Genomic DNA, 57,671 nt, shown 5'->3' with positions numbered 1-57,671 from the left:
ACGAATTGATCTAATTCACCGATCATTTTCTCAAAATCATATTCATTCATTTCGTAAATATTGGCAAATTTCTGAATGATATGTTGGCGTATCTCTTTCGCTTCAACAGGATTGAAGTGTTGATCTAAAAATCGCAAATTACCAACTAGAACGATAAATAAAAACTGATCATTTGACCCTGGTTTAATTGTCGGTTCGGTTATAAAAGCTGCATCTGTTAAAATGAGTTGCGTAACTTCTTCGTAGCCTTGATCCGTAGCCTCTATAATTGCATTGACAAAGACATTGGCTAATGTATTTGAATTGAGTTTTCTTTTTATAAGTCGTCCAAGCATAAGAGGGTGTCTTTTCTGACTACGAAAGTAGCCGATAAATTGGCTTGGATAACCCCGTGTTCATTTTAGTTTTCCACAAATGAAAGTTGAGACTACCGCTTATTCTATGCCTAGAATCTTAGCTTGTTCGAACATATACGTATAGGCCTCATCATAATTATTTCGAATTTTACCATCAAGAATGGCTTCTTTTATTTCGTTTTTTATGATACCCACAGTTTTACAAGGCTCAAGTTTAAAAGTCGACATAATTTCTTCACCTGAAATAGGAGGTTGAAAATTACGAATATTGTCTTTCTCTTCAACTTCTTTAAGTTTAGTTCTGACCTTTTGGAAATTTTTTCTAAACTTTTGTACTTTAAATTCATTCTTTGAAGTGATGTCAGCGTTGCAAAGCGTCATTAAGTCGTCCACATCATCACCGGCCTCAAAAAGCAATCTACGGATAGCGGTATCTGTTACATTACCGTTGACAAGTGCAATTGGCCTTAGGTGCAAGCGAACGAGTTTTTGAACATATTTCATTTTATGATCAAGTGGCAATTTCATTCGTTTGAAAATACCGGCCGTCATTCTAGCACCAACATCTTCATGCCCATGAAAACTCCATCCAATTTTTGGCGTAAACCTTTTTGTTCGAGGTTTGGCAATATCATGCATAATTGCGGCCCATCTCAGCCATAAATCATCTGTATTTTCAGAGATATTGTCAAGCACTTCAAGGGTATGATAAAAATTATCTTTATGTCCCATATTATTGATGATTTCTACTCCATGCAAATCAACCATTTCCGGGAAAAATTCATGTAAAAGTTTAGAATCAAACAGTAATTTAAATCCTTTAGAAGGGACTTTGGAAGCGATAATTTTATTGAGTTCAGTAGTGATACGTTCTTGAGAAATAATTCTTAAGCGCTTTACATTATTTGTTATCGATTCAAATGAATTTTTTTCTATTCTGAAATTCAGTTGACTTGCAAATCTAATTGCTCTCAACATTCTAAGTGGATCATCAGAATAAGTTTGATCAGGATCGAGAGGTGTTCGAATAATTTTATTCTTCAAATCATCTATTCCGTTAAACGGATCAAGTAATTCTCCAAAGCTACTTGTATTTAGGCTAATTGCAAGTGCATTAATTGTGAAATCTCTTCTGTTTTGATCATCTTGTAAACGACCATTTTCAACAATAGGCTTACGCGATTCGGTCTGATAAGATTCTTTACGAGCCCCAACAAATTCGATTTCTAAATCGTTATAAGTGAAAGCAGCGGTTCCGTAATTTTTATAATACGCAACATTTCTTACTCCTAATTTTTTTGCAACTAATTCAGCCATTTCCAAACCATCTCCTAAAACAACAATATCAATATCATTTGAAGGCCGTTTAAGAATTAGATCACGTACGAAGCCACCAATAACAAAAGACGATATACCTTTTGATTTCGATACTTCAGAAACTGTCGAAAAAATAGTGTGGGAAAGATGCGTTTTTAAATTCAATTTATTTTCGGATTATGGCAACTTCACCGTTGCTGCCAATTTTAATAATTTGCGATGGTTTAAAATTTTTGTTTTCGAGAGGTAAATTTACTATATAATCAACATTATTTTTAATATCATCGCTTAAATTTTCAAAATCACCTGGGTATCTTACATTAGAAATATTAGCTGAAGTGGAGATTAAACCGGACTTAGTTTTAAACATAAGCTTTTTGCAAAAGTCATTTTTGGTTAATCGAATAGCAATACTACCATCCGGACCCAATACTTGTGGGGCTACAAATTGACCTTTAGGGTATACAATTGTTAGCGGCTCAGTTGCAAAATCAATCAAGTCATAACAAACTTCAGGAATTTCTTTTACGTATCGCTGCAAGAGTGCTTCGTTTGGAACGAGTACAATAAGGCTTTTATCAGCCGTTCTCTTTTTAATCTCACAAATTTTTTGAACGGCTTTTTCATTTCTAGGGTCGCAACCCAATCCCCAAATTGTATCTGTTGGATATAGGATAACACCTCCTGATTGAATGATCTCTGCGGCTTTTTCAATGACTTCTTTCACTCAGCAAAAATAGCTATTCGTCATTAATTTAAGGATAGAAAATTAAAATTTATAGCAATAACCTGTATTGAATTAGATCAAATGCTTACAGCTGCTTCTAATTTTCTTTGATAAGGTAAAGATTTTGAGGTGTAGTTACCGAATTTTAATAAAAAAAAGACCACTCTAAATTTAATTAGAATGGTCTTTATGAATCAATATTAAAACTATTTAGTTCTTTACAAACTTCATTGTTGAAGTCTTTCCTTCTTTTATTGCTTCGATAAAATAAATTCCATTTTCATAAGAATTCAAATTTAGTTTAACAATTTCTGTAGGGTTATTTAATGTATTAACGATTTGACCAACACTGTTGCGAACGATTAATTGCTCAGTACCAAATTCAGTATTTACAGTTAAGTTACCTGTGTTAGAAGGGTTAGGATAGATAGAAAGCGCAACACCTTGTTCAGCATATTCAGCTATTCCAGCACCTTCAGTAATTTCATTATTACTATAAACGGCAGTAAATCCAAAGTCTCCAGCAACACCTAAAGCAGCATCTACTTTTGCATATATGAATACAGGCATGTCAGAACCTTCAGCATAATAAACATAAGAATCACGTGTAATTGTAATAGTAACACCAAAAACAACTACAAACCCTTCTGATTCTTCAACTGTATGAACTCTAACAACATCAGTATAAGTTACGTCACCAACAATTAATGTTCCTGTTCCATCTACGTTTACACTTGCATCTCCAGTTATATCAACTTCACCAGCTAAAGGAAGAATAGCTCTACCTTCTAAATCGTCAGTATAAGAAACACCAAAATCCATTGGGAATTTTGCTGAAACAAGTGGATCTACATCATAGGCAATGATAAAATCATTTTCAATTTCTTGAAAAACGAAACCGTATACAATTACTTCTTCTTCAACGTCATCATTTGAGAAAAATGTATAAACACTATTTTCAAATAATTCACAATAATTAGCATCTGGATAATACGTGTCGAAATCACTTGCCGATCTGTCTATAATATTATTATCATTAGCCTCAGTATCCACAGCTCCAATAGTGCTGTAATCCCAAGTAACACCAGTTCCAACAACTGCAGCAAGATTTACGGCATTACTATCTAAAACATAATAAGTGTTCATGTCACCAGTTGAAAGAGTGTCATCAATATCATAAGACTGAGCCATACTGCTCAAGCCAAAACAAATTCCAAGCAAAAGTAAAGGTGTTTTCATAATTTTCGTATTATTTTTGTTAAATCAATATTTTTGAGTATCACGAAGATACAACTTTTACAACGAATAATTTCAATTTTTGGTTGGGTTTAGATGAAAAAAAAGGCAATATTAGTATGTATCAGCGTTGTTCTATTGTCAATCTTTTTTGCGTTTAAAATCACACATCTAAGATTTGACTATGATTTCGAGGCATTTTTTGATCCAAACGATGCAGGCACGCAGTATTTTAATGATCATAGAAAACGTTTTGAAACAGATAACGATTTCGTTTTGATCTCTTTAGATAATAGTAGTGGGGTTTTTGATCAAGATTTTTTGGAGCGGGTAGACCAACTCTCAGATGAGTTAGAAAAAGACAGTTTAATAACGGGAATTCAATCAATCACAAAAATGATTGAATTCAGAAAAACACCTTTCTCTAAAGCCTTATTTAAACAGCCTTATATTGATATTGATTCACCTTCAACGTATAGTGACGATTCGTTGAGAATAATTTCGCACCCAGAAGCAAGTATTTTTTTGCGTAAAGATGCAAAGGCTGTACTTATTTTTGTTAAGCATGCTCCTTATTTGTCAAAAAATAAATGTGATCAATTAAAAGAAAGTCTTTTTACTGCAATTAATTCGTATGGATTTGATGATTATAAGTTAGCTGGTAGAGCGGTAGGCTTGGGTATTTATATCGATCTGATGATGAATGAAACGCTACTTTTCGTTGGACTTTCGATTTTATTGGTGTTATTCGTTTTAGCATTTAGTTTTCGATCGCTTTGGGGAATTATAGTACCGCTTACAATCGTGTTGTTTTCAATGTTCTGGACAGTTGGTATCATGGCTGCTTTAGGGCAACCTTTTAATTTGGTGTTAACCGTTCTTCCCTCAATTATTTTCGTTGTTGCCATGTCTGATGTAATTCATCTTGTTACTAAATATATAGATGAATTGCGCCTAGGAACAAGTAAAACGAACGCCATTAAAATTGCATATAAAGAAATAGGTTTTGCGACTTTATTGACTTCAGCAACAACAGTAATTGGCTTTCTCTCACTTTTAACTGTGAATATGAAACCCATTCAAGCTTTTGGTATTTATACATCGATAGGAGTGGTGGTAGCTTTTGTATTGGCATATACATTACTACCGGCATTATTGGTGCTTACAAAGGCTCCTATGATATCAATGAAAGACTTTAAAGAGAATATTTGGTATCCTATTTTACATCGTATGTACAGGTTTGTATTGGTGAAATATAAGCTAATTGTCATTGTATTCATTGGATTAATAGGTATGGCAATTGTTGGGGTTTCTAAAATGGAGAATAACTATTTTCTATTGGAAGATTTGCGACCGGAGCATCAGTTGCGAAAAGACTATAACTATTTTGATAAAGAATTCATGGGCTTACGTCCTGTTGAAGTCTCAATTCATGTCAAGAATCCATCAGACAGTATAACAAATTATAAGTTACTAACTGAAATAAATAAACTCAGTGATTTTTTGCAAGAGGATTATGGTTTAAGACAAACATTTTCCATCATTCAAGCTTTAAAAATTGCGAACCGTATTGAGTATGGTGGACAGCTGAAATATTATAAATTTCCAGATGAACAGTCTACCCAGTCGTATTTAACTCAGTTTAAAAAGTATGATAGAACTGGGCAATACAATTTGATGATCGATTCATCTGGAAAGTATGCACGAATTTCAAGTACTATTGGCGATGTAGGGATGTATGAAATTCGAGAAAAAAATACGCGATTAAATCAATTTATTTCAGCAGAGATAAATACTGATTTAATAGATGTGCAGCTTACAGGTACAGGTCATTTATTGGATAAGAATATGAATAATTTATCCAATAAATTAGCGCAGGGATTATTGATTGCAGTACTTATTGTCTCATTAATTATGGGCTTCTTGTACCGTTCAATTAAAATGGTTTTGATTGCTATAATTCCCAATATTTTACCCTTATTATTTTTAGGTGCAATTATGGGATATTATGGAATTGATTTAAAAGTATCAACGGCTATCATCTTTACCATTTCATTTGGTATAGCGGTCGATGATACGATTCATTTTATGAGTAAGTTGAAATTAGAATTAAATAAAGGTAAAAGCTTTGTTTATGCTTTAAAACGAACCTATTTATCCACTGGTAGAGCAATTATTATTACAACACTTATTCTTTGTTCGGGCTTTTTAATGTTGATCTTTTCTGATTTTTTAGGAACTTTTTATGTAGGCCTTTTAATCAGTTTAACCTTGTTTTTCGCGTTATTGGCAGACCTGCTTATTTTGCCTGCATTATTGCTTTTATTTCCGCTTAGTACACAGAAGAAAGAGGGGGCAGTTGAATCAGGTTTTGAGGATTGATTAAATCATTCGTTCTTGTAATCGGATATTGATTGATAGTCGGTTCGAAATGTTCGGATTGGGTATATAAATAGTACAATTGCGCATGACTATTTTGTGCAAATGCCTCATCATTTTTACGTTTTTCATTTAACGAATCCAAAAGGGCTGGATTTTCAATTAACATGGTCTCCGCTTCGTCTTCAAAAACATAAGCTGAAAACCCTTCTTTTCTTTGTAAAACACCATCGAAATAATTCCAAGAAAAATAACTGTCGACCGCCTGGGGTTCTAATGTCTCAATGATGAATCGAGATTTGTTATCAGTAAGGGGAATGACATAGTCACCTTTTATATAGGTCTTTGATTTAGAGCTGTTTCTAACAGTTTGGTTGTAATGTAAATAATGTCCTTCGTATGGGAATGATACGGTTTCGAAAGTCTTTATATAGGCTACACTGACATTGAGTAAAACGTCTTCTGTTAGCTGATAAACATTGACATTATTTGCCTGTAAAAGCTGCACTATTTTTGAATAGGCTTGAGGAATGATATAATAATTTGACTTTTCTATTTGATGAGAACTATTGTATTCATTACAGAACCGTATATATTTTTTAAAGGGTTGATTTTGATCATAAAATAAACGATCGAGATGTGTGACTTCACTTTTTTTGTAGATTGCTTTGTATCCGGCGAATAGTATAGAGTCTGATTTTGTTTGATCTAATGTCCAATTTAAAGGAAAGACTTTTTGATTTTTAATGCTGTTATTGGCTTTAATTTTAGTGTCTTTCAAGAGCTTCTCATTGTTCGACATATAATCAAGCATTATTTTAATGAATTGATAGGTAGACTCGACGCGCTTATGGTATGGTTTTAACATATGCGCTTCAGTAACATAACTTATGGTGTTAAATAGATTGGTATATCCAGTAGAGTATCTCGGAGTTTCTAAAAATCCAACTAATCCTTCATCAGGAATACTTTTTATTGTGTTTACGTATGGTGTCATTGGGTAACCTGCCAATTCCATTTTTTTATATAAGTATGGATTTAGACTATTCATTGTGAGGTCAGAAATATGCGGATTCATTTTATCTTTTTGACTTGTGATTAAAGTCATTATATATTGATAATCTGCTCCGTTTGAAGTATGTGTGTCTATAAAAACGGCAGGCGCCAAAGAATGAAAAATTCGATAAAAAGTTTTCGTGTTTTTGCTATCAGCTTTAATAAAGTCTCTGTTTAAATCTAAATTTTGTGCATTCCCTCTAAAGCCATATTCGTTTGGTCCATTTTGATTGGCACGACTGCAGCAACCTCTATTGTGTGCACCACCTACATTGTACATTGGAATGATTGCTAAGGTTAAATTAGATGGGATGGATTTAGGGTGCGCCAATAATTCCTCAATTAGTTTTATACAAGCATCTACACCACATGGTTCACCAGGGTGGATGGCATTGTTTATTAAAATTACATTTTGATTGGTGATGTATTTAGGAGTAAAATTACCTGCTCGATTTAATAAGAAAAGTTGAATATCCTTTCCATAGTCTGAAGGACCTGCATTAATCAATTTACAGTATTCAGGACTTTGATTGGCAAAGTTTGTATATATGCTGGCCGTCTCCTCGTATGTATAAGTCTTGTTTTCTTTATAGTTGGTGTGAGTTTGAGTTATTCCATTAAAAGCAATGAAAATAAATAAGGATAAAAGGTACTTCATGTTTGTTTTTCTTATCCCCTAAAAGTAAGCTTAATCTATTTCAGATAGCTCATTTTTGATGCGAATAAATTTATAAACCATTTTATAATCATCAAAATTGTTAACCATCATGAATTCGTTTACTGAATTCATTTCGATAGTATACGACTCCGTTGCATTGATCGATAATTTTTCATTTGCTGATTCAAAGACAAATTCATTTGATGTAGTCTGGCCGTCTTCTGTTATTTGCAAACTACCTGTAGAAATTTCGGTATCCAAAGAATTTGGGATAAAATTATAAGTAATTTGACTATGGATTTCATTCGCACCGCTAAGGGAGTTATTCTTGTACATTTCAATTGATTTGAGTTCCCAGGATCCGTGTAAACTGAAATCATTTTTATTGGTCATTATAAATTGAAACGGTATTAATAAGTAAATCAAGTACATAATGTTTAAGTTTTAAACAAAAGTACATAATGGGTACCCCTTCAATAAATTGAAAACCGCAAAGAAAATTTACTTATTGCGAAAAGCGCAAATTGTTTTTTAGTATTAAATCGTTTCGTTTTTTGGCATTTTCTTTTTGCCAAACCACTCAATGGTAATAATTAAAGCAAAACCAACAATTGCAAATAGAATTGCATAAATTAATAGAGATTCTGTATTATTAAGCGTGGCGAAATGTGCTGGCGAAATATTCTGTTGAACTAAAGGAACAATCTCTTCGTTGGCTTCACCGGGGTGTTTAATAAAAGAAGTAATTGTTTCTTTCCAAGGCCAAATTTTATTTAAAGAACCAATAAGAAATCCTGTCAAAATTGCAATGGTGAGGTTTAATGCTTTTTTGAAAAGCCAATTTAGTCCTTTAGCAAAGGTTATAAGTCCAATTAAACAGCCTAAAGCAAAAACGGCAATTATAATACCATTGTCGACAACTAGCGGCCAAGCAGATTCTTTAAGAGCAGATATTGCTCCACTTACTGCACCAAGTACAGTAGTATACGCTCCTAAAAGGAGTAAGATAAAACTCCCAGAAATACCGGGTAGGATCATTGCACAAATAGCGATAGAACCTGAAATAAATATATAAAGCAGATTAGTACTTTCTGCAGAAGGAGTAATTCCAGTAATTAAATAAGCGACTAAAGTTCCACCTATTAGACCTAAGATGGTTTTTGGATTCCATTTTTCCACAGTTTTTCCAACCAGCCAAACAGAAGCGAGTATTAAACCAAAAAAGAATGACCAAAGTTGTATAGGATAGGTTTCTAAAAGGAATTCAATAAAAATAGCAAGCGAAGCTATACTGATAAGAATACCAGCAAAGAGGGAGAAAAGGAAATTAAAATTTCCAATTTTCCACATGGCTTTAAATCCGTCTTTACGCCAAGTTCGAATTAAGCCGAAATTCAAATTACTAATTGTTTCTAGTAATTCTTCGTAAATACCTGTAATAAAAGCAATCGTTCCTCCTGAAACTCCGGGTACAACATCAGCAGCACCCATCGCAATTCCACGAAGACCAACTCCAAAAAGACTATTCTTCTTCGTCATCGTCAGATGCTTGTTGTTTTAGGGATTTACCAATTTCTTCAGGTAAGAAGTCGAAGAAAGTATCACCTCTTAGTCCTAATCTTAAACATTCCAAAGGAATTACTTCGTTAGGTGCAATGTTTCCGAGGTTTACATTGGCTCCGAAAAGGCGAATAAACCAAACTTGTTGTTTTTTTATAGGCGCTTCCCAAAGAATACTATTAGGATCTATTTTTGAAATGATTTTATTGATCAAATAAGTATGAGCAGTTCCGTTTGGTCTAAATACGCCAACATTACCACTTTCACGACCTTCAGCAATTACTTTCCATGACCCTGCTTCAAGCTCAGTACTCATCATCTTAATCCATTTATTTGGACTAATGATAATTCCTGCATCTTTCGATCCAACTTCAGACATTACGGTTCTGTCCTTGGCAAGTTTTGAAATATATTTTAGTTTTTCATCGTGATCAATGATTATTGATCCATCAGAAACCTCACAAAGATCTAGGTCGTATTTATCTAATAACCGTCTAAAATCGTTGAATTTTTTACGCGCTATAAATAATTCGAAAAGTGTACCTCCAAAATACGGACGAATGCCAGCACTTTTGTACAGTTTTATCTTTTCCTCAAGGTTATTTGTTACATAAGCCGTTCCAAAACCAAATTTAGCGATGTCAGTAAACTCACCGTTCGCTTCAATAAAGTTTTCAACTTCTCGTAAACTAAGCCCTTTATCCATCATCATGGTTAGGCCAGACTCTCGAGGTTTGGTCCCTCTTTTAGGGACATATGTTAAATTAAAATTTTTACTCATTGGTTTTCAATTATCTGCGCGAAATCAGCAATATTTTCTGCTTCTGGCAGGTATAAAAGTAATGTTTTTGCTGAGTTTGGATCAATTAAAAACTCTTTTTTAAAGAGTAATAGGCTTTCCATTTTCTTTCCTGTTTTCCATAGAATGGAAGATAAGAACAGTCGTACGCTGCTATCAAGGCTCTTAATGTTTTCAAAATTAAGAATAAAGTCGAGAGCTTCACTCAGGCTAAATTCAGCTTTTATTTGTCCTAGAAGTACAATTGCTTCACTATAAGTAGGGTCTAATTGTAAGGCCCGCTCTAATTGTGTTTCAGCTTCGGTTAACCGTTCTAGTTTGAATAGTGCTTCTCCTAGAACCACTCTAAAATTGGCGTTTTCGGGCTGAAGTGTAACTGCTTGTTGCAGGTAGCTAATCGCTTGATGCGTATCGTCCTTTAAATCGTGAATAATTCCAATTCCTAACCAAGGTTCAGCTAAGCTTGGATTGAGATCTTTACTCTTTTCGTAATATTTTAAAGCTTCGTCGTAACGTTCTAATCGTTCGTAAGCTTCAGCCAAATAACTTATTGTTAAGGCATCATCACCGTCAATTTCGACGCATTTCTGATATGCTTCTAAAGCTTTGTCAAACTCTTGAATTTGCATATAAGTATTACCCATATTAAAATGAGCTGATGCAAATTCTTCATTAATTACAATGGCGTAGTCATAAGCCCATAAAGCTTTCTCGATATTGTTTTTCAAGAAATAGATATTTCCTAAATTATACCAAGCTGTGAAAGAGTAAGGGTTATTATCAATGTACTTATTGTAGAAAGTTATACACTTGTCAAAATTACCGATACGTTCGTAACAGTATGCAATCTCGTATATGGCTGCTTCATTTTGAGGATTATTCTCTAGAATTTCAGACAATACTTTAATTGCACTTTGATAGTTGTGCATATTTTCGTATTCCATTGCTAAATCAAAACGAATATCTTCTAATTCGTCTAGAAATTCGTCATCATTAGACACCTCAATGGCTTTCTCGTAATATTTAATAGCTTTGACATGATCGCGTAATTGACTAAAAACGCTTGCCTTGGTAATGAATATTTCAGCATTAAAAGGATCTATTTTCTCAAGGGACATTAGAATTTGTAAACTTTCTTTAAGTTGTCCGTTGGTTGAATAGATCTGTGCTTTACGTAAATCGTAAATGATATAAGAAGGGTGAAGGTCTTTTGCAATAGCAATAGCCTTCAGCCCTTTCTTTAATTGATTCTTTATTATAAAATGCTCAATTATTTGCTCCAATATCTCAGGATCAAAGTAATAAACATTTTTCGCATTGATCATTTCTTCGTATCGTTTCAACTCTTTGTCAAAACTATCGTCAAAAAATCCATTGTCATCCTCTTCTTCAAACATAATATCTGTTTTACGTCTTAAACAAAAATATAATTATCCTAACGTAAAATTTCGTGCCAAACTGAATGTTATTAACAAGCTTTTGAACAATATATTATTTTCCAGCTCTTTTTCTTTCGTTTTCTTTCAGATAAATTTTTCTAAGTCTGATGCTTTCAGGCGTCAACTCAACATATTCATCTTCTTGAATATATTCTAAAGCTTCTTCCAAAGAAAACAATTTTGGTGGTACAATTCTAACTTTAGCATCCGTACCAGACTTTCTCATGTTTGTAAGTTGTTTTGTTTTAGTAACATTCACAACTAAATCATTTGCTTTACTGTTTTCTCCAATTACTTGACCTTCATAGATAGGTACATTCGGCTCAATAAAGAAACGACCTCTATCTTGTAGGTTATTTAAAGAGAACGGGATACTGTTACCGTTTTCCATTGAAATTAAAGAGCCATTGATTCTACCTGGAATTTCACCTTTAAACGGTTCATATCCAATATATCTATGTGTAACAACAGCTTCACCACCTGTAGATGTTAACATGTAACTTCTCAATCCAATAATACCTCTAGAAGGAATTTTGAATTTACAAATCATACGTTCACCTTTAGGCTCCATACTTACCATTTCACCTTTTCTTTTTGTAACGACATCAATTGCAGTTCCAGAAAAAGATTCAGGTAAATCGATTGTTAAATCCTCAATAGGCTCACATTTTTTACCGTCAATTTCTTTGAAGATAACTTGTGGTTGTCCTACTTGAACTTCATATCCTTCTCTTCGCATTGTCTCTAATAAAACAGACAAGTGCATTACACCTCTACCAAAAACCATCCATTTATCAGCTGTTGAAGTTTGTCCAACTTTTAGTGCCAAGTTTTTTTCTAGTTCTTTTTGCAATCTGTCATGAATATGACGAGATGTCACGAATTTACCTTCTTTACCAAAGAATGGAGAATCGTTAATGGTAAATAACATACTCATTGTCGGTTCGTCAATCGCAATTGATTTTAAAGGCTCAGGGTTTTCAAAGTCACAAATTGAATCACCAATTTCGAATCCTTCAATTCCTGTTACAGCACAGATATCACCAGCTTGAACTGATTCAACCTTACGTTTTTCAATGCCATCAAAGACAAATACTTCGCTAATTTTGTGTTTTTGCAAAGTACCATCTCTTTTTGCAAGCATGATATTTTGATTAGGAGCTAAAGTTCCTCTATTTAATCTACCAATAGCTATTCGTCCGATGAAAGAAGAATAATCTAAAGAAGTAATTAACATTTGTGTATTTCCTTCAGGAATTACAACTGGTGGATAATATTCCAAAATAACATCTAAAATAGTATTGATGCTATCAGTTGGTTTTTTCCAATCTCTACTCATCCAACCATTTTTGGCAGAACCATAAACAGTTTGGAAATCTAATTGATCTTCAGTTGCATCCAATTCGAACATTAATTCGAATACTTTTTCATGTACTTCATCAGGAGTACAATTGTCTTTATCTACTTTATTGATAACCAATAAAGGTTTCAATCCTAGTTCTAAAGCTTTTTGCAAAACGAAACGCGTTTGAGGCATTGGTCCTTCAAAAGCATCAACCAATAAACAAACACCGTCAGCCATGTTTAATACACGCTCAACCTCTCCTCCAAAATCGGAGTGACCAGGAGTATCAATTACATTAATTTTTGTGTCTTTGTAAAAAACAGATACGTTTTTTGAAGTAATGGTAATTCCACGTTCTCTTTCAAGATCGTTGCTATCCATAATTAAATCACCACCAGCATTACCTTTAATTGGGTTTTTACCAGCTTCGATCATTTTGTCTACCAAGGTTGTCTTTCCGTGATCGACGTGTGCAATAATTGCAATATTTCTTATTTCCATTTGTATCTATTGAATCTAGTTATTGTATGATCTTCTACGGCTTCTGTTTCCGCTATTACCGCTATTACCGCGATCTCTGCTTGAACGGTCTCCACCGCTGTTTCTTCTTGATGAAGTTTTTCTACCACCTTTATCAGAATCGCCGCCGCCTTTAGTTTTTTCGATATTCATCGTTTGACCTTCAAAGTCAACTGTTTGCATCTTGCTTAAGATTTTTTCAGTTTCTGATTTATCAGCATCAAAGAATGAGAATTTCTCTAAAATATCAATCTTACCAATTGCTCCTTTGTTCATTCCTGTATTATCAAGTAATAAACGCAATAATGCACCGTGATTGAATCCGTCTTTACGACCTAAAGCAACGAAGAAACGTTGTCTATTTTCGTCATCACGACTATCACTTTTTCCGCCTCTTCTTGATTTGAATCCTTCTTCTCTACCGCCTTTAGACGATTTAGCATTAACATCTTTTACGTTCTCGTAGTAACTTAAAAATTTGTTGAATTCAACTGAAAGGAATTTTTTCAAGACATCTTCTTTCGAAACGTCTTCGAATTGTTCCAGAATAGCTGGCATATATTTTTCAATTCTAGTCGTATCTATTTCCGTATCCGTAATAGATGCAACAGTATTTTGTAATTGAATCATACAAATTTCATCTGGAGAAGGAACTTTTTTCAATTGGAAATCCGAATTGATTATTCTTTCAATACTTTTAATTTTTCTACTTTCTCTAGTATTAATTAAAGCAATTGAAGTTCCTTTTTTACCAGCTCTAGCTGTTCTACCACTTCTATGGGTATAGTTTTCTACATCTTCTGGTAATTGATAATGAATTACGTGTGTAATATCATCTACATCAATACCTCTTGCAGCAACGTCTGTCGCAACTAGTATTTGTAAAGTTTTAGATCTAAATTTATCCATTACACGATCACGTTGTGCTTGTGATAAATCACCGTGTAAAGGTTCTGCATTGTATCCGTTTGCCATTAATTTGTCAGCCACTGCAGCAGTGTCACGACGTGTACGACAAAAGATCAATCCATAAATATTTGGAGAGAAATCAATAATACCTTTTAAAGCAGTATATCTATCTCTTTCGTTTACCACATAATAATGGTGCTCGATATTCTTATTTGTTTCATTCTTACCACCAACAGTGATTTCAAATGGCTCAGTCATGTAGTTCTTTGCGATACGTGCCACTTCTTTTGACATCGTTGCAGAGAATAACCATACATTTTTATGATCTGGAGTTTGTTGGAGGATAGAATCAATATCTTCCTTGAACCCCATGTTAAGCATTTCATCAGCCTCATCAAGTACTACTGTTTCAACTTCCCAAAGCTTAACTTTTTTTCTATTGATAAGATCGACTAAACGACCAGGAGTAGCCACAATAATTTGTGTTCCTCTCTCAATTTGTCTGATTTGCTTACTAATGTCAGTTCCACCGTAAACAGCAGTTACTTTAACATCTCTTAATTTACTTGAGTAAGCATCTAAATCTCTAGCGATTTGAATACATAACTCTCTAGTTGGGCAAATTATTAAACCTTGTGTGTTTTTTGAGCTTGAATCGATCTTGTTAATCAATGGCAATCCAAATGCTGCAGTTTTACCAGTCCCTGTTGATGCAAGACCGATAAGGTCTGAATCATTCTCTAATAAGTAAGGGATTGCTTTTTGTTGAATTGGAGTAGGTGCTTCATAACCCATCTCGCTAATTGCTGAAAGAATGTTGTCTTTCAATCCTAATTCGTTGAATTTCATTCGTTTTTATTTAGTTAATACGTGGCTTAGCTTTGATTCGAATTTCTAAATCCACCATTTAACCGACAATGAATCTTTGCTAAGCTTATTCGTTACTCTTGTTAAGTACAAGAAATTTTGCGCAAAGGTACGTCATTTTTTGTTATTAGCCTAATGTATGTTAATTCTATGCGCTACATCCAGTGGTTTAGCGGATATATTCAACCTTTAAGCGGACGGAATTGTTAAGTTATTATGATAAAAAGGTTATTTTTGCTAGCAGAATTTTGAGTTTATGAAGAAATTAGGATTGTGCGTAGTTTTTATTCAGCTGTTAGTCACGGCTGTGGCACAACAAAGTTACCATACAGTAATAGATACCGTTGATTCGCCAAATGGTCCAATGTTAATTTATAGTAATCATACATGGGGTTATCTTTCTGATCTTAATTTTGATGGTGTAATGAATGTTTCAATTCATGAGCAGGTAGCTTTAGATACCAATTATAATTATAAATCACATTGGACGTGTGATGATGTGATTACTTGTAATACGAATGATTTTAGCAATTTGAAAGATACCATTTGGCTATGTGTTTTAGATAGTTTACACAATGATTTCTCTATTCCAATTAATGGTTTAACAACATCGAGATATGGTTACCGTAGAGGAAGAAGACATAATGGTATAGATATTGACCTGGAGACGGGAGATACAATTTATGCTGCTTTTAATGGAAAAGTTCGATATTCTCAATATCATGACCATGGTTTTGGAAATTTAGTAATTCTAAGACATTATAATGGTCTTGAAACTTATTATGGCCATTGTTCTAAATTATTAGTTGTACCAAATCAGTTTGTAAAAGCAGGTGAGCCAATTGCATTGGGAGGAAATACTGGTCGTTCAACAGGTTCGCATTTGCATTTTGAAGTTAGGTTTTATGACAATCCTATTGATCCAGAATTTATTTTTGATTTTGATAAGAAGGATGTGAAGGATAATTTGTTTGTACATTCAGGAGTATTTGCACCTGGTGGCGTATCCTCAATTTCAACAAGTGGGCATGATCATGGCGGCGGATCAACTTCAAATGCATCATCGCATCGCGTACGTTATGGTGAAAGTCTTTGGACGATATCTCGACGTCATGGTACAACCGTTTCTAAATTGTGTAGACTAAATAATTTAAAAGAGACTGATGTTCTTAAAATAGGACAGGTTTTAAAGTTGAGATAATGAGGACTAAAAAGTTTATTATATCGATAGATGGCGGCGGCATTAGAGGTATAATTCCTTTGGTTCTTTTAAGAGCTATTCAAAATAAAATTATTACTGATTTAAGATCTTTTAATCCTGATTGGTGGGGGACTTCAACAGGGGCTTTAATTTCTAGTGGGATTGTTGTCCAAGACGAGCCTGATTTTAATGATGCGGTTCAAAACATATTGGATTTATACGAATTCAGAGCGAAATTTGCTGTGCAACAAGGTGCTGATCATTCACCTTCAAAAGCGTTTCAACATTTAATTGATGCAAATTTTGGTACGGTCAACCTGGAGAACTTAGACAATCTAAATATAATTGCTTCGGAAAAAGAGTCTCTGAATCCCGTAATCTTTAATCAAAGTAATCCTACAATTTTGGCTGAAGCAGTTAAAGCAAGTTGTGCTTTTCCTGGTCTATTTCCAGCAGTTAAAATTAAAGATGATTTTTATGTTGATGGTTTCTATAAAGCAAAAAATCCTTCTCGACTCAGTTTGAGTAAATATCAAGAGAGTGATGACCTAATTATTTTGAGTTTAGGTACAGGTGTCTTACCAATAAATGATCCGGCAGAAATAATTGCAAATCAAGATTTAAATCACTTAAATGAATTGCATAAAGCAGGGAGTATTAAACATTTTCGAATGAACCCTGAATTAATCTTTGCGAATGCCGCAATGCAGAATGCGACGGCAAAAAACATTTTAAATTTAAGAAAGGATGCGCAACGATTTGTGCATAATAATCCAAAATTAATAGACGATTTTTTAAGTGCTTTGACAGCTTAAAAATTTAAGGTAAATATTTTAATAACTGTTATTTAATTCATGTAAAGGTTTGGAATTAGGTAATTTATGTATATTAGAATCATCTAAATATCAAGTCTATGTCTTTTTTTAAAAAACTATTTGGTGGATCATCTGCAGCTGAAGTTACAGGTTCTACTATTAATCAAAAGGTGAATATTACACAGTTACCTATCAGTTTTGGCAGGTTCTCCGAAAGCAGTCGTTCTAAAGAACAGCTAAAATATTGGACCAGCTCTGTTGCCAAATACAATACAAAAAATTATTACGAATCGTATAAAGATTTATTAGCATATCTGAAGGATGAAGCTTCTGACAGTATTAAAGTGGAGAGTAATAATGGTGAGTTAAATTTCGAATTGATTCAAGGATCGAAAAAAATAAATGGTACGGCAGGACCTAACGGTTTTACAGGTGAAGTTAAAATGGTTAGAATGAACGAGCCGAATATCGCTGTTATGAGTAAGCTCATGTCAATTAATTATGCACTTTTCTATAGTAAGTTTGCTGTGGATGAAGATAATATTGTAGTAATGAAGTGCAGTTCGAAGGCGATTGATGGAACGCCGAATAAATTTTATTATGCTTTTCAGGAATTAGCGAAGAAAGCCGATTTATATGACGACTTATTATTGGATGAATTCTCTTCGTTAGAAGCGATAGATATTGACCATCAAATTCCAATTTCAAGAGAATTACAGGATAAAAAGTATTCATTTTTAATCAACTGGATTAATGCTGAAAAAGAGAAAATAAAGGCATTAGATTTTGAGAAAGATGCGGGTAAAATTTCTTTTCAATTATTGTATTTGGCTTATAAAATTGATTATTTATTGACTCCTCATGGAACGACAACAAATAAATTAGAGCGATTACAGCAATTGTATTTCGCGAAAAATAATGACTCTACCCAAGCCAGAAATAAAGGTGTAATCGCACTTTTTGAAGAAATTTTAAAAACATCAACAGAGAGGATTAAAGCTGGGTTTTATGATGTTCATGCGACATTTAGTCTAAATAATATTGTTGACTACAAGGTTGTACGAGATATGATTCATAACGAGCGAAAAAAAATTCATGGTTATCTTGATAAGCAGCACACAACCGGAATTGAAGAAATGTATGGTTATATATTTGCTTATACGCTTTTTAATTATCGAATGATCAAACCACTTGAGGAGACGTTCAATTTGGCAATGATGGTACTTAATCATGATTATTATATAGCGATGGGTAGTGAAGTAGCTCTTATAGATGAAAGTGGTAAATTAAAAGCGCAAACTATTATCAATATAATAAATGCAATAGAAATGGAGGCCCGAATAACGCACCCAAAGTTTAGTATTCATCCTGCAAGTTTAAAATTTACCAACAAAATTCAATTTTTAGACAGCTTAGCGGCAGCTTTAGAGATTGTTGATTTAAATGTTAAATAATTCTAACCCCATGAAAGAGATTATAAACAGATATAAAGACGTAGTTGTACAAATACATACTCCATTTGCTTCGGGTAGTGGATTTATTATGAGAGGACATGAAATCATTGTTACCAACCGACATGTTGTACAAGGGAATAGTGAGGTTGTAATTAGAGGTGAAAACTTTAATAAGACCCTTACTGAAGTCTTATATACAGATGCAAAAAATGATATTGCATTTTTGAAAATACCCGCAGCTGTTCAGAGTTCAACAAATATTGAAATCAATAAATTGCCAGTTGAGGCTGGAGATGAAATTTTAGCAATTGGGCATCCTTTAGGTTTAAGTTTTACAGCAACCAGAGGAATTGTTTCAAAAGCATTAAGAGATTTTAATGACGTTGACTATATTCAAGTTGATGCGGCAATAAATCCAGGGAATAGTGGAGGGCCATTGGTGAATGAAAATGGTGAATTGGCAGGGATTAATACATTTATTTATAAAGAAGGTGAGAGTTTAGGTTTCGCTTTACCAGCAGGAAAAATGGATGAACTGATTAAAGAGTATAAATCCACCGCCGATGGAAAAAGAGCTGCTAAATGTACTTCATGCACGAATATTGTAACAGAAGACACCCTGCAAGATAATTACTGTTCTCATTGCGGTAATAAGTTTGATATAAAAGAATTTAAGCCTGTGCCATATGCTCCTGAAGGTATTGCTGATAAAATCGAGCAAGTTCTACAAGATCTTGGGAAAGATGTAAAGCTAGCAAGGGTAGGGCAGACCATGTGGGATATAAAAGAAGGAAGTGCACTCATTAAAATCAGCATAAATAAAAAGAATGGTTTTATCTATGCTGATGCTACTTTAGGAGGTCTACCAAAGCGTCAAATTAAAGAGCTTTATACTTTTTTACTTTCTGAAAATAATAGCCTGCAAGGGATTTCATTTTCTGTAAGTAGACAAAATATTATTCTTGGGTCTATCATTCACAGCCAAGATTTTAATGTAGAAATAGCGCGTGAGGTTTTTGACACCCTATTTAAAAAAGCAGATTATTATGATGACGTTTTGGTTGACCAATTTGGTGTGATAATGAGTGAAAATGTTTAGACTTATTGCGGGTAAAAACCGTCAACTGTTGAAAGCCAAATAGTATTTGCTAAATCTTTATCATTCTTACTATAAATATTCGACATTTTGATATGCATTCGATTGATGTTTTTGCCTAGTTTTATTTTTTTTCCAACAGGTACATACACTTCGATAACGGGATGTTGCAATCTAATTTTGTCTGCTCTAGGAATGGAATAGTAAGGAGCGATTGATAATTCGTTTCCTTGTACATGCATATTATAGCTAAAATTTTCAGCATTTTGTGTTGCTGTCTTTAAAGATTTTCCGTTGCTTTCTTTTATCAAATTAATTCTAAAGTTTGAAGAATCATTACTTTGACGTAAGACAATTTTTGCCATACCTAATTTGATATTATCGTCTTCTATTTTCATTAATTGACTGGGATCAAAAACTTCATCGAAATTCAAATAATTAGAAAAATAAGGATCGTCCATAACATTAATTTGCAGAACATCAATGCTGTCAGCGCTAACTAAATAGTTTTTTTCAACAGAACTGTGACTTGTTAATTGAATACCAACTTGGCTTCCACAAAAGAATAACGTAATTACAGCGAGCACCCATATTATTAAACCGCTTCTACTAATCACTTGATATTTACCTCTTAACGTGAATAATAATTTTATACCAGCCATGAGTAAACCAACCAATGGTAAGATGGTACAAATGATAAGTGCAATGTAGATTATCATTGTATGTGTAGAACCAACACTAATGGTATCAATTAATGTATAAATATTCGGGATGAAATCACTGTCAAAAAATGGAATAAGGTTACTATTGCCCAAATAAATGATTGAGAGGATTGCTAAAGCGAAAAGGCTACCAACAGTTAAACCGAATCCAATAATTTGGGAGATAATATGGACCACTTTACTACCTGAATGAGCAACATTAGAAACAGATCTATGGATATTGTTTTTTAAGTCGGCCTTTTTAGCTGTATTCGTAATGTTGTCTTTAATATTGGTTATGTGTGATTTAATATTCTCTAGATTAACGGGTTCTCCGCGCATTTCTAACTTTTCAGAAGTTGTTTTAGCTTCAGGGACTACTATAATTAATATTATATATAAGAGAACACCTGATCCGCCTGCAATGGCAAGAAAGACAAATAATATTTTAAACAGGATAGGGTCAATTCCAAAATAGTAACCTAGTCCTTCACAAACACCAGCAACGGTCGAATTGTCTTTGTCGCGGTATAAGCGTCGTGATTTGTTTTCTTTTGTGAAATTCTCTTCTCGTTTCGAAGAAGTTGACTCATCTTCTTCTTCGTCAATAAAATCTTCTGGCCTCCCTAGAATGGAAATAATTTCATCTATATCAGAAGGATTGATTACTTGTTTACTAGGAGATATTTTCTCTGTAAATAATTCGGCAATACGAGCCTCTATATCTGCTAGAATTTCATCTCTTTCAGCTTCATTTAAAAATTTGTCTCGAATTGCGTTCAAGTATTTTTTTAAAGATTCGTATGCCTTTTCTTCAATGTTAAAGATCAATCCGGCGATGTTAATATTTAAAGTCTTATTCATCTTATTTGTTTTTAGAAATGATATTCACTGCAGTTTGTAATTCGACCCAAGTATGCTTGAGTTCTTCTAAGAATGTTTTGCCTTCTTCGGTTATTTCGTAATATTTTCGAGGAGGTCCAGAAGTAGATTCAACCCATTTATAACCTAATAGATTGGCATTTTTAAGTCGTGTTAAAAGTGGATAGAGTGTGCCTTCAACAACTATTAATTTGGCACTTTTAAGCGTTTCAATTATTTCGGAAGGATAGGCTTCTTTTTGAGAAAGAATGTTTAGAATACAATATTCCAAAATTCCTTTTCTCATTTGAGCCTGTGTATTGCTTACTTTCATTTGTTAACTTTTATGATCGACGGGGCAAATATATGTAATTATATAGTACTATGCAATACAAAGTACTATGTAATAATTGTTTTCCGTATCAATGAAAGACTATTCTTCTTGTTAAACTGGTTGATTGTTAGTTCTGTAAGGTGGTTTTTTTAATTTATTTATAAGCCGAATTAATTTGGGGTATATTTTAATAAGTGTTAATAACAGGTCAAATAGGAGGCTATTTAATGCTAGATTACTGGAATTATTGAACAAAAAAAGCCGTGCTATATTGAATAGCACGGCTTTAATATTTAAAAAGTTTATGTTAATTCACGTGGAACTTAACCATTGTATCTTCTTTACCTTTAATATAGATTTCTAATAAAAAATCATTGTTACCACAGTTTATAATTCTTGAAGTTTTAAACTGATATGCATTGTGCCCACCAGGAACATCCTTCAAATCTAATAAAGTATGCTTTTCTAAGGCTCCCGTTTCATGATCAATTTTATATGTTGTTAAGAAACCACCAGCTCCGTTTTTATGTTGTGCAGGAACGCCTCCTTCAGAATCTAAATCGATATTTTTAAGATTATCAACAAAGGCTACATAATCAGCATTTTTTGTTTCCATGTACGAGAAACTCATTTGCCCCAATCGAACACTACCAGATTGATTTTTTGGCAATTTTTTAATCCATACCAATTCACCATCTGAATTGATTTTCATTGTTACTATGTTTCGGTAGCGATACGTTTTACTATTTCTAGAACTACCTGTAGAGCTATATGTTGAATTGATTTCAATAAATTGAACCTCGCCTATACAATATACCGAACCATCATCCTTAATGATGTAATCCGTTAAATTTAAATCTGAAATACCTGCTTTGCCTTTTTCTTCTCTTTTTGCGACAGCTTTTTTCTGACCTTTACTTAGGTTTTGTTGGATAAATTCTTCTGTAAAATCGAATGTTTTATTTTCTAGTAATTCTCCTTCATTTGAAATAGAAAAATATAGTAAACCATTAATATTAAATGAAATTGTCCCTCTCGCGAAAGCATTCGCTTTATATTCAATTCCATTCGCATAGAATCCAGCACCAATTAGATTTCCATTAGGATCTTCTCTTAGTCTAAATTCTCTTACCAAGCGATCAGTTGATAAATTTAAGTCGACTATATTTAATTCTTCTGATTTATTGACTGAAAACAATTCATAATTATTTGAAATTTTATTATTTATAATCATTTTAGCCTCACCACTATTTGTTATAGCGTAACAAACATTATCCATTTCAGCTTCAGTATATGGCATTTTAATTTCAGTTCCCCATAATTTATTCAATGAAGCATCAAATGCATAAAAACCAATTTCATCATAATTTTGCGCATCTCTTTTTGAAATTTGCTGTAACGTATAATGAACAAGTATTTTAGATTCGTCTTGAGATTTTTCGACTAAAAATTTATAACCTTGCCCAGTAAAAGCATTGTGACTTTTGACATTAGACATGTCAACAGGTATGTTTGAGTTCTTTACGGGTCTACTTGATGTTAGCAAAGCTTGTTCTTCGTTAAGCGTTCCGTCTTCGGTATTAATTTCTCTAGCGTAAAGTGTAAATGTATCTTCAGGCTTGTTAAACGCTTCGTAAATTAAAAAGATACGTTTATTTAACTGAATAAATTCTTGAAATTTAGCGTATTTAGGTAAATCATCATATTCGTTTCTCGTTACTTCTTTCATTCCGTTGACATCGTATTTTTGAATAATCACGAATTCAGTTTTCATTTTTGCCATATATACATATCCGTTTTCGTGGGATATATATTCTTTGCTTGGGGCATCAACAACGCGATAAGGATCGCCTGAAGTTACCGTATAATCGGAAGAGATTTTTGAATTTTGAGCTTGGGTAATTGTAGGTAATAATAATAAGCCTAAGGCAATTGTTTTGAATACTTTCATAGCATTAATTAGTGTTTTTTTCGCTAAACTACCGTTTTATATTTAAAAGGCGGCAAAATTCAGTAAAAATGCTCTTTAATTCTCCGTGAAAAGTTGAATATTTTTTACCCAATTGATTCTAAATCACTTGTCATCCTAAGTCGTTCGATTAATTTATCAGCGACTCTAAACGAGTTGGCGTAAATTGTGAAAGTATGTGGAACACTGCCACCTGTTGGCATAAAACTTCCATCAGTGACATATAGATTGTTAACTTCGTGCGCTTTACAGTTCTTGTCTAGTACAGTCGTTTCAGGATCATTTCCAAATCTACAACCACCCGCAATTAAATTAGTTGGTGGATTGCCATTAATAGAGCGATTAATATCTATTGCACCAACGTTTTTCATCACTTTTTCAGCTTGTTCCGCCAAATAATTCCCGACAATCAAATCGTGTTCGTGGTAACCTAGTTTAACCTTGCCTACAGGATCATTCCATTTGTCTTTAACCGTTTCGTCAAGACTGACATTACAATTGTCAGTAGGTAGCCAATCACAAAAGATTTCATATCTCACGCGTTTTTGTTCGGTAAAATAGTCTTTTAAATTCTCCTTTAAAGCAGAGCCATATAATAGCGTATTGCCTTTATATTTAGATCTGAATGCTTTCGGCATTGGATTGGCATGTTCTATTAGAAAGTCTATCGTTCCACCTTTTAGCCTTTCTCCTAATTCAGGTGCATTGTCTATTTCGTAAAAATCTAATAAGGTTTGATTCACAAAGGTTAATGGTGCGTCAAATTTAGCACGATCTTCTGTTGAAAGTTGATCGAAACGAATACTGCCAGAGCCAGCACCACCGCCTGCAAAGATTAAATTCTTCCCAACTTGTCCATTATTATTTCCAATTCCATTTGGAAATTCATCTGATTTACTCATTAATAATAATCGGGCGGTTTCAATTGCTTGGCATGCAACAACAAAAATATCTGCTTCAACACTTTGTTTCATATCGTTAAAATCGTAATACCAAACCTTAGAGATATTCCCTGTTGAGTCGTTTTCTAATTTGAACACCTTCGAATCAGGACGTATTTCGCAATTACCTGTATCTAAAGCAATATTGATTAAGGCAGCTCTTGAACTCGCTTTGGCATCTGATGAGCAACCGAAACTCCCACAATAATTCGAATGATAGCAAGGTTGTCTTTTATCTTTAGGTTCTGAAATTATTCCGCGTGCTGCTGGCACGATATTAAATCCTTCTTTTTTTCCACCTTCAACAAACCAGTCTGCAACAATATTAGTTTTAAGAGGCGGGTAGGGGTAATCAGGCGTTGATCTTGGTTCGAGGTTCTTGTGTGGCAAAACTTTGCCAGATACACCAATAATCTCTTCAACTTTTGTATAATAAGGTTCTAATTCGTCGTATGTAATCGGCCAATCAACAATATTAGCACCTTCAATTGGACCATATTCTGATTTTAAACGAAAATCTTTTGGTTTCAATCGATGGAAATATGCACTCATAAAGTTCGATGATCCTCCAACACAACTGCCATTCCAAAGGTCAGAACCTGTATCTTCTGTAGATTGCGCATACCATTTACCTTTACTATCCTTCTTCTCTACAACATGACGTTCGTCTTTTAGATGCGGTGTATAAGCATCTCTTCTTGTAGCGGTCATTTCATCTTTGGTAAAGTCTTTGGTTTTTAACCAAGGTCCTTTTTCAAGTACAAGTACTTTGAAACCAGCTTTAGAGAGTTCATATATTATTGGGCCTGCACCGGCACCACTTCCAACAATGCAAATATCGTATTTAGCGTTCGACATAAATTTTTATTGCTTTATTTTCAATTGTTTTTTCATCAAAACTTCATATCTCAATTCTTCAGTAGGTCTTGGAAAACCAGGTGTATGATTCAACCATTTCCAACCTTTCTCTTCTTTATTTCCACCATAAAGAGGATCTAAAAGCAAAGCTTCAAAAAGCAAAGTCACCATGGCTGAAACCCATTTTTTGCCATATTTGGTTTTAACCATTTCGTCAATAAATGCCGTTCTATGGTTAGCGGGAATACTATAAAAATTCGTTTGTTTTAGTTGAATAGCTTTTTTGTTGACCCAATCTAAGCCATCAATAATAAATGTATTGGCTTCTTGTTTTCTATTCAAATCATCTTGAATAGCCCAAATGAAATAACCAAATGCATTGATATCATCTGCGCTGGGCCCATTTCCATCATCCGGAAAAAGCACATTTAAGGTCGTTTCAAGGACTAATGATTGTTGTGCATTAAGCACATCATTATTCGACTTTAGTTCGGTTGAGCAGGATGTAAAAAGGTTTATTTGAGTCATTGCTCCAGCAAGCAGACCTGCTTTTAGCAATTTACGCCTATTTACTTGCCATGTTGAAATTGAATCAAGTAAATCGGGTGCTATTTCTTTATCGTCAATCATAAATAAATGAATTACTGTAAAGTTAAAGAAATAGACTTAGAATAAGGGCATAAAAAAACCCGATTATAAACATAATCGGGTTTTAATATCTTAGAGGAGTTGATTACTCACCACCTTCACAAGCACCACCTTCGCAAGCACCAGCTTCACAAGCGTGTTCAGCGTCTCCACCTTCACATGCATGATCTTCTACAGCTTCTTGTACATCATCAGCAGCATCTTCTACAGCATCACCTGCATTTTCAATAGCATCACCAGTAGCTTCAGTAGCGTCGTTAGCAGCATCAGCAGCTTCATCACAACTAAATGCGAACATTGCTGTTGCAGCAACTAATACAAATCCGATTTTTCTTAAGTTTAGAACGGTCTTTTTCATAATTTGATTTTTTATTTTTTAATATTGATTCATGTTGAATTTCTTCACACGAGTCAAAAATAATTATTTTTTTTTACTTTCCTACTATTTATGTGTATTTGCTGTGTTTTTTTGCTAAAAAAAAGCAATAAAACTGAGGTGTTTAGCTAAACTTTTGTGGAAATTTATTTGATTTTTAATTCTATACAAACTTTATTTTCTAAATGGCCTACAAGTTTGTCTCCAATTTTAACAGGACCGACTCCTTTAGGCGTGCCTGTATAAATTAAATCACCAGTTTTAAGTGTAACGAATTGGGAAATATATGAAATGATATAATCTATTGAAAAAATCATATCGCAGCTATTTCCTGATTGAACAGTTTCTCCATTGAGTGCAAGCCCAAAATTTATATTATTCAGATCAATATTCTTTTTATTCAAGAAAGTTGCACTCAGAACAGCGCTATTGTCAAAAGCTTTAGCCTTTTCCCAAGGCAAACCCTTTTCTTTGCATTCTTGTTGAATATCACGTGCTGTAAAATCGATACCTAAACCAATTTCATTGTAATAATTAGGAGCATTTTCTACTGTAATATGTTTACCTACTTTTGATATTTTAACAACCAACTCAATTTCGTAATGTAGATCATTTGTAAATTCAGGATAGTAAAAATCTCTCGTTTTAAGTATTGCAGTATCAGGTTTAAAGAAGAAAAGAGGCGAAGTTGGTAAACTGGCATTCATTTCCTTCGCATGGTCTGAATAATTTCTGCCAATGCAAATAATTTTCATGCCTTATTGATTGAATTTATTTTTTAATTGATCGATCTTATTAACCAAATTCTCTTGGGCTTTCATTTTAAGATTCGTTCGATTCTCTTTTTCAGTCAAGATAATTTTAGAAATATGTTGATCTAATATTTTCTTGGTAATTAAAGGGAAATCGTTATCCATTATCCACCTATGATAACCTGGTTCTTTTTTATAAACCTCTTGTAAGGTTTTACCATTGTGTTTTCCAAAATTATATAAGACGTCACCTTTTTCATTCATCGCCAAACGGCCAACAAAATCAATTTTTTTATTGGCACCTTGTTGCGTGAATTCTTCTAAAAAGTCAATATCGTTTTCTACTTCTGGGTACCTGTCAATTTGAGCTTTTAATATTTCAAAAGTAGCACGGGTATCCGCTTCAGCACTGTGTGCATTTTCAATTGTTTGATCGCAATAGAACTTATATGCAGCAGACAATGTTCTTTGTTCCATTTTATGAAAAACGGTTTGCACATCAATGCATCTTCTGTTTTCCATAGAAATTTCAACGTTGTGATTCAATAACTCTTCTAATAAAAAAGGAATATCAAACCTGTTGGAATTATACCCTGCCAAATCAGCATCACCGATAAAGTCTTTAATTTCGTTCGCTAATTCACCAAAAGTTGGCTCATTTTTAACAGCTGCATTTGTTATGCCATGAATTGCTATTGACTCTTCTGATATTTGAATTCCCGGGTTAATTCTTCTTGTATAGGTCTCCTCACTTTCGTCAGGTCTAATTTTTAGAATTGAAATTTCAACTATTTTATCTTTTGAAATATTTAGTCCAGTCGTTTCAAGGTCAAAGAAAGCCAAAGGCTTTTGCAGGTTAAGCTTCATTAAATATAATTTCTGATTTCTACAAAGATAAATATAATGCAGCCATTTCTGGAATTTCTACCTTTATTTCTACACGACGGTTAAGTTGACGATTTTGTGGATTATCAGAACCATCATTATTGGCGTTAGCCGCAACAGGTTTTGATTCTCCAAACCATGCATTTTCAATTCTGTCCGGAGAGATTCCGTTGTCAATTAAAAATTTATGTGCAGCTAAAGCTCTTTTTTCTGATAGTGCTTCGTTATAGTCTACTGTACCAATCCAATCTGCGTGACCATCTAAGCGTATTTGAACACTTGGATTGTCATCTAAAAAGGCTTGGAGTGACTTTAAAACATTGATACTTTTATCACGTAAGAAGTATTTATCGAAATCGAATAAAATATTAGCGAACTCCTGTAATTGTTGCGCTTCAGTTTTAACAACATCCGTTTTAGTTTCAACTGTTTTAGGTTTGTTTTCCTGAGACGTTGTCGTTTCTTTAACTACGGGATCCTTTTGATTCGTCGTTATATTTTCTTCTTTCCCTGTTTGTTCTTTAACAATAGGATCTTCTTTGGTAGAAACGATGTTCTCTTCTTTTCCATTTTGATCCTTAACACCGGGTTCTTCTTTAGTCGAAGTAATATTTTCTTCTTTTCCGGTTTGTTCTTTTACAATAGGATATTCTTTAGTTGTAACTGTATTCTCTTCCTTGGTTGTTTCTTTATTTTGGTTTGTTGTATTGTTGTCAGCAATATTGTTCGTTGTGGCATTATTGTCTTCTGGAATTGGCAGTCCTTCTTGCTCCATAGCAATAATTTCTTGCAATTCAACGATGTCTACGTTCTCAGTATAAACATTTTTCTCATCACCGTTTTCTTCAATTGTTGTGATTAAAGCAGAATAAACAATTTCAGCGTCAGTGACATCTAATTCCATTTCGATATTAGTTTCGTCGTTTATTTTCTCAACTTCGGCTAGTGTTTTTTCTTCGTTTTCAAAATCGAATTTAAACTCACCATTTTCATCAGTATTAATCACATTTACGACTTCTTTTTCATCGTTTCCTAAATATACGGTAACTTCTTCATTCGGAATTTTAGTATCTTTTATAGTTTTGTTTGTAATTCCTTGTAAAGTTAAATCCTCTCCTGATTGATTAGTTTGCTCTTCGAATGACTGTTTTGCATCTTCTTCGTTAATCATGATTTTATACTCTTTGTCAGTATTCACACGTTCAAAAGCAAAATCTCCATTTTCATTAGTTTTATCAATCCGAACAATTTTATCATTCTCATCAAGTAACACAACTTCAACATCTTTTGCATTGTGTAATTCGTCATGCGCAATATTTCCAGTGATACCTGTCTCTAAAATCAGTTCGGGAGTGTTATATGTAAAGTTGTCGATTTTAAAGACTTCTTGCACTCTTTTGTCAATATCAAAATATGCATGCGTAAACGTTGCTTTTAAACCTTCGGTATCTCCTTCTTCATTTTTAACATCTTCTAATTCTACTTGTTGAAATAAGTTGTAAGCAACACATTGTTTTGGTAAGAAAAATTCGTCTGTAAATGGTCTTTCAAGACTATATTTAGTCTGTGCAGCTACCAATTCAACGATATAAGTGTTTTCAGGAGGTAATAACATTTGGTATTTACCCGTATTTCTATCAATAGTAAAAGTCCCCATTTCCTCACCGGTTGCTTTATTCGTCACTTTTACAATTCCTGAAACAGGTAAGTGATTTTCAGCGTAAATAGCATAACCTTTGACTTCTGTTGTTGGAATATTTTGGCACTCATATTTTGCAGTATATATATCCAAATGTCCGTATGAACCTGGACGCATAGACGCATAATATGCCAATGTTCCGTCTCCATTTTCTATATAATAGATATCGTCACCTGAAGAGTTAACAGGTGTGCCAATATTCATAGGTTCTCCCCAATTACCATTTTGGTCCCTTAAACTACGGTAAATATCAAAACCACCCATTGAATTGTGACCCTCTGATGCAAAATAAAGTGCAGTACCATCTTTTGATAAATACGGTGCATCTTCCTTGTATTTAGTATTGATTTTAGGTCCCATATTAACTGGTTTTTTCCAGTTACCATTGTCGTCTTTTTTAGAGTAATACAAATCTCTATCTCCATATCCATCTACAACGCCAGTTGATACAATAAACATTTCAGTTGCATCTGGTGTAATGAAGATACTTGGGTTAGCATCACCAATATTTACATTCTGGTTCATTCGAATTGGAATAGACCATTTGCCTTCAGCATCTTTGGTGCTTTTCCAAATACCATTTCTTTTATAGATATATAAAGTTTTACCGTCAGCCGATAAACTTACTGGAGCTGAATGTTCTTTTCCTTCATTTACTTCTTTCGATATATAGCCTGAAGATTTATCAATTAGTTTTGATTGACTCCATTTGTCATCTGTTTTATTCGAATAGAATATGTCCTCATAGTAGTCCCCGTCCATGTTCTTTTTATTGTCAGATGGACGACGAGAACAGAATAGAATTAGATTGTTTTGTTCAACCGCAACAGGTGAATAATCCATGTATTCAGAATTGATTTCAGGACCAAGGTTCACTAATTCTTCTACTTGGTAAAGATGCACGTCACGTAAGTCAATACCGTTATTACAGATCTCAATTTCTCTTATAACGTCATTTCTTGTTAATCTGCCCGCTTTATTATCCGATAAATTATCTAGAAATAAATTGTAGAATTCAATTGCATCTTCAAAATCGCCAACAAAGTGCATTGTTTTAGCAGTGTAATAAAGCAATTCAGGAATCGTATCTTTTACAGATAATTCAAGTGCCTTTTTAAAGTAAGGTAATGCATTTTCTCGTTTGACTTTAGAATCAAACTGATTTAAGCCAGCTTCAAACCAATATATGGCTTTGTCAGTGTTTGCTTCCGTTACTTTTTCGTAATAGGATTTTGCTTTCCAAAATTCTTCCTTTCGGTATGCTTTTCGTCCTTTTTTAACGAATTTTTTTACTTTTCCATTGCTTAGTTCTTGTCCATTGACGTTAATGCTCGCAAGCATCAAACTAAAAAACACAAGTGATATTTTAAGTAGGGTTGTTTTCATCAAAATTTAATTTCAAATTTGATATACTGATACGCCTTGTATGCAGTCTCATTTTTAACTGGGTCAGATTTATAAGATGGACCATTTACAGAAGCCTCTTTTAACACTGTATTTACTTTTGACACATCAATGTCAAACTCTTTTAATAATTTAATTAAAGCTTTATTGCCATTATTCAATCTGTGAACAGCTAAGTCTTGGTTGTCTTTATAGCTTCTTGTTGGTACACGTGATGCACTTGCAGTAATGTAGATCGTTACATTTAAGTTTTGGTCAACGATGTCTTTTACACCTTGCATGAAAACTCTAAATTCAGGGATTTTATAGTCAAATTTATCTTTGTTATAATCTAAGAAGTAAACGAATTCTGGTTTTTCAATCAAATCTGTATAGTTAGCGATTGAATCTGTTCGAATTAATTCTTTTGGATAAAGACTTTCATCACATTTTCTAACGCCGTACTCTAAATCTCTAGCAACAGTTGTTTCAATTCGAATTCCATTTAAATAAGCAACTACAAAGGCGCCAGGAAAATCATTTAATACACTTCGTCTTATCTCTTCAGCTTTTATGTATTGTTTGTAATTACCAACCATGTATCGTGTAATATTTAATCCTAAAGGTTCTGTGGTAATAGGGTTGAAGTTTTTGTAATACTTAACCGGCAATGGATTTTTGAAAGCTCCTACTTGTACTTTGTAAACTAAATCACAGGTCATACCTTCTTCACGAGATTTTTTAATTAATTCATCATCGTCAGAAAGAATTTCTCTTGTTTCTAAAGAGATAGGGTCTAACAATAAATCGTGTTTAAGATCTTGATAAGAGGAGTTACATGGAACATAAAGTTCGCGCTCATGAATTTGTTTTTCACCGAAGAAATAATCAAGTTGATAAGTGTGACACGGTATTAATGTTAATACATAACCGCCGTCGCGCATACGGGGTGTGAATTTTTTTGCTGGTGTGCCTTCTGTTAAATCTGAAACCATTATACTAATTCCACTTGGGATTTTTGATCCTTGTGAGTTTCTGATAAATCCTGTAAGTACAGCGATATTTTGAATGTAATCAGTATTATTTGAAACGGAATATATATCCTTATCACCTATAGCATCATCTCTCTCTGAGCTATAATAACCAGTTCTACCATCAGCGGTAGTTGTATAAAAGATGTCATCACCAGTCGTGTTAAGTGGTGCGCCCATGTTACGTGGATCAGTCCATACATCATCATCCCCTAATTGAGTTACAAAAATATCAAAGCCTCCCATACTTGTAGCACCGTTAGAACTGTAATACATTGTTTTACTGTCAACCCCTAAAAACGGAGCGTCTTCATCATAAGGAGTGTTAATTGGTGCGCCAATATTCAAGGCTTTACTCCATTCGCCGTTTGGTAATTTAATTAATCTATAAATGTCTCGACCACCAAGACCTCCTGGTCTGTCAGAAACAAAATAAATTGCATTTCCATCGTTACTTATAGTTGCGTGACTTTCCCAATACTCTGTATTAATTTCTAAAGCATCAAAAGGTTTTAGATTAATGAATGTTGTGTCAGCAATTTCAGAAAAGTAGATATCTCCACCATTAACATCTTTATAAACAAAAACGGTTTGGCCATCCGCAGAAGAAGAGATGGACGCATCATTAGAACGAGGTAAACAGAAGTCTAAATAATTTGGAGACGACCAATTCCCTTCACGATCTTTGTAGCTCACATAAATATCTTCATAGTACTGACCATTCTCTTTATTTAGAATGTTGTAGTTCATACTATCTTTTCGCATACGTTTCGTTGTATAGAAAAGAGTTGTGCCGTCTATTGTGATTACGGGGCTATAGTCTGGTCCAGCCCCATTAATCGCATCACCAACATTGTCTATCTGATAATTTTTAGGAGTCGCTAATAATTCCTTTGCTACTTTACATTGTGCCAAGCCCAGCTCAGCAGCGTCAACCATATTGTGTTTACTATTGACATTGTCAATAAAGTATTTGTATTGTGTGAATGCTTCATCAACATCTCCTTTTAAGTGATTTGATTTTGCTAGGTAATACCAAACATCAACAGGGGCGTTTCTTTCAGAGGCCGAAGTAGGATTGTATTTTTTATTAACTGCGTATTGCGCTTTGTCAAATGATTCGAAAGCTTCATTGTCTCTATTTAATCGAATTAATGTTAACCCTTTTTTATATAAAAGATTCGCATTTTTCTGATCTTCTTCAATTAGAATTTCCCAAACATACAAAGCATCCTGATAAAGTTTATCAAACATGAGATTTGTACCAACATCAAATTTGTCTGTAAAACTTGCGCTTTCAAGATTGGCTCTTATTTCCTCTTTACTTGCTTGGGCAAACAAGTTTCCGCAGACAATTACGAGAATTAATGTTAATATTTGTGTTTTCACAGCATTTTGCATATCAACATCAAAGGAAAAAATAAAAGCCGCACGTTTTAGGGTGCGGCTTTTAAACTTTTTTACGGTTGATTGTTTATAACTCTCGATTAATGTCGAATTGTTCGAGGTAATCTGCTACGCGTCGAACGAATTGTCCGCCTAGTGCTCCGTCAACTACTCTGTGGTCATATGAATGAGATAAATACATCATGTGACGTATTGCGATTGCATCTCCTTGAGGTGTTTCAATAACCGCTGGAATTTTTCTAATTGCTCCAACAGCCATAATCGCAACTTGTGGTTGGTTAATAATTGGTGTACCTAAAACATTTCCAAAAGTTCCAACATTTGTCAATGTATAAGTACCTCCTTGGATATCGTCAGCACTTAACTTATTATTTCTTGCCTTATTTGCTAGAGAATTTACTTGCTTAGTTAAACCAACCAAGTTTAAAGTGTCTGCATTTTTGATAACAGGAACAATTAAATTACCAGAAGGCAAAGCAGCAGCCATTCCAATATTTATATTTTTTCTCTTAATGATGTTGTCACCACTAACGGCGATATTGATCATTGGAAAATCTTTAATTGCTTTTACAATTGCTTCCATAAATATTGGTGTGAAAGTAATTTTCTCACCTTCATTTTTATAAAAGCTATCTTTAATCTTGTTACGCCACATTACAATATTCGTAACGTCTGCTTCAACATAAGATGTTACATGCGGAGAAGTTTGAACGGACATCACCATGTGCTGTGCGATTATTTTTCGCATACGGTCCATCTCAATTACCTCGTCTCCTTCATAAACTGGTACATCGTGTACTTTAACAGCTTTAGCTGGTGCACTCGGTGTCGATGATTGAGTAGGTGTTGCTGCAACTGCTGCTGGTTGAGCAATAGTTTTAGCGCCTCCGTTTTCAATGAAGTTTAAGATGTCTTTTTTTGTAACTCTATTATTGTCTCCAGTTCCTACAATGGTTTCTAAAGATTCCATTGAGATTCCTTCTTCTTTCGCTATACTGCGTACAAGAGGAGAATAGAATTTACCACTTGGACCTGTCTTTGAAATTGAACCTGTTGATTCCGTATTTTGAGGAGTCGCTACGGCTACATTTTCTTGAACTGCTGGTGCAGCTGCTGCCGAGGTTGTTTCATTCGATTGAGGAGCACTCGCTTCGCCATCAGTTGAAATTATCGCAATAACATCACCAACTTGAGCCACGTCATCTTTTTCAAATAATTTTTTTACCAATATACCTGCAGCTTCAGATGGCAATTCATTGTCTACTTTATCTGTAGCAACTTCTACCAAAGGTTCATCCATCTCTACTGTATCACCAACTTCTTTTAACCAATTAGTAATGGTTGCTTCTGTTACACTTTCTCCCATTTTAGGGAGTCTGATTTCAATTTCAGCCATTTTGTTTTATTAAATTTAGAGTGACAAATTTAGTTGAAATTTTCCGTTTATTCCTTGTTGAAGAAGAATTTAATTGAAATATAAACTTAATTTGTTAGTCAAAACGAATTGCTTTGACGGGGTCAATTTTTGTTACTAAATAACTTGGTATGATAAGAATGATCAGGCAAGTGACTAGTGTTAAAAGATTAATGTAAATGATATGCATGAAATTTATGCTCACTGGAACAACATCTAAAGAGTATACCTCTGCATCCAAAGTGAAGAAGCCTGTAAAATATTGAAAGGCAATTATGCCAATGCCCAACAGATTCCCAAAGAATATACCGCGCGTCAATAAAAATATAGCATGGAATATAAAGATTGTTCGTATACTCCTGTTTTTAACACCAACCGATTTAAGGATACCAATCATATTTGTTTTCTCAAGAATTAATACTAAAAGAGAGGTAACCATATTAATCAATGAAACCAATAGTATTAATGCGATGATGATTAAGATATTCATGTCAAGTAGATCTAACCATGCAAATATATCTCTATGTGTTTCTGTTATTTCTGTTGTTTTCATGTCGTATGGAATCGTTTCATAAACAATTTCATTCAACTTTGTTAAATCATCCCATTCTCTAAGGATAACTTCAAATCCACTTGTGTATAGATTTTGTGTGCCAAATCCATTCGTGGTATTCACTTCTCCAAATGGTGTAATGATCTGATTCGTAGTTTTATATTCAAATGATTCATTACTTATTAATTCATCACATGAGCACGGTGAATTGATTGTAATATTGGCGAAAGCAGTATCTGGAATGGATGAGATTTCATTTCTAGCGCCAAAATCCACCGCTGCTATGTCTGAGGAAATAAGTTGAATACGTTCGGTGACTTTTCCTGAAAACTTGTGATAAGGCGAGTCCTGGAATCCATTCCCCCAGTCGTATTGGTATTTGCCAGTCCCTCCTTTGGTGATTGCTTTTAGAACAAATTGTTTGTCAATACATGTGTCCAATACAGTGATAAATGTTTGAACTCCCCAATTGTTTAGCTTTTGTATATGTCCTATACGTGTAAAAATTAGTTTTTTATCGAACTCTTCGAAGCCCGAACGATAGATCCCACTGATTACAAATTTTTCTTTTTTTGGACCTTGTGTATCTCGAATGAAAAAAGCTTCGATTTCATCGCCAACTTTATAACCCATTTTATCACAAATATAAGCTGAGACTAAAGTTTGATTATTAGGGTTATTGAAGTCAATTAGCTTACCGTCAATTAGTTTGTCTGCGAAAAAGGTAGTGTCATAATCTTTGCCAATGCCTTTGAATAGAACGCCTAAAATATCTTGTGTTGAATGAATGGTGTCTTTATTGTTGTGAGTAAAAACAACATCATCTCGTTTGGCTTGAAGTATGGCAGGCTTATATGCAAATATTTGAACGTTTTGAACTTCTTTCTTTTGATTTAACTCAGCATAAAAAGGCTGCTTAATTAATAATGGATCAGATTCCATAGAATTGCTCAGTCCATCTTTAGTGATTTGAATATGTGAACCAAAACCAATCACTTTATCACGGATGCCTTCTTGAAAGCCTGTCACAACAGAAACAGCAACAATCATTACAGCTATACCTATAATTATACTTGCTAAAGAAATAATTATAATTGGTTTAGATAACTTGTTTTTAGATTGATTGCCTTGAATAATTCGGCTCGCTATAAAAAATTCAGTTTTCAAAATGATTACATTTACCAACAAAAGTAAGATTTATATATATGATTAAGGTTGGTTCACTCATTTTAATAATAGTATTTGTAGGTTGTTCAGCAAAATCTGGTTCTGATAAAGCAATTCAAACCGATTCGGTACCAATAGAGCAGAAAGATAGTGTCTTAAAGAATGACATTCCTTTATATGCAAATTTAAGCATTCAGGTTGGGGCAGAAAAGATATCGGATTATTTACCAATGTTGGAGAATAAACGGATTGCAATTGTTGGGAATCAATCGAGTATTGTTAATGGCGTTCATTTAGTAGATACATTATTTGCCTTAAACGTTAAGATAAAACGTATTTTTTCACCGGAACATGGTTTTAGAGGAGATGCTGATGCTGGAGAGAAAGTGGATAATGATGTTGATAGTAAGACTGGTTTACCGATTGTTTCTTTGTATGGAAAGAATAAAAAACCTTATAAGAGTCAATTGACTGATGTTGATATTATCCTTTTCGATATTCAAGATGTTGGGGTGAGATTCTATACCTATATAAGTACTTTGCATTTGGTGATGGAGGCTGCAGCCGAAAATGGAATAAAAGTGATTGTGTTGGATCGTCCAAATCCAAATGGTCATTATGTTGCTGGACCTGTTTTAGATTTAAAATTCGAATCTTTTATAGGTAAACACACTGTTCCTGTTGTGCACGGAATGACGGTAGGTGAATATGCGCAAATGATTAATGGAGAGTCTTGGTTACCAAACAAAATGCAGTGTGAATTAACAGTAGTGGCTTGTTCTGGCTGGGATCATAATAAATTTTACGAATTGCCGATAGCGCCTTCTCCTAATTTGCCGAATATGGAATCAATATATCTATATCCTAGTTTATGCTTTTTTGAAGGAACAGAGGTTAGTATTGGCAGAGGGACAGATTGGCCTTTTCAGGTTATCGGTCATCCGGATTTAAAATCAGTTGACGAATGGAATAAATTTAACTTTATTCCAGCGCCAAATTTCGGGGCTAAAAACCCAAAATTAAATGGTAAAGAATGTTTCGGTATCGATTTACATGAGCGTGATATTGTGTCACTAAGACAAGGAGGGTTAGATCTGTCTTTTTTATTAGATGTTTATAATTCGATGCCCAATAAAGAAGCCTTCTTTTTAAATAATGGGTTCATTAATTTATTAGCAGGTTCAGATCAACTTAAAAAGCAGATTGAAGCCAATAAAACAATTGCAGAGATTGAAGCAACTTGGCAGGATGGTATTGCCAAGTTTAGAGACATTCGACAAAAGTACTTGCTGTATTCAGATTTTAAATAAGCTTTAAATCTTTAATTTTTTCGATCAATTTGGCACGTGTTTTAGCGAATTCAGCAAGGCTATTTTTATTCGCTAGTCTATATGCATAATGCTCTTTTATTCTTCTAAAAATTATATACGCGAATAGTCCTGCATAAGCTGGTACTATGACGATGTATAAAATGCCTAACCAATAACTTGGATAGATATAGTCATAGAATAAAAAGATAAAAGGAATATTATAAATTAATGTAATTACTGGTCCCAGCATAAGTTTTACTCCGCTTCTAAATACAGCTCTTTTAAAAGTATTGTCAATAAATTTTTTGACAACCAAATACGGAATAGCAGCATGTATTATACCTAATAATGTAATGGGTAAGGTAAGTATAATTAATAATAACGATAGAGCAAAGTTTGGGCGAGAACTTGTAGCATATTGATAGACCCACTCTTCGTTTATTTTTTGCTTTTTTTGCGCATTAAAATAGGATAAACAATCGGCTTTTAAGGTTGCCCATTTTGAATCTGATTCATCATAGTTTTCGTTGATGTACGTTGCCGTTTTTTTAGAATATTCATAGCGATTCAAAAGCAGTTCTTTTTTATCAAAGTGATCATTATTCATTCCTTTTCTCGAAAGAATGAGGATGTGCTCTAAGAAGTCTGCTAATGTTTTGTCTTCAATGTAAGTTAATTGATCTTGCATTGATTTCGCGATAGTTTTCGTCAATTCAGTTATTGCCTTATTTGGATTCTCTTGGTAAAGCGCTTTATAATCTTTTAAGTAAATTAATTCCCCCATCGAAACAACGACATCTGATCGAAAAGCCGAAGGATCAGTATAGTTTAATCCTATTGCTTGAACTTTAATGTCGAGCTCCCAATTAGATGACTCCATTGTTCCAAAACCAATTCGGGCTGGACCTTTTTTTATTGTTTTTAAACTTCTAATAAATGTATTGTCAGTATATCCTTCAGCAAAAAGAATCAATGATTTTTTATTTTTTAGAACTTGTCTTACTTTAACAAATACATCTTTGTTTTTTTCTGCAGAATCATTACCATCTTGTTCCGTTCTATAAATCGGAACCATATGTGATGCCCAGGTAACAGGTTGAAGCCATTTTTTAAAAATATCTCCTCTTGTCATGAAGAAAAAGATAGGCCATTGATAATTAGCAGCGACTAAAGGGTCTAAAAATGCACTGGGATGATTACAAACAAAAATGGTTTGCGCTTTAAATGTTTTTTGTGCGTTCAGTGTAAGCCGTTTGCGTATGAAAATAGACATAGCATGAGGCAAAAGAATCCGTAGAATAAAATATAAAGGTCTCATAGAATGGTCGTAAAATTAGCATTTTCTGTTAAAAAAAGTTAAGCCTAAAATAGAATTCTCCCAGTTCCGTTACATTTGAGGTTTAAATCCTATCCTAAATTGAACAAAAACAGATTCAAAATAATATTAATATTGATGTCAGTGGCCTTGTCTGGCTTACTGTTGATACAGTCTTATTGGATTAAGAATGTATACGATATTACACAAGCTCAATTAAGTGAGAAGGTAATGAATGCGTTAGAATCGACGGCTAAAGATCTTGAAAAGGTTGAAGCTACCCGGTTTATGCATCCTGATTTATATGATCAGGGTTTGCAAGGTTCTTATGCCGACTTTTTGAATACTGAATTCGGAGATGTTATGCATGTTGATGAATCAATCCAAATTCGAGATACGGCAATCGTAAAAGATGGAGAAACGTATCGATTCCTTGTCGTGACAGGGATGTCTTTGGATTCTGCAACAGGAGTTTTGACTGAGCAAAGAATTTTTGCGAAAAACTTCAATGATTTGGTGAATACGGGTATCGAAGGAAGTGTTTTGTCATTACAAGATACCAATTCAATCGCCATTCAATTAAGCAATTCGTATGAAAGACAAATTGTGAAAAAAGCACGTTTCTTAAATGAGCTTACATTGAATATGTTCACCAATAATTATTATGACGATATTAAATTGCGTCTAAACTTAAAGGTATTAGATTCGTTATTGTACAAAAATTTATTTAGGTTTGGTTTAGACACGAGTTTTGCTTATAATGTCGTTGATCAAAAAGATGTTAAGGTTGATTTCTTAACACATAGTGATCATTATAATAAGACACTGCAAGGGGCTGTTTATAGTAGTTATCTTTATCCGAATGATATCGTGCCTTCTAATTATCAAATTAGGATAGAATTTCCATCTAAGAAATTTTATATATGGAGAGAAATGGCAGGTACATTATTAGCTTCTTTCTTATTGGCATTGATTATTGTAATTGCTTTCTATTTATCAGTATCAACAATCTATAAACAAAAACAACTCTCAGAGATCAAGAATGACTTTATTGGGAATATGACCCACGAATTGAAAACACCAATTTCAACTATTTCTTTGGCTTGCGAAGCGATTAATGATCCTGATGTTTATAGCGATAAAGAAACAATCGGGTCATATATTGGGATGATTGATCAAGAAAATAAGAGGTTGGCTAAATTGGTAGAAAAAGTCTTACAATCTTCATTATTCGATAAAGGTAAAATGCGTTTGAGTCTAACGGAAACTAAAGTCCACGAAATTCTCAAAGAAGTTGTCGATGCTTTTCAAATTAGGTTTAAAAACAAATCAGGTTCAATAGTTATTGACCAATTAGATGAAATTGTATGGGATGTTGATCGAATACATTTTTCTAATATTCTTTATAATTTATTAGATAATGCCTTAAAGTACTGTACGAATAAACCTAAGGTCAATATCAAACTTGTGGCGTTAAAGAAAGGCTTTGTTATCGAGATTGTTGATAATGGTATTGGTATTAAGAAAGAAGATCAAAAGAAAATATTTGAAAAATTATACCGTGTTCCAACAGGAGATGTGCATGACGTGAAAGGTTTTGGTTTAGGGTTAAATTATGTCGATGGAATTGTAAAATTACATCACGGAAAAATATATGTAAAAAGTGCGTTAGGCAAAGGTTCAACATTTAAAATTAACATTGGAAATGAGTGAGAAAATAAAAATTTTATTAGCAGAAGATGATACCAATCTTGGTACATTATTATCTAATTATTTAAAAGCAAAGTCATTTGATGTCACTTTATGTGTTGATGGTGAAATTGCACTTAAACGTTTTAAGGAGAGTATGTTCGACTTTGTGATTTTAGATGTCATGATGCCGAATAAAGATGGCTTTACTGTTGCTAAAGAAATCAGAGAAACTGATGATGAGATTCCGATTCTCTTCTTAACTGCGAAGTCAATGAAAGAAGATAAATTGCAAGGGTTTAAAGCTGGTGGAGATGACTATCTTACAAAGCCATTTGCAATGGAAGAGCTTCTTGCTCGCCTTAATGCAATTCTTAAAAGATCTTATAAGGAGGGTAAAAAAGCCACCACTTTTGAAGTTGGAGACCTAACTTATGATTTCCTTCAGCAAACGATCACAAAGGATGGTGAAACAAAAAAATTGACTACGAAAGAAAATGATTTATTTTATTTACTGGTAAAAAGTCAAGAGGATGTTTTGGATAGAAATGAAGCTTTAAGACAGGTTTGGGGTGATGATAATTACTTTAATGGTCGAAGTATGGATGTTTATATCACAAAATTAAGAAAGTACGTAGGAGTTTCTGACTTAGTTGAAATTATTAATGTTCACGGCAAAGGGTTTAAATTATTAATTAAAAATGAGTAACATTCTTTGTTTAAATAGTGATTCAGACTACTTTTGTACCTGAATTTATGCAAACAACAAAAATAAGTCACATTGCCCATTTAGTAGAGATTTGTGTTCAGCACGGAATTACACAAGTTGTAGTTTCACCTGGATCAAGAAACGCACCTTTAATTATCGCGTTTGATGCACACCCCTCTATTGAAATTATCTTAATTCACGACGAAAGATCTGCAGCATTTTTTGCATTAGGTCTTGCTGAAGCAAGCGGTAAAACCGTTGCTTTAACATGTACCTCTGGAAGTGCTCCCTTGAATTATGCGCCAGGTATTGTAGAGGCTTATTATAGAAATATACCCTTACTTATTTTAACGGCTGATCGGCCTGCAGAATTGGTTGATCAAGGTGATGGACAAACAATTCGTCAAAAGAATCTCTATGCCAATTATATCAAGGCACAATACGAATTGCCCAATCAACCTAAAAAGGAAGACGTAAGTAGTGCTGATAATATTGTAAATAAAGCCATTTTGGAAGCTTCAAATTTCCCAAAGGGCCCTGTACACATCAATATTCCGTTGGCTGAACCATTGTATGAAACAACAACATTGGAAACTTTACCTGTATTCACATCCAATGAGAATGATAATGCTATTGGTTTAACTGATGAAGAAAAACTTTTAATAGAATCGGGCTGGTTAAAAAGTGAACGAAAGTTAATTTTAATTGGTCAACTCACTTCTGGGTCAGATTTAAAAGACCTTTTAATTGCAACAGCAAACGATCCATCAGTTGCAATTTTGGTAGAGAATACATCGAATATTCAAAATTTTCAGAAATTTTGTCATTCAATTGATAGGGCTTTAGCCATCATTAGTCCTGAAGATATACCCGCTTTTGCACCTGACTTATTGATTTCGATGGGAGGAGCAATAGTTTCTAAACGAATTAAAGCATTCTTTAGAATGCATAAACCTAAAATCAATTGGCGTGTTGGTATCTTTAATTTTGAAGAGGATACCTATCAATCATTGAAACATTCATTCAAATGTAGTCCGAATAAATTTTTGCGTTTTGTAAATGGATTAGAGACTGTACCAATGTCTAATTTTGGGAATAAATGGAAACAAGCCGATTTATTATCGAATGAGAAACATGATGATTTTATATCAACTGCTCCTTTTTCAGATCTGACAGCAATTGCTGATGTCCTAGAAACGCTGCCTGTAAATGTTAATTTACACATGTCTAATAGTTCTGTTGTTCGTTATTGTCAATTATTTAACCCTTTATTGGGTGTTAATTATTATTGCAATAGAGGGGTAAGTGGAATTGATGGTTCAACTAGTACGGCGGTTGGTTTTGCACATGCAGATAAAGAGAGATTAAATGTGATTATTTCAGGCGACTTATCTTTTATGTATGATTCTAATGCGTTGTGGAATAATTATTTAGATAAGAACATTAAGATTGTCGTGATAAATAATAATGGTGGTGGAATATTTAAAATTATAGACGGTCCTTCAAAATCAGATCAGCGAGAATTATTTGTAGCACCTATTGAGACAAATATTCAAGGTATATGTAATACTTTTAATATCAACTATTTTAAAGCTGATTCTAAAGAAGTCTTATTGGACGTGATAGACTCCTTTTATATTGAAAAAAATAATCGTCCTTCGGTCTTAGAGATTAAAACGGCTGAAATTCCAAGTGATCAAATTCTAAAGCAGTACTTTAAGGGTTTTTCCTGATTGGTTTATTGCGCGAATTCTTATATTTGTAAGCTATAAATTTATTTTTTATAAGCAACGTTAGAGTTGTCTAAACGTCAAACAAATACATGTATCTTAGAATAACATTCGTGTTTTTATTTATTTGTCAGGTTTTGTCCGCGCAAATGGTGACTAGCGGAAGTACAACTGGTGACTGTGATTGTTTTGAATTAACTGATGCAGCTGCTCAGGGAGGTTCTGTTTGGAGTCCAACTACAATAGATCTTTCCAATCCTTTTGATTTTACTTTTGAGGTGAACCTAGGAGCGGATGATGTTTGGGGTGCAGATGGAATGACGTTCTCAATGCGACAAGCCGGAACAGGTACTGGAACTTTAGGGTATGGCTTAGGTTACGAAGGAATTTTAAATTCAATCGCGGTAGAAATTGATACGTGGAATAGTTCTCCAACAGTTGCTTCTGATATCTCAGATGATCATATAGGAATGAGTTCTGGTGGGGATGTAGAGCATAACCTTGAGGGACCTTTTGCTATCGCAAATATCGAAGATGACACTTATCATTTATTAAATATCACCTGGGATCCAGTTACTTTAGACTTTGTTGTTTCGTTGGATGGTACGATTATTTTTACGCATACTGAAGATTTAGTAGCAGCTCATTTTGGAGGCGTTCCGGATGTGTTTTTCGGAATGACAGGTGGAACAGGTGGTGTTTTTAATACCCAAACTGTTTGTATGTATCGTACAGCTGATTTTTCTGCGGACTTGGAAACGGTCTGTGTCGGTCAGCCAGTTGAATTTACGGATTTATCATCGAGTGAATTAAATTATGATGATATTGAAATAATTAGTTATAGTTGGGATTTTGACGATTTAACTACATCGATCGAACAAAACCCAATACATGTTTTTGATGCGGTTGGGATTTATACGGTCGAATTAACTGTAACGGATATTTCAGGATGTGAATCGACAGCAACGCTAGATATTGAAGTGCTTGATCCTTTAGATATCGATATAACGAAAACAGATGTGACTTGTTTTGGCGATGACGATGGAACCGCTCTTGCTGATCCACTTACAGGACTTGGACCTTATTCTTATGTTTGGGATACACCATTGGCAGATATAACTGCAGATATAACTGATTTACCCCCTAATACATACACTGTCGAAGTATTAGACGCTACTGGGTGTCCAGGATCTGCAACTGTTACAATAGTTGAGCCAGACTTACTTGAAATTACAGATGTAACAACTACTAATGCAAGTTGTGGAATGAGCAATGGAAGCATGACTATAACAGTTTCAGGTGGTACCTTGCCGTATTCATATAGTATTGATAATGGCGTGACTTTTCAAGCGGATAATGAATTTACAGATTTATTAAATGGGACCTACCGTATAGTGGTAACTGATGGAAACGGGTGTGAAGTTAGAACTGATGGAATAGTAAGATTAGATTCTCCATTTCGTTTTATTGGAGTTGTGGTTACGGCTGAAAGTTGTGTTCCTGCCAACGATGGTTCAATTTTAATTCGAATAAGGGATGGAGTTGGGCCTTTTGAATATAGTATTGATGGGGGGGTGACGACTCAAGCGAGTAATTTCTTTGATTTTTTACCTGGTGATGTTTATGATATTGTCGTAACGGATGATGTTGGTTGTCGAATTTTTGCTGAGGTAGAAGTTGAAGACCTTAGTGATGTTGAAATTGATGCGATAACTGCAACTGATTTATCTTGTTTTAATGATGCAAGTGGAGCGATAGAGGTATTCGCTTCTGGTGGATTAGCACCATATTCGTATAGTATTGATGGAGGTGCTGCTTTTGGACCGACGAATTCGTTCCCTGACTTGGCTAGTGGTACTTATGATATTGTGATTTTTGATGCTGACGGCTGCTCAGCCGATAGTACGGTGGTTTTAACAGAGCCTACGCCGCTTGTTATCGATCCTTTTAGTGTAACACAAGTGACGTGTTTTGGTGATTTGGACGGACAAATAGAATTGACAGGTTCAGGTGGTGTTGGCACAATCGAATATAGTGTTAATGCGGGAATGGATTTTCAGCTATCAGGGGTGTTTACAGATTTGTCTCCAGGACTGTACCCAACGCAAATTCGAGATGATAATTTATGTATTGAAGAACTAGCACTAATCGTTGTTGAACCTGATTTATTGGAAATAGATAATGTTGTTATTACAGATGTTTCTTGTAATGGTTTTTCAGATGGTGAAATTGAAATTGAAGCAATAGGCGGAACAGGTACTTATACTTATAGTCTTGAAGGTGGGCCATTCCAATTATCTCCAGTTTTTGACGGTTTAACAAGTGACAATTATACAATAGTCGTGAAAGATGAAAATGATTGTGAAGCAACGATGGAGGTTGAAATAATGGAACCAACATTATTAAATATGACTTTGGGTCTTGATACAACTATTTGTTTAGGAGGAATGGCTAACTTATGTCCAACGGTTACTGGAGGTACGATGCCGTATAGTTATGAATGGGATGGAAGAGTTGCGGTAGATGCATGTTTAATTACTGATGTGATTGGTGTGCACAGATTACAGGTGATTGATGCGAATACCTGTGTTTCATCTATTGAAGAAGTTGACGTTGCTCAGTATACGCCTTTGTCGGTTATTACGGGGCCTGACAGGTCAATTTGTCCAGGGGATGAAGTGAATTTGTTTGGCGAAGCTGTTGGAGGCGGTCCAAATCCTATTACGTATTCATGGTCGAATAACTTAGATGCAACTACACTAATTGGTCCTGTTCACACACTAAATCCTATGTTAACTATTACTTATACTTTAGAAGTAAGTACTGGTTGTGAGAATACGGCGTCAAGTACAACAAAATTCACGATGTATCCAATACCTGTTGTTTCAATCGTGGCCGATAAGTACGAAGGTTGTGAAGACTTAACGGTTACTTTTAGTAATTTAACAGAGCCAGCACTTATGGCAAATACGGCATGGACTATTGGTGATGGCACAACAGGAATTGGCACTAATTTTACGACAACTTTTACAGAACCCGATTGCTATGATGTTGCGGTGGATATTACTACAGTTAATGGTTGTAAGCTTGATGCAAGTTATACGGATCTGGTTTGTGTTTGGGAGATGCCAAAAGCTGATTTTGACTTTAATCCAGAGGAACCTAATTTGTTTAATCGTGAAGTTGAATTTGAAAATTTATCAGAAGGTGCTACGTCTTATATCTGGACTTTTGGAGATAGAGCTGGTAGCCTGCTCGAAAATCCAAGTCATGAATATCTTGAAGTTGGTAACGCGAATTATAATATAAGACTAATCGCAATAAGTGATTTTGGTTGTGAAGATACGATCACGAAACCAATTCTCCTTGAAGAAGTATTACAATTCTATATTCCTAATGCTTTTACACCTGACGGGAATGGTTTTAATTCAGAATTTAAACCTGTTGTTTTACCAGGGTTCTATCCGAATGATTATAAATTACAAATATTTAATAGATGGGGAGAGTTATTATTCGTATCATACGATTATAATTATGGATGGAATGGAACTTATGATGGTGTAATAGCGCAAGATGACGTGTACATTTGGGAAATTACTTTTCGTGAGAATAAAACGGATAAAAAACATCAAAAAATAGGACATTTTACATTACTGAAGTAGTGTAACTTCGATTTAAATTATCTATTTTTATTCCATGAATATCTTCAATTTCAAAGGCTTCGTATGCTCTCTTTTATTCATTTTAATACCTTGTTTGTCCATAGGACAATCCTATAATCTTAATAAGTCTTGGGAAGAGCTTGGTCCTTATAAAAAGCCAGATACCAAATACGAGTCTAGTGCAGCAGGTATTGGGCCGGTTGAATTCATTAGAGTGAATAAACATGTAGAAGGATACCTTTTGGCTGGATCACTTTCAGGAGGACTTTTTTATTCGACTGATGGTGGAGAAAACTGGAAGAATTCAGGTAGTGATAAATGGAATTATTCTGGGTGTGTTTGGGCTGATTTTCACCCCGTAAATGGCGATACTTGGTTTGCTGTATCTCATCATGATCCGCATGGAAGTTCTCCTGGTTATTCAAAAGATCATGGAGGTCTATTTCGAACCTTTGATAAAGGCGCAACATGGAATAGAGTATTCTCAAATCGAACAGGCGAATATGATCCCTACTTAAAAATTTATAGCACGAGATTCCATCCTACTGATCCTGACAAATTGTACATTTTAACCTCAAGCGGTGTTTTTTATACTAAGAATTGTAATGCGCGAAATATTTACTGGGAAAAGTTACCAAATGTTCAAGGAAATGTTTTTGATATGGATTTTATTTTTGGGTATATGTATATTTCCAATGAATTTAAAGGTAAGTGGTATTTAACTAAAATTGATCAAGAAAATTATTTGGATCAAACTTCTTTAAAGCATATTGATGAACTTGAATGGACAATTTCAAAAATGACAATGACACTGCGTGGAGATAATCTTTTGTTATTATTTAGCTATAAAGAAAGATCCGGTGAAATTCATGAATATGTCATAAAAGAAGATAGTCTTAAACTTTTTGTAAGAGGGCAAAGAAATACTTTTGGTGACGGCAATAATTTTAATGTACCCAGGCATAATCCAAATTATATTTATGTTGGAAACGGAATCTATATGAAAAAGTATAATTTCGAGACTAAACGTATGATGACGCTAAGTCGCGATCATCACGTAGATATTGAGTATATCGAATTTGATCCATTTGACACATCTAAGGTATATCTATGTACGCACGGCGGAGTATATATTTCGGAAGACCAAGGTGAATCATGGGAAAGTAAAAGTAAAGGTATTGGGATCGCTGAAATTTGTGGGATGTCCGTTTCTGCTATGGACCCTGAGCACATCGCTATAGGAACTTATCATGACGGTAGTTCACTGCGTGCAGATTTTAATAAAGATGGAAATTACTTTTGGCGAACTGTTAATGGTGGTGATGGCTTAAAGAACTTGATTCATCCTGAGAATCCTGCAATTCTTTATACCTCAAATCAATACACTTCAGGAGGGTTGCACTTTTCTGTCGATTCGGGAAGAACCAAAATAAACTTGCATCGCTTATATAAAGTCCAAAATTCAGGGTGGGAATTAGATGCGGCATTAGATCCTCAAAACAATGATATTGTATACTTTAATTTTAAAGAAACGAATGACTTTAATAAAGGAAATATAAATATTTGTAGATCTTTATCACCGCATAACGCTGAGTCAGTTGATGTTTTATCAGATTTTAAATCGTCGCACAAGTTAGAGTCATATAAAGTATATCGCATCTTTTTTTCAGAATATTATCCTGACGAATTGATTGCATACGTTTTACATTTTACAAAAGACGAAGCAGGAAATGCACTGACCAAACACCGCTTATTTAAATGTCCCAATGTAAATGTTTCTAAAGAAGAGATTTTAAACTCTTGGATCGAAATAGAGCATCCAGAGAATAATTGGGTCGCAGATGTTGATCGCCATCCTAAAAAGGATAATGTCAATTTTATAGCCTATGGAGCGGGGTATAATGGAGAAGTAGTTGGTTGGAATGATAAGAGAATGATTTATTTGCTTAAGTATAAGGGGGATAAATTAAAATCAAGTAAAGACATCACTAAAAACATCCCTAATTCAAATACAGGAGGGTATAATTTAATCGTTTCGGATAAAAATGGAGGTCAAATTTTCTTTGCCACAAGAAGAGGTGTTTATTTCGCTGAAAAAAAAATGTTATCAGGTAAAAGGTCATGGACTAAATTAGGCGATAATCTTCCTCATTGTAAAGTCGGAGGTCTAATTTATAATAAAGAACATGAGGTGTTGACAGTCGGATATTTCGGAAGAGGAATTTGGCAATACAAATTATATTAAATCAATTTATTTGTTAAATCTTAAAACGCAATTGTTACTTTTATCTACTATTGAATTCTAATTAAAAGAAAATAATCTTATTTATATATGTTAATCTATCTATTTCAACTCGCTACTGTCATATTACCGGCATTAATAATATTTGCAGCGGTATATTATTTCGTTAATAAGTGGGGCCAAATTCAACATGAACGAAACAATATCGCTATGATACAGGCCAAATCTAAGCAACCTGCTGAAAATAAAATAAAACATCACTTTTTTCCATTGCAGGTAGACGCTTATCAGCGAATGGTATTGTTTTTAGAAAGGATCGCTCCAAATAATCTAGTAATGCGTTTAAATAAACCAGGTTTGCCTGCAAGAGCATTGCAACAAGAGTTTCTACAAAATGTGCGTCAAGAATATGAGCATAATTTAGCGCAACAGATTTTTATCTCTGCAGAAGCGTGGTCAATGGTTCAAAATAGTAAAGAAGAGGTTTTAAAAATTATCAATATTGCAGCAACTAAATTAGAGCCAGATGCAGTAGGAAATGATTTGTGTCAAGCCATTTTTGAATTGACTGCACAGCTAAAAAATCAACCTACAGATTCCGCAATTAATTTCCTAAAAAAGGAATTAAATACTTCGTTGAACGGGTAGGTTTTCAACAATTCAATGTTAAAAAACCGTGTTTTTTAGATTAATTTTCAGATTTTTTTATTTCTTTTTAAAAGCGATATTACGAATCATAAGTGCTTTATTTTATACAAGTTAGATTTTTTTATTACGACTGTTATATGCCTTTTGAGAGGGGGGTAACTAATCTTGGACTTTGGTGTTTAAAAATAAATGACTAAATTAGAACGTAACAATAAGAAAAAATGACCGTAAGAAGTCATATCATTAACCCAAAAACAATGATTTAATTTTCTAAAAATAAATTATAGACTTATGAAGAAAAACGACACTGTGAAAGATCAATTTTAACTGTAAAAGTTAATACCAAAATTCAAAAGAAATTATTGTATTGAAAAAAAATCGTCAGAGAACGAATGGGAATTATACCCCCTAATTCTAACACTTTTATTTTTCAATTTTGATAAACAAACCTTCAAATAAATGTAGTGTTTGCAGTCAATTTATTTAAATGACTTGTGTGTAATGAAAACACGAGAGTAGGAGATAGACTGCATTATTTTGAAGATTGAATTTGGGTAGATTACTAAAGAAACCAACAAAAAACTAACCCAATGAAAAATATTAAAATCCTCTTATTCGGATTCGTTCTGATAATTCCGAATTTTATTGAAGCCCAAGATCTACCAGATACATTGAATGCAACAATTACATTAGATGATTGTGTAACCCTTGACACAGATCATGATTTAGTCAATTTTTATAAAATTGATATTGCAGCTTTTGCTTTTGAAAGTGAAAAATTAGCGAATGATCATTTTGGATTCATCGCTAATAACTTTCTAACGTACAATGTGAATCTAAACGAAGAAATTGTGATTCTACAAGTACATAGTGATCGCACACCGGCACGTTATGATGTGGTTTGGTGGAACGCCTATCTCGCCACCTTATGTGGATTTTAATTAAAAAATGATTTTCCTTAACCCAAAACTTATAATCATGAAAATTACACAACTCAAAAGATTTCTATTGCTCTCGGCCATAGTACTCTTTAATTGTCATGTAAATGCTCAGTTAATTGGAGCAAGTGCATACCTTATCGGCGACAATGTCGAAATAGGAATAAATGACGCAGGTCACGAAGGAGCTCCTAGATTACTTGGCTCTAATAACAGATCAAATATTGGAGCAGGTTCTCCGGTATATTTTGGTTTTGTTGCCAATCCACAATTGGACGGGTGGATTAATTATGATGGAGATTTTTTTACTCCTGGCACCCCAGAAAATGGATTTGGTCTAGAGTTCGGTGGTAGCAATTATTCTAATAATGCTTCAGGAGTACTAGAGCAAATCCCTGGTTCTATAACTGATTACGATCGAACAGGTGATTGTATTACGGTTCAATGGGACGGTAGGGTTGACGGTGTAGATATGAAAATTGTTTATCGCCTAGTGACAACAGAATTGTATTATACTACAGAGATTACGTTGACGAATAATGGTGAAGATGATTTGACAGATGTTTATTATTATAGAAATGTAGATCCCGACAATAACATTACTTTAGGAGCAGGATATGGTACAACAAATACTGTTGTTTCTCAGCCTGAACCTGGATGTGAAACAGCGCTAGTAACAGCAACGCAAACTGCACCTTGGGATTCGTATATTGGATTCGGTGCGTTAGGTGCTAATTTTCGTGTTTCTTATGGTGGTTTTGCTAATCGTGATGCCTCTAATATTTGGAATGGTGTTGGTGGCTTGGTAGGAACAGTAGGTGCTTCTATTTTCGCAGATAGGGCAATTTCTTTAGCTTATAAAATAGATGATCTACCAGTTGGTGCTGAAGAAACATTTATGTTTACTATAATTTTAGATGCTGATCAAATTGATGCAGCGTTGTCAAGTTTATATTTATTTGAATATGACGGTACAGTTGGCGAAATTAACGCTTGTGATCCTGTCGTAGATACTGCTTATATATGTCCTGGTGAATCTGTAGAATTATCAATTTCAGGTCCTGATGTTGATGCTTATGCTTGGGTTTGGGGACCTGCTGATGGTTTAACTTTAATAGACGGACCATTAACGGAAGCTAATCCTCTTGTTACAACAGAATATACAGTTGTAGGAACGCCACTGGCGCTTTGTTTATCTTCTCCAATTGAAAAAACGATAATTGTTGAAGTAACTCCTGCACCAGAAATAGCTGTGGAAGACGTGGGTTTGATTTGTGATAAATTTAGTCTCGATGATTTAGATATCTCTAACCTTGAAGGATCCGATGATATAAAAATTCAATTTTACGGTGTAATTCCTGATTCAGTTGATCAGGTTGAAGGAATTTGGATGGAAGATTCGATTGGTTTTGATGATGACGTCTATATTTTGATGTATGATACAATTACGTTTTGTTACGATGTTGAGCCAATTATAATAGATTTTGGTGGAGGTGCAAATGCAGGTTTGGATAGTGCTTTAACTTTATGTAATAGTTTAGGATCTTTATGTGATGTTAATACGCTTATAGAAGGTGGTGTTTTAGGTGGTATTTGGACTGAAACTTCAGACGTTTTATCTGGAGCATTGAATCCGCTAACTGGCATCTTTAATGCAGAAGGTGTCGAACCTGGAATTTATGATTTTAAATACTTAGTTGAAGGTATAGGAGAATGTTCGAATGACTCTGCTTTAATGGTCATCACGGTTAATTTAGAACCGATTGCAGGTGCAGACGGAGCAGAAACATTATGTAATACTGCCGGCAGTATTATTGATTTAGACGACTTATTATTTGGCAACAATGCTACAGGTACTTGGGTTGAAACAACAGCCAGTGGTCAGTTTGATGATGCAACGGGTGAATTTGACGCAAGCGATTTGCCTACGGGTGTTTATACATTTGAGTATACAGTCGTTGGTTTATCCCCTTGTTTACCAGATGTTGCAACTTTCTTAATTACTGTTTTGGATTCTCCTAATGCAGGCGATGATAATAATGTGCAATTGTGTAATTCTCCAGGAACATCAATTGATTTGAATGATTATGTTCTTGCCGGAGATGCTGGTGGAGTTTGGATAAATGATATGGACATGCCAGAAGTTGATTTATTAACAGGTATTGCAACAATAGATGCATGGGATGCTGGAACTTACACTTTTACATATCAAGTAGGCAGCTTATTATTTGCGCTATGTCCACCAGATGAAGCAACTATAACTATTCTAATTCGTGATAACCCCATTATAAATGCCGGTGATGATCTTGAAGTTTGTACTGGAGAAACAGTTTCGTTAGAAGGTGATGGAGCAGGAGCTGAAGGCGTATATTTTTGGGACAGAGGTGTAATAGATGGCGTGCCATTTGAAGTGACAGAAACTAATATTTATACCTTAACTGGTAGAGATGAGCATGGTTGTGAGAATGTTGATGAGGTTTTAGTAACAGCTTTGGCACTGCCAATAATTGATGCTGGACCAGATTTGCCAATTTGTACTGGAGACGACGTTGTATTAGCAGGAACAGGTGCAGGAATCGGTGGTTTTTATGAATGGGATGGTGGAGCAATTGATGGGTTACCAGTTAGTCCAATTGAAACAACAGAATATGCCGTTATTGGAACAGATGCTGCAGGTTGTGAAAATACGGATGTGATGTCTGTAATTGTTAATCCGTTACCAATAATATTTGCAGGCGAAGATGATATTGCTTGCGTTGATGGAGCTGCAACATTAGCAGGTTCAGGAGCAGGGGTTGGAGGTGTATATACTTGGGATAGAGGTATCGTTGATGCGGTACCGTTTTATCCAGTAATTACGGATACTTATACTGTAAGAGGTACTGATATTAATGGATGTTCTGATGTCGATGAGGTGGTTATTTCAATGGTTGATTTGCCAATAGTCTATGCAGGTGAAGACGATGCTATTTGTATCGGAGATGAATTAGTCCTTTCAGGTTCAGGTGCCGGTCCAGGAGCTGAATATATTTGGGATCTAGATGTCGTTGATTCGGAACCATTCTCGCCAATTGAAACTGCAATGTATGTTGTTACAGGTACGGATATGAATGGCTGTAAGTCGACAGATGAAGTTGAGGTTGTCGTAAATACTTTACCTGTTGTTGAAGCAGGTCCTGATAGAGAAATTTGTGTTGGTGATCTAGTAACTTTGGCTGGTGATGGAGCAGGAATTGGAGCAGTTTATGATTGGGATCGTGGAGGCGTTGATGGAATTCCTTTTACACCTATTATAACAGGAATGTATCATATGGTTGGTACTGATGCAAATGGGTGTTCATCAATTGACAGTGTTTCAGTGATTGTAAATTATCTTCCAGTTATTTCTGCAGGTGACGATCGCGCTATTTGTTATGGAGATTCAACATTATTAGAAGCTTCTGGTGCTGGTGTTGGTGGATTTTATTCATGGGAAGGTGGTCTAATAGATGGTGAAATGCATTTCCCAATAGAGACAGATGTTTTGACTGTAATTGGAACCGATATAAATGGCTGTGAAAACTCTGATGAGCTTTTAATCTATATCTATGAAAATCCAGTAATTATTGCTGGTGTAGATACTGAAATTTGTGATGGAGATGAGGTTACATTAGCCGGAGAGGGTGCTGGTGTGGATGGTGTTTACGAATGGGAAGATGGTTTTATTGATGGCGACACTTTCGTTCCTGCGGAAACCGCATGGTATTATTTAACTGGTATGGATGAAAACGAATGTTATGCTAGTGACAGTGTACATATTATTGTGAATCCTTTACCTATAATTAATGCCGGAGAAGATACAGCGATATGTTATGCTGATGATATCATTTTGTCAGCATCAGGTGTTGGTGTTGGAGGAACTTATGAATGGGATGGCGGAATAGCGGATGGAATTACTTTTAGACCTGAATATTCTAATTTATATACAGTGATTGGAACGGACATTAATGGCTGTGTAAACTCCGATAATTTAGAGGTTATGGTGAGAGATTTACCAATGGTTGTAGCAGGTCCAGATCGAACAATTTGTTATGGAGAACTTGTAACTTTAAGTGGTTATGGAGCTGGTGTAGATGGTGTTTATGAATGGTCTGGTTTTGTTGAAGATAGAGTAGAATTTGCTCCAATCTCAACAGCTAACTACGTATTGTCTGCTACAGATGTCTTTGGTTGTTCAAATACAGATGAGGTAACGGTAATTGTAAATCCATTGCCATTTGTTTCAGCACCTTCTGATAAGGAAATCTGTTTAGGAGATGCGTTGCGTCTTAGTGGTGCAGGAATTGCTGCTGGAGGACGTTATGATTGGACATCGGGTATTGTAGATGGTGTTTCGTTTAATCCTTCAATGACCAATACTTATATCGTGACTGGAACGAATGCTGAAGGTTGCTCAAGCACTGATAGTGTTACGGTGACTGTTTTAGCACTTCCCGAAATTGAGATCATTGCAGATAATCCAATTGGTTGTGCACCATTAACGGTTAATTTTATAGCCTTGACTGATGCTGCAAGTTATGAATGGCATTATGGTGATGGAGCGTCTGGTTCAGGCGCATCTGGATCTCATACTTTTATTAATTCAGGTTTGTTTGATCTTGACATCACTGTTATCTCTGAAGATGGTTGTTCTAATTCTGAAACTTACGACGGATTTATTAGTGTTGACGCGACACCAGTCGCAGGATTCTATTATACGCCAGATGAAGTAGTGTCAGGTGATACAAAAGTTCAATTTATAAATACATCTGCTAGAGCAACTTCTTACGAATGGAGTTTTGGTGACGGTACTGCAATGAACACTGAAGCAGAACCAGAACATCAGTATCCTGAATATGGAAACTCGAATTTTAGAATTCGTTTAATTGCAAAATCTGATAATGGTTGTAGAGATTCATCTGAACAAATTCTAAATATTAAAGAGCGTATTCTATACTTTGTTCCGAATGCTTTTACGCCGGACGGTAGTAGTTATAACGATCAATTTTACCCAGTGTTTGTATCCGGATTAGATGTTTTTGATTATAGTCTATATATCTACAACCGTTGGGGAGAAATCGTTTTTGAAACGCATGATGCTGAATTTGGTTGGGATGGTACTTATGGACATAAAGGTCTTGTAGATGACGGCGTTTATATTTGGAAAATGGAATTCGGTGAAACGATGAGTGATAAAAGACATTATGCCGAAGGACATCTAACAGTCTTAAAATAATCCTCTAAAACGACTTAAATTTTAAACAATGTTTGGTAACGGAACTAATATCTTGCAATATAAAATTTCGAACATTTATTGATTTTCTGATATGAATTTAAGTTAAATGGTAGTCCCTCATTTCTTGTAAAATAGAAGTGGGGGATTTTTTTAGTTTGAACTTTACGACGGTTATTTACCTATTGAAAAAATTGACTTCCCTTAACCATTATTATTATACATTATAGTTGAGGTCTTACGCAACTATTGCGCAAAAACATGCGTTTTATAAATAAATAGACCAGATTATGGATTTATTCTCTAATAAATTATTTCGATTAAATTTTATTCTACTCATCGCTTTTATGTTCCTTATAGGGAATTATGAATCGTTTAGTCAGACTGTATTACCAACTAATTCATCACCAGTTGATGATGCCGTAGCTCCTTTAGGATGGACAGTTTTAGTCGGATCGACAGATATTTCTAATAAAGATTTTTGGGCCGGATGGGCTGCATATCCTTGGGAGGATTCACCAGTTGATCCTCCAAATGGGCATCTGGTATGGGTAACAGGGTTTTATAGCGAAGTTGTTGGAACTACAATTACAGATTTAACAGTTGGTGTTCCGTATTCAATGAGTTTTTATATGGCAGAAATGAGGTCTAATGCTGGTGGTCCCCCAGCGCTATACGATGGTACATTGAAAGTTACTGTAGGCGTGGATGAGTTTTTATTTCCTTTCTCTGGTGGTCTCGATAATAGTTGGTCATTAGAATCATTATCTTTTGTTGCAACGGCGGTAAGTATGCCAATGAAATTTGAATATGAAACGGCGATATCTAATGGTAATTTTTGGAACATTTCGTTTAGTGATGATGTTGTGGATGAAGAATGTGACGCACTTACAACAACAGTTTCAAGCACTGATGTTTGTATAGGAGATGAGGTGACACTGGAAGCTAGCTCAGAAAATGGAGGAATTATAATTTGGGATGGAGGAGTGATTGACGGAGTTGCTTTTGTACCGCCTGTTGGGGCAACTACTTACACTGCTACAAGTGATAATGAAGATGATTGTGAGTTTTCTGTTATTATTAATGTGCATGATCCTGATGTAACGGCATCGGTTAATGAAGATGTTATTTGCTTAGGTGAAACCGCAATTTTTACTGGCGGTGGTGCTGATACTTATGTCTGGGATATGGGAGTCACAGATGGTGTTGTGTTTGAACCATTATCAGCTGGAACAATAACTTATACAGTAACAGGAACAGACGCCTTTGGCTGTTCAAATACTGCGACTGTTGATTTGATCGTATCACCGTTGCCCTTAATAAATTTCGAATTTATTGCTGATGGCGTTTCTTCTGAAGATGGCAGTACTGGAGGATGTATTATTAACCCTGTCCAATTTAACGACCTAACCAATATTGATCCCCCTGGCGTGATCACTGAATGGGAATGGCGTTTTGGTGACGG

General features: G+C 34.4%; 39 protein-coding genes (1 of these 39 running past the window's edge). 15 read left to right on the top strand and 24 right to left on the bottom strand.

What is annotated here, in order from left to right; genetic code table 11:
- The 4 genes from T367_RS0114470 to T367_RS0114455 form a co-directional block, all read right to left on the bottom strand.
- On the bottom strand, window positions 1-335 hold the 5' portion of the coding sequence (locus tag T367_RS0114470; RefSeq protein WP_027420492.1) for a hypothetical protein. The gene continues 211 nt to the left of window position 1, outside the view; the window shows 335 of its 546 coding nt (coding positions 1-335); the start codon lies at window positions 333-335; the stop codon falls past the left edge of the window.
- A 99-nt stretch (window positions 336-434) separates the two neighbouring features.
- On the bottom strand, window positions 435-1,838 hold the full coding sequence (locus T367_RS0114465; protein ID WP_027420491.1) for a CCA tRNA nucleotidyltransferase: 1,404 nt from the start codon (window positions 1,836-1,838) through the stop codon (window positions 435-437).
- Between the two features lies 1 nt (window position 1,839).
- A complete protein-coding gene (locus T367_RS0114460; RefSeq protein WP_027420490.1) occupies window positions 1,840-2,400 on the bottom strand; it encodes an L-threonylcarbamoyladenylate synthase in 561 nt (186 codons plus the stop codon).
- 210 nt (window positions 2,401-2,610) lie between these two features.
- Window positions 2,611-3,639 carry a T9SS type A sorting domain-containing protein gene (locus T367_RS0114455; protein ID WP_084274440.1) on the bottom strand — a complete coding sequence of 343 codons (1,029 nt, stop codon included), beginning with the start codon at window positions 3,637-3,639 and terminating at the stop codon, window positions 2,611-2,613.
- Between the two features lie 93 nt (window positions 3,640-3,732).
- Between T367_RS0114455 and T367_RS0114450 the strand changes: the two genes are divergently transcribed.
- Window positions 3,733-6,018, top strand: a complete 2,286-nt coding sequence (locus T367_RS0114450; protein ID WP_027420488.1) for an efflux RND transporter permease subunit — start codon at window positions 3,733-3,735, stop codon at window positions 6,016-6,018.
- On the opposite strand, the gene T367_RS22535 is transcribed toward T367_RS0114450, so the two are convergent.
- The 7 genes from T367_RS22535 to T367_RS22525 form a co-directional block, all read right to left on the bottom strand.
- Window positions 5,969-7,729 (bottom strand): M14 family zinc carboxypeptidase, encoded by a 1,761-nt coding sequence (locus tag T367_RS22535; protein ID WP_051568571.1) that lies wholly within the window; start codon window positions 7,727-7,729, stop codon window positions 5,969-5,971. The two genes, T367_RS0114450 and T367_RS22535, sit on opposite strands and share 50 nt — an antisense overlap.
- Before the next feature lie 30 nt (window positions 7,730-7,759).
- Window positions 7,760-8,161: a hypothetical protein gene (locus T367_RS0114440; RefSeq protein ID WP_157454246.1), complete on the bottom strand. Its 402-nt coding sequence runs from the start codon at window positions 8,159-8,161 to the stop codon at window positions 7,760-7,762.
- A 105-nt stretch (window positions 8,162-8,266) separates the two neighbouring features.
- A complete protein-coding gene (locus T367_RS0114435) occupies window positions 8,267-9,268 on the bottom strand; it encodes a DUF368 domain-containing protein (RefSeq protein ID WP_027420486.1) in 1,002 nt (333 codons plus the stop codon).
- On the bottom strand, window positions 9,252-10,070 hold the full coding sequence (locus tag T367_RS22530; RefSeq protein ID WP_035844310.1) for a phosphosulfolactate synthase: 819 nt from the start codon (window positions 10,068-10,070) through the stop codon (window positions 9,252-9,254). Before T367_RS22530 ends, T367_RS0114435 begins: the two co-directional genes overlap by 17 nt.
- Complete coding sequence (locus tag T367_RS0114425) at window positions 10,067-11,485, bottom strand: tetratricopeptide repeat protein (RefSeq protein WP_027420485.1); 1,419 nt, start codon at window positions 11,483-11,485, stop codon at window positions 10,067-10,069. The genes T367_RS22530 and T367_RS0114425 overlap by 4 nt, the downstream gene beginning before the upstream one ends.
- A gap of 94 nt (window positions 11,486-11,579) precedes the next feature.
- Window positions 11,580-13,373 carry a translational GTPase TypA gene (gene typA / locus T367_RS0114420; RefSeq protein WP_027420484.1) on the bottom strand — a complete coding sequence of 598 codons (1,794 nt, stop codon included), beginning with the start codon at window positions 13,371-13,373 and terminating at the stop codon, window positions 11,580-11,582.
- Window positions 13,374-13,388: 15 nt separating this feature from the next.
- A complete protein-coding gene (locus T367_RS22525; protein ID WP_051568570.1) occupies window positions 13,389-15,149 on the bottom strand; it encodes a DEAD/DEAH box helicase in 1,761 nt (586 codons plus the stop codon).
- Between the two features lie 274 nt (window positions 15,150-15,423).
- Here T367_RS22525 and T367_RS22520 point away from each other — a divergent pair, with 274 nt between their 5' ends.
- From T367_RS22520 to T367_RS0114395, 4 genes are all read left to right on the top strand, one after another.
- Window positions 15,424-16,368: a M23 family metallopeptidase gene (locus tag T367_RS22520; protein ID WP_051568569.1), complete on the top strand. Its 945-nt coding sequence runs from the start codon at window positions 15,424-15,426 to the stop codon at window positions 16,366-16,368.
- Window positions 16,368-17,183, top strand: a complete 816-nt coding sequence (locus T367_RS0114405; protein WP_027420483.1) for a patatin-like phospholipase family protein — start codon at window positions 16,368-16,370, stop codon at window positions 17,181-17,183. Before T367_RS22520 ends, T367_RS0114405 begins: the two co-directional genes overlap by 1 nt.
- A gap of 98 nt (window positions 17,184-17,281) precedes the next feature.
- Window positions 17,282-18,637, top strand: a complete 1,356-nt coding sequence (locus T367_RS0114400) for a hypothetical protein (RefSeq protein WP_027420482.1) — start codon at window positions 17,282-17,284, stop codon at window positions 18,635-18,637.
- Window positions 18,638-18,647: 10 nt separating this feature from the next.
- Complete coding sequence (locus T367_RS0114395) at window positions 18,648-19,736, top strand: trypsin-like peptidase domain-containing protein (RefSeq protein WP_035844478.1); 1,089 nt, start codon at window positions 18,648-18,650, stop codon at window positions 19,734-19,736.
- Window positions 19,737-19,738: 2 nt separating this feature from the next.
- On the opposite strand, the gene T367_RS24085 is transcribed toward T367_RS0114395, so the two are convergent.
- From T367_RS24085 to T367_RS24070, 12 genes are all read right to left on the bottom strand, one after another.
- Window positions 19,739-21,298 carry a PspC domain-containing protein gene (locus T367_RS24085; protein ID WP_027420480.1) on the bottom strand — a complete coding sequence of 520 codons (1,560 nt, stop codon included), beginning with the start codon at window positions 21,296-21,298 and terminating at the stop codon, window positions 19,739-19,741.
- A gap of 1 nt (window position 21,299) precedes the next feature.
- On the bottom strand, window positions 21,300-21,629 hold the full coding sequence (locus T367_RS0114385) for a PadR family transcriptional regulator (RefSeq protein WP_027420479.1): 330 nt from the start codon (window positions 21,627-21,629) through the stop codon (window positions 21,300-21,302).
- 307 nt (window positions 21,630-21,936) lie between these two features.
- Window positions 21,937-23,580: a hypothetical protein gene (locus T367_RS0114380; RefSeq protein WP_027420478.1), complete on the bottom strand. Its 1,644-nt coding sequence runs from the start codon at window positions 23,578-23,580 to the stop codon at window positions 21,937-21,939.
- 104 nt (window positions 23,581-23,684) lie between these two features.
- Complete coding sequence (locus T367_RS0114375) at window positions 23,685-25,397, bottom strand: GMC family oxidoreductase (RefSeq protein ID WP_027420477.1); 1,713 nt, start codon at window positions 25,395-25,397, stop codon at window positions 23,685-23,687.
- 6 nt (window positions 25,398-25,403) lie between these two features.
- Window positions 25,404-26,027, bottom strand: a complete 624-nt coding sequence (locus tag T367_RS24080; RefSeq protein ID WP_051568568.1) for a gluconate 2-dehydrogenase subunit 3 family protein — start codon at window positions 26,025-26,027, stop codon at window positions 25,404-25,406.
- A 103-nt stretch (window positions 26,028-26,130) separates the two neighbouring features.
- Window positions 26,131-26,403 carry a hypothetical protein gene (locus T367_RS22505; protein ID WP_035844257.1) on the bottom strand — a complete coding sequence of 91 codons (273 nt, stop codon included), beginning with the start codon at window positions 26,401-26,403 and terminating at the stop codon, window positions 26,131-26,133.
- Window positions 26,404-26,567: 164 nt separating this feature from the next.
- Window positions 26,568-27,176 carry a fumarylacetoacetate hydrolase family protein gene (locus T367_RS0114360; protein ID WP_027420476.1) on the bottom strand — a complete coding sequence of 203 codons (609 nt, stop codon included), beginning with the start codon at window positions 27,174-27,176 and terminating at the stop codon, window positions 26,568-26,570.
- A gap of 3 nt (window positions 27,177-27,179) precedes the next feature.
- Window positions 27,180-28,040 (bottom strand): 3'-5' exonuclease, encoded by an 861-nt coding sequence (locus T367_RS22500; protein ID WP_072032211.1) that lies wholly within the window; start codon window positions 28,038-28,040, stop codon window positions 27,180-27,182.
- 19 nt (window positions 28,041-28,059) lie between these two features.
- The gene (locus T367_RS0114350) at window positions 28,060-31,143 is read right to left on the bottom strand and encodes an OmpA family protein (protein WP_027420475.1); all 3,084 of its coding nucleotides are present in this window, start codon (window positions 31,141-31,143) and stop codon (window positions 28,060-28,062) included.
- Window positions 31,143-33,560 (bottom strand): PD40 domain-containing protein, encoded by a 2,418-nt coding sequence (locus tag T367_RS24075; protein ID WP_169736072.1) that lies wholly within the window; start codon window positions 33,558-33,560, stop codon window positions 31,143-31,145. Before T367_RS24075 ends, T367_RS0114350 begins: the two co-directional genes overlap by 1 nt.
- 85 nt (window positions 33,561-33,645) lie before the next feature.
- Window positions 33,646-34,974, bottom strand: a complete 1,329-nt coding sequence (locus T367_RS0114340; RefSeq protein ID WP_027420474.1) for a dihydrolipoamide acetyltransferase family protein — start codon at window positions 34,972-34,974, stop codon at window positions 33,646-33,648.
- 94 nt (window positions 34,975-35,068) lie between these two features.
- Window positions 35,069-36,712, bottom strand: coding sequence for an ABC transporter permease (locus T367_RS24070; protein ID WP_027420473.1), 1,644 nt, complete (start codon window positions 36,710-36,712; stop codon window positions 35,069-35,071).
- Between the two features lie 38 nt (window positions 36,713-36,750).
- Here T367_RS24070 and T367_RS0114330 point away from each other — a divergent pair, with 38 nt between their 5' ends.
- Window positions 36,751-38,022, top strand: coding sequence for an exo-beta-N-acetylmuramidase NamZ family protein (locus tag T367_RS0114330; RefSeq protein WP_027420472.1), 1,272 nt, complete (start codon window positions 36,751-36,753; stop codon window positions 38,020-38,022).
- Here T367_RS0114330 and T367_RS0114325 read toward each other — a convergent pair.
- Window positions 38,015-39,340, bottom strand: a complete 1,326-nt coding sequence (locus tag T367_RS0114325) for a 1-acyl-sn-glycerol-3-phosphate acyltransferase (RefSeq protein ID WP_084274439.1) — start codon at window positions 39,338-39,340, stop codon at window positions 38,015-38,017. The genes T367_RS0114330 and T367_RS0114325 overlap by 8 nt on opposite strands.
- Window positions 39,341-39,475: 135 nt before the next feature.
- Between T367_RS0114325 and T367_RS22485 the strand changes: the two genes are divergently transcribed.
- The 9 genes from T367_RS22485 to T367_RS22475 all read left to right on the top strand — a co-directional run.
- Window positions 39,476-41,050, top strand: a complete 1,575-nt coding sequence (locus T367_RS22485; protein WP_027420470.1) for a sensor histidine kinase — start codon at window positions 39,476-39,478, stop codon at window positions 41,048-41,050.
- Complete coding sequence (locus T367_RS0114315; protein WP_027420469.1) at window positions 41,043-41,735, top strand: response regulator transcription factor; 693 nt, start codon at window positions 41,043-41,045, stop codon at window positions 41,733-41,735. The genes T367_RS22485 and T367_RS0114315 overlap by 8 nt, the downstream gene beginning before the upstream one ends.
- Before the next feature lie 17 nt (window positions 41,736-41,752).
- Window positions 41,753-43,468, top strand: a complete 1,716-nt coding sequence (gene menD, locus T367_RS0114310; RefSeq protein WP_211252714.1) for a 2-succinyl-5-enolpyruvyl-6-hydroxy-3-cyclohexene-1-carboxylic-acid synthase — start codon at window positions 41,753-41,755, stop codon at window positions 43,466-43,468.
- 89 nt (window positions 43,469-43,557) lie between these two features.
- Window positions 43,558-47,127, top strand: coding sequence for a lectin-like domain-containing protein (locus T367_RS0114305; RefSeq protein WP_084274438.1), 3,570 nt, complete (start codon window positions 43,558-43,560; stop codon window positions 47,125-47,127).
- A 94-nt stretch (window positions 47,128-47,221) separates the two neighbouring features.
- Window positions 47,222-49,372 (top strand): WD40/YVTN/BNR-like repeat-containing protein, encoded by a 2,151-nt coding sequence (locus tag T367_RS0114300; protein ID WP_027420466.1) that lies wholly within the window; start codon window positions 47,222-47,224, stop codon window positions 49,370-49,372.
- A gap of 87 nt (window positions 49,373-49,459) precedes the next feature.
- Window positions 49,460-50,017 carry a DUF7935 family protein gene (locus T367_RS22480; RefSeq protein ID WP_051568566.1) on the top strand — a complete coding sequence of 186 codons (558 nt, stop codon included), beginning with the start codon at window positions 49,460-49,462 and terminating at the stop codon, window positions 50,015-50,017.
- 590 nt (window positions 50,018-50,607) lie between these two features.
- A complete protein-coding gene (locus T367_RS0114290; protein WP_027420465.1) occupies window positions 50,608-50,958 on the top strand; it encodes a hypothetical protein in 351 nt (116 codons plus the stop codon).
- Window positions 50,959-50,995: 37 nt separating this feature from the next.
- A complete protein-coding gene (locus tag T367_RS0114285; protein ID WP_027420464.1) occupies window positions 50,996-56,209 on the top strand; it encodes a PKD domain-containing protein in 5,214 nt (1,737 codons plus the stop codon).
- A gap of 287 nt (window positions 56,210-56,496) precedes the next feature.
- Window positions 56,497-57,671, top strand: a 1,175-nt coding sequence (locus T367_RS22475; protein ID WP_035844189.1) for a hypothetical protein, incomplete at its 3' end; no start/stop codon positions are given.

This window comes from Crocinitomix catalasitica ATCC 23190 (genome assembly GCF_000621625.1).
Lineage (GTDB): Bacteria > Bacteroidota > Bacteroidia > Flavobacteriales_D > Crocinitomicaceae > Crocinitomix > Crocinitomix catalasitica.
This window is presented reverse-complemented; position numbering and strand designations above follow the sequence as displayed.

Bases quoted from the DNA above. Each gene is read 5' to 3' on its own strand.
- T367_RS0114290 (WP_027420465.1), top strand. From the start codon at position 50,608: ATGAAAAATATTAAAATCCTCTTATTCGGATTCGTTCTGATAATTCCG.
- T367_RS24080 (WP_051568568.1), bottom strand. From the start codon at position 26,027: ATGATTGACGATAAAGAAATAGCACCCGATTTACTTGATTCAATTTCA.
- T367_RS0114315 (WP_027420469.1), top strand. From the start codon at position 41,043: ATGAGTGAGAAAATAAAAATTTTATTAGCAGAAGATGATACCAATCTT.
- T367_RS22535 (WP_051568571.1), bottom strand. From the start codon at position 7,729: ATGAAGTACCTTTTATCCTTATTTATTTTCATTGCTTTTAATGGAATA.
- T367_RS0114405 (WP_027420483.1), top strand. From the start codon at position 16,368: ATGAGGACTAAAAAGTTTATTATATCGATAGATGGCGGCGGCATTAGA.
- T367_RS0114400 (WP_027420482.1), top strand. From the start codon at position 17,282: ATGTCTTTTTTTAAAAAACTATTTGGTGGATCATCTGCAGCTGAAGTT.
- T367_RS0114455 (WP_084274440.1), bottom strand. From the start codon at position 3,639: ATGAAAACACCTTTACTTTTGCTTGGAATTTGTTTTGGCTTGAGCAGT.
- T367_RS0114360 (WP_027420476.1), bottom strand. From the start codon at position 27,176: ATGAAAATTATTTGCATTGGCAGAAATTATTCAGACCATGCGAAGGAA.
- T367_RS22520 (WP_051568569.1), top strand. From the start codon at position 15,424: ATGAAGAAATTAGGATTGTGCGTAGTTTTTATTCAGCTGTTAGTCACG.
- T367_RS0114285 (WP_027420464.1), top strand. From the start codon at position 50,996: ATGAAAATTACACAACTCAAAAGATTTCTATTGCTCTCGGCCATAGTA.
- T367_RS0114380 (WP_027420478.1), bottom strand. From the start codon at position 23,580: ATGAAAGTATTCAAAACAATTGCCTTAGGCTTATTATTATTACCTACA.
- T367_RS24085 (WP_027420480.1), bottom strand. From the start codon at position 21,298: ATGAATAAGACTTTAAATATTAACATCGCCGGATTGATCTTTAACATT.
- T367_RS0114440 (WP_157454246.1), bottom strand. From the start codon at position 8,161: ATGTACTTGATTTACTTATTAATACCGTTTCAATTTATAATGACCAAT.
- T367_RS22500 (WP_072032211.1), bottom strand. From the start codon at position 28,040: ATGAAGCTTAACCTGCAAAAGCCTTTGGCTTTCTTTGACCTTGAAACG.
- T367_RS0114450 (WP_027420488.1), top strand. From the start codon at position 3,733: ATGAAAAAAAAGGCAATATTAGTATGTATCAGCGTTGTTCTATTGTCA.
- T367_RS0114305 (WP_084274438.1), top strand. From the start codon at position 43,558: ATGTATCTTAGAATAACATTCGTGTTTTTATTTATTTGTCAGGTTTTG.
- T367_RS0114425 (WP_027420485.1), bottom strand. From the start codon at position 11,485: ATGTTTGAAGAAGAGGATGACAATGGATTTTTTGACGATAGTTTTGAC.
- T367_RS0114350 (WP_027420475.1), bottom strand. From the start codon at position 31,143: ATGAAAACAACCCTACTTAAAATATCACTTGTGTTTTTTAGTTTGATG.
- T367_RS0114340 (WP_027420474.1), bottom strand. From the start codon at position 34,974: ATGGCTGAAATTGAAATCAGACTCCCTAAAATGGGAGAAAGTGTAACA.
- T367_RS22525 (WP_051568570.1), bottom strand. From the start codon at position 15,149: ATGAAATTCAACGAATTAGGATTGAAAGACAACATTCTTTCAGCAATT.
- T367_RS0114330 (WP_027420472.1), top strand. From the start codon at position 36,751: ATGATTAAGGTTGGTTCACTCATTTTAATAATAGTATTTGTAGGTTGT.
- T367_RS22485 (WP_027420470.1), top strand. From the start codon at position 39,476: ATGTCAGTGGCCTTGTCTGGCTTACTGTTGATACAGTCTTATTGGATT.
- T367_RS0114435 (WP_027420486.1), bottom strand. From the start codon at position 9,268: ATGACGAAGAAGAATAGTCTTTTTGGAGTTGGTCTTCGTGGAATTGCG.
- T367_RS0114375 (WP_027420477.1), bottom strand. From the start codon at position 25,397: ATGTCGAACGCTAAATACGATATTTGCATTGTTGGAAGTGGTGCCGGT.
- T367_RS22480 (WP_051568566.1), top strand. From the start codon at position 49,460: ATGTTAATCTATCTATTTCAACTCGCTACTGTCATATTACCGGCATTA.
- T367_RS22530 (WP_035844310.1), bottom strand. From the start codon at position 10,070: ATGAGTAAAAATTTTAATTTAACATATGTCCCTAAAAGAGGGACCAAA.
- T367_RS0114325 (WP_084274439.1), bottom strand. From the start codon at position 39,340: ATGAGACCTTTATATTTTATTCTACGGATTCTTTTGCCTCATGCTATG.
- T367_RS22505 (WP_035844257.1), bottom strand. From the start codon at position 26,403: ATGAAAAAGACCGTTCTAAACTTAAGAAAAATCGGATTTGTATTAGTT.
- typA (WP_027420484.1), bottom strand. From the start codon at position 13,373: ATGGAAATAAGAAATATTGCAATTATTGCACACGTCGATCACGGAAAG.
- T367_RS0114395 (WP_035844478.1), top strand. From the start codon at position 18,648: ATGAAAGAGATTATAAACAGATATAAAGACGTAGTTGTACAAATACAT.
- T367_RS0114385 (WP_027420479.1), bottom strand. From the start codon at position 21,629: ATGAAAGTAAGCAATACACAGGCTCAAATGAGAAAAGGAATTTTGGAA.